The organism is Streptomyces sp. NPDC030991, from assembly GCF_055571235.1.
In genome coordinates, this window is record NZ_JBVIFR010000001.1 from 58,422 (window position 1) to 110,544 (window position 52,123).

The 52,123-nt window shown below is 69.2% G+C and carries 49 protein-coding genes and 5 pseudogenes (1 of these 54 running past the window's edge); 29 read left to right on the forward strand and 25 right to left on the reverse strand.

Annotated elements, in window-relative coordinates; translation table 11 throughout:
• Both ACZ45E_RS00275 and ACZ45E_RS00280 read left to right on the forward strand, forming a co-directional pair.
• Positions 1-465: the final stretch of a CASTOR/POLLUX-related putative ion channel gene (locus ACZ45E_RS00275; protein ID WP_468214627.1), read on the forward strand. 1,458 nt of this gene lie to the left of the window's left edge; 465 of the gene's 1,923 nt are visible here — the last part of the coding sequence; its start codon lies beyond the left edge, outside the window; its stop codon occupies positions 463-465.
• 328 nt (positions 466-793) lie between these two features.
• Positions 794-949, forward strand: a complete 156-nt coding sequence (locus ACZ45E_RS00280; RefSeq protein ID WP_468214629.1) for a hypothetical protein — start codon at positions 794-796, stop codon at positions 947-949.
• Positions 950-1,164: 215 nt separating this feature from the next.
• Here the strand turns inward: ACZ45E_RS00280 and ACZ45E_RS00285 are convergent, their stop codons facing one another.
• The 3 genes from ACZ45E_RS00285 to ACZ45E_RS00295 all read right to left on the reverse strand — a co-directional run bounded on the left by ACZ45E_RS00285 (position 1,165) and on the right by ACZ45E_RS00295 (position 4,276).
• Entirely contained in the window at positions 1,165-2,247 is a 1,083-nt protein-coding gene (locus ACZ45E_RS00285; protein ID WP_468214631.1) for a YihY/virulence factor BrkB family protein, read from the reverse strand.
• Between the two features lie 112 nt (positions 2,248-2,359).
• Positions 2,360-3,400 (reverse strand): fatty acid desaturase family protein, encoded by a 1,041-nt coding sequence (locus tag ACZ45E_RS00290; protein ID WP_468214634.1) that lies wholly within the window; start codon positions 3,398-3,400, stop codon positions 2,360-2,362.
• Positions 3,401-3,658: 258 nt separating this feature from the next.
• Positions 3,659-4,276: a hypothetical protein gene (locus ACZ45E_RS00295; protein WP_468214636.1), complete on the reverse strand. Its 618-nt coding sequence runs from the start codon at positions 4,274-4,276 to the stop codon at positions 3,659-3,661.
• A gap of 773 nt (positions 4,277-5,049) precedes the next feature.
• On the opposite strand from ACZ45E_RS00295, the gene ACZ45E_RS00300 reads away from it, so the two are divergent.
• Together ACZ45E_RS00300 and ACZ45E_RS00305 are read left to right on the forward strand one after the other, a co-directional pair.
• A complete protein-coding gene (locus ACZ45E_RS00300) occupies positions 5,050-5,901 on the forward strand; it encodes a GAF and ANTAR domain-containing protein (RefSeq protein ID WP_468214638.1) in 852 nt (283 codons plus the stop codon).
• Positions 5,898-6,671, forward strand: a complete 774-nt coding sequence (locus ACZ45E_RS00305; RefSeq protein WP_468214641.1) for a GAF and ANTAR domain-containing protein — start codon at positions 5,898-5,900, stop codon at positions 6,669-6,671. Before ACZ45E_RS00300 ends, ACZ45E_RS00305 begins: the two co-directional genes overlap by 4 nt.
• Before the next feature lie 495 nt (positions 6,672-7,166).
• Here the strand turns inward: ACZ45E_RS00305 and ACZ45E_RS00310 are convergent, their stop codons facing one another.
• Positions 7,167-7,688 carry a GNAT family N-acetyltransferase gene (locus tag ACZ45E_RS00310; RefSeq protein WP_468214643.1) on the reverse strand — a complete coding sequence of 174 codons (522 nt, stop codon included), beginning with the start codon at positions 7,686-7,688 and terminating at the stop codon, positions 7,167-7,169.
• A gap of 139 nt (positions 7,689-7,827) precedes the next feature.
• Here ACZ45E_RS00310 and ACZ45E_RS00315 point away from each other — a divergent pair, with 139 nt between their 5' ends.
• Positions 7,828-8,397 carry a suppressor of fused domain protein gene (locus ACZ45E_RS00315; protein ID WP_468214645.1) on the forward strand — a complete coding sequence of 190 codons (570 nt, stop codon included), beginning with the start codon at positions 7,828-7,830 and terminating at the stop codon, positions 8,395-8,397.
• Here ACZ45E_RS00315 and ACZ45E_RS00320 read toward each other — a convergent pair.
• Positions 8,371-9,918 (reverse strand): annotated as a pseudogene (locus ACZ45E_RS00320) (alpha/beta hydrolase); the annotation flags it as partial. The gene ACZ45E_RS00315 and the pseudogene ACZ45E_RS00320 overlap by 27 nt on opposite strands.
• Positions 9,919-10,258: 340 nt before the next feature.
• Positions 10,259-11,143 carry a LysR family transcriptional regulator gene (locus tag ACZ45E_RS00325; RefSeq protein ID WP_468214648.1) on the reverse strand — a complete coding sequence of 295 codons (885 nt, stop codon included), beginning with the start codon at positions 11,141-11,143 and terminating at the stop codon, positions 10,259-10,261.
• A gap of 164 nt (positions 11,144-11,307) precedes the next feature.
• Between ACZ45E_RS00325 and ACZ45E_RS00330 the strand changes: the two genes are divergently transcribed.
• Both ACZ45E_RS00330 and ACZ45E_RS00335 read left to right on the forward strand, forming a co-directional pair.
• Positions 11,308-11,889, forward strand: coding sequence for an anthrone oxygenase family protein (locus ACZ45E_RS00330; protein ID WP_468214650.1), 582 nt, complete (start codon positions 11,308-11,310; stop codon positions 11,887-11,889).
• Positions 11,889-12,011 (forward strand): hypothetical protein, encoded by a 123-nt coding sequence (locus ACZ45E_RS00335; protein WP_468214652.1) that lies wholly within the window; start codon positions 11,889-11,891, stop codon positions 12,009-12,011. The genes ACZ45E_RS00330 and ACZ45E_RS00335 overlap by 1 nt, the downstream gene beginning before the upstream one ends.
• A 175-nt stretch (positions 12,012-12,186) precedes the next feature.
• Here the strand turns inward: ACZ45E_RS00335 and ACZ45E_RS00340 are convergent.
• Both ACZ45E_RS00340 and ACZ45E_RS00345 read right to left on the reverse strand, forming a co-directional pair.
• Positions 12,187-12,318, reverse strand: a pseudogene (locus tag ACZ45E_RS00340) (glyoxalase/bleomycin resistance/dioxygenase family protein); the annotation flags it as partial.
• A 44-nt stretch (positions 12,319-12,362) separates the two neighbouring features.
• Positions 12,363-13,748, reverse strand: coding sequence for an NAD(P)-binding domain-containing protein (locus ACZ45E_RS00345; protein WP_468214655.1), 1,386 nt, complete (start codon positions 13,746-13,748; stop codon positions 12,363-12,365).
• Between the two features lie 102 nt (positions 13,749-13,850).
• Between ACZ45E_RS00345 and ACZ45E_RS00350 the strand changes: the two genes are divergently transcribed.
• Entirely contained in the window at positions 13,851-14,225 is a 375-nt protein-coding gene (locus ACZ45E_RS00350) for an ArsR/SmtB family transcription factor (RefSeq protein WP_468214657.1), read from the forward strand.
• Positions 14,226-14,304: 79 nt separating this feature from the next.
• Here the strand turns inward: ACZ45E_RS00350 and arsB are convergent, their stop codons facing one another.
• Together arsB and ACZ45E_RS00360 are read right to left on the reverse strand one after the other, a co-directional pair.
• On the reverse strand, positions 14,305-15,396 hold the full coding sequence (gene arsB, locus ACZ45E_RS00355; RefSeq protein WP_468214658.1) for an ACR3 family arsenite efflux transporter: 1,092 nt from the start codon (positions 15,394-15,396) through the stop codon (positions 14,305-14,307).
• Positions 15,396-15,707 carry an ArsR/SmtB family transcription factor gene (locus ACZ45E_RS00360; protein ID WP_468214661.1) on the reverse strand — a complete coding sequence of 104 codons (312 nt, stop codon included), beginning with the start codon at positions 15,705-15,707 and terminating at the stop codon, positions 15,396-15,398. The genes arsB and ACZ45E_RS00360 overlap by 1 nt, the downstream gene beginning before the upstream one ends.
• Before the next feature lie 468 nt (positions 15,708-16,175).
• Here ACZ45E_RS00360 and ACZ45E_RS00365 point away from each other — a divergent pair, with 468 nt between their 5' ends.
• The 4 genes from ACZ45E_RS00365 to ACZ45E_RS00380 all read left to right on the forward strand — a co-directional run bounded on the left by ACZ45E_RS00365 (position 16,176) and on the right by ACZ45E_RS00380 (position 20,463).
• Positions 16,176-16,745 carry a hypothetical protein gene (locus ACZ45E_RS00365; protein ID WP_468214663.1) on the forward strand — a complete coding sequence of 190 codons (570 nt, stop codon included), beginning with the start codon at positions 16,176-16,178 and terminating at the stop codon, positions 16,743-16,745.
• Between the two features lie 222 nt (positions 16,746-16,967).
• A complete protein-coding gene (locus tag ACZ45E_RS00370; RefSeq protein WP_468214666.1) occupies positions 16,968-19,220 on the forward strand; it encodes a glycoside hydrolase domain-containing protein in 2,253 nt (750 codons plus the stop codon).
• Positions 19,217-19,699, forward strand: coding sequence for a hypothetical protein (locus tag ACZ45E_RS00375; RefSeq protein WP_468214669.1), 483 nt, complete (start codon positions 19,217-19,219; stop codon positions 19,697-19,699). Before ACZ45E_RS00370 ends, ACZ45E_RS00375 begins: the two co-directional genes overlap by 4 nt.
• Positions 19,696-20,463, forward strand: a complete 768-nt coding sequence (locus tag ACZ45E_RS00380) for a hypothetical protein (RefSeq protein ID WP_468214672.1) — start codon at positions 19,696-19,698, stop codon at positions 20,461-20,463. The genes ACZ45E_RS00375 and ACZ45E_RS00380 overlap by 4 nt, the downstream gene beginning before the upstream one ends.
• A 222-nt stretch (positions 20,464-20,685) precedes the next feature.
• On the opposite strand, the gene ACZ45E_RS00385 is transcribed toward ACZ45E_RS00380, so the two are convergent.
• Complete coding sequence (locus tag ACZ45E_RS00385) at positions 20,686-21,006, reverse strand: hypothetical protein (protein WP_468214675.1); 321 nt, start codon at positions 21,004-21,006, stop codon at positions 20,686-20,688.
• Here ACZ45E_RS00385 and ACZ45E_RS00390 point away from each other — a divergent pair.
• The 3 genes from ACZ45E_RS00390 to ACZ45E_RS00400 all read left to right on the forward strand — a co-directional run bounded on the left by ACZ45E_RS00390 (position 21,005) and on the right by ACZ45E_RS00400 (position 22,421).
• Positions 21,005-21,568, forward strand: coding sequence for a GNAT family N-acetyltransferase (locus ACZ45E_RS00390; protein WP_468214677.1), 564 nt, complete (start codon positions 21,005-21,007; stop codon positions 21,566-21,568). The genes ACZ45E_RS00385 and ACZ45E_RS00390 overlap by 2 nt on opposite strands.
• 116 nt (positions 21,569-21,684) lie before the next feature.
• Positions 21,685-21,834: a hypothetical protein gene (locus ACZ45E_RS00395; RefSeq protein ID WP_468214679.1), complete on the forward strand. Its 150-nt coding sequence runs from the start codon at positions 21,685-21,687 to the stop codon at positions 21,832-21,834.
• Positions 21,835-21,908: 74 nt separating this feature from the next.
• On the forward strand, positions 21,909-22,421 hold the full coding sequence (locus ACZ45E_RS00400) for a DinB family protein (RefSeq protein ID WP_468214681.1): 513 nt from the start codon (positions 21,909-21,911) through the stop codon (positions 22,419-22,421).
• A 7-nt stretch (positions 22,422-22,428) separates the two neighbouring features.
• On the opposite strand, the pseudogene ACZ45E_RS00405 reads toward ACZ45E_RS00400, so the two are convergent.
• The 3 genes and pseudogenes from ACZ45E_RS00405 to ACZ45E_RS00415 all read right to left on the reverse strand — a co-directional run.
• Positions 22,429-22,596, reverse strand: a pseudogene (locus ACZ45E_RS00405) (IS630 family transposase); the annotation flags it as partial.
• 31 nt (positions 22,597-22,627) lie between these two features.
• Entirely contained in the window at positions 22,628-22,780 is a 153-nt protein-coding gene (locus ACZ45E_RS00410; protein ID WP_468214683.1) for a hypothetical protein, read from the reverse strand.
• A 185-nt stretch (positions 22,781-22,965) separates the two neighbouring features.
• Positions 22,966-23,478: an ATP-binding protein gene (locus ACZ45E_RS00415; RefSeq protein WP_468214686.1), complete on the reverse strand. Its 513-nt coding sequence runs from the start codon at positions 23,476-23,478 to the stop codon at positions 22,966-22,968.
• A gap of 684 nt (positions 23,479-24,162) precedes the next feature.
• Between ACZ45E_RS00415 and ACZ45E_RS00420 the strand changes: the two genes are divergently transcribed.
• On the forward strand, positions 24,163-24,765 hold the full coding sequence (locus ACZ45E_RS00420; protein ID WP_468214688.1) for a gamma carbonic anhydrase family protein: 603 nt from the start codon (positions 24,163-24,165) through the stop codon (positions 24,763-24,765).
• 90 nt (positions 24,766-24,855) lie between these two features.
• Positions 24,856-24,930 (forward strand): annotated as a pseudogene (locus tag ACZ45E_RS00425) (Hsp20/alpha crystallin family protein); the annotation flags it as partial.
• A gap of 158 nt (positions 24,931-25,088) precedes the next feature.
• On the opposite strand, the gene ACZ45E_RS00430 reads toward ACZ45E_RS00425, so the two are convergent.
• Entirely contained in the window at positions 25,089-25,994 is a 906-nt protein-coding gene (locus tag ACZ45E_RS00430; RefSeq protein ID WP_468214691.1) for an MmyB family transcriptional regulator, read from the reverse strand.
• A gap of 155 nt (positions 25,995-26,149) precedes the next feature.
• Between ACZ45E_RS00430 and ACZ45E_RS00435 the strand changes: the two genes are divergently transcribed.
• Complete coding sequence (locus ACZ45E_RS00435) at positions 26,150-26,932, forward strand: SDR family oxidoreductase (protein WP_468214693.1); 783 nt, start codon at positions 26,150-26,152, stop codon at positions 26,930-26,932.
• A gap of 119 nt (positions 26,933-27,051) precedes the next feature.
• Positions 27,052-27,282 (forward strand): tautomerase family protein, encoded by a 231-nt coding sequence (locus tag ACZ45E_RS00440; protein ID WP_468214695.1) that lies wholly within the window; start codon positions 27,052-27,054, stop codon positions 27,280-27,282.
• A gap of 170 nt (positions 27,283-27,452) precedes the next feature.
• On the opposite strand, the gene ACZ45E_RS00445 is transcribed toward ACZ45E_RS00440, so the two are convergent.
• Entirely contained in the window at positions 27,453-28,214 is a 762-nt protein-coding gene (locus tag ACZ45E_RS00445; protein ID WP_468214697.1) for a ZIP family metal transporter, read from the reverse strand.
• 310 nt (positions 28,215-28,524) lie between these two features.
• Positions 28,525-28,701: pseudogene (locus ACZ45E_RS00450) on the reverse strand (pirin family protein); the annotation flags it as partial.
• A 368-nt stretch (positions 28,702-29,069) separates the two neighbouring features.
• Here ACZ45E_RS00450 and ACZ45E_RS00455 point away from each other — a divergent pair.
• Both ACZ45E_RS00455 and ACZ45E_RS00460 read left to right on the forward strand, forming a co-directional pair.
• Positions 29,070-29,228 carry a hypothetical protein gene (locus ACZ45E_RS00455; RefSeq protein ID WP_468214700.1) on the forward strand — a complete coding sequence of 53 codons (159 nt, stop codon included), beginning with the start codon at positions 29,070-29,072 and terminating at the stop codon, positions 29,226-29,228.
• Between the two features lie 108 nt (positions 29,229-29,336).
• Positions 29,337-29,726 carry a hypothetical protein gene (locus tag ACZ45E_RS00460; RefSeq protein WP_468214702.1) on the forward strand — a complete coding sequence of 130 codons (390 nt, stop codon included), beginning with the start codon at positions 29,337-29,339 and terminating at the stop codon, positions 29,724-29,726.
• Between the two features lie 288 nt (positions 29,727-30,014).
• On the opposite strand, the gene ACZ45E_RS00465 is transcribed toward ACZ45E_RS00460, so the two are convergent.
• Complete coding sequence (locus ACZ45E_RS00465) at positions 30,015-30,926, reverse strand: pirin family protein (RefSeq protein WP_468214705.1); 912 nt, start codon at positions 30,924-30,926, stop codon at positions 30,015-30,017.
• Between the two features lie 117 nt (positions 30,927-31,043).
• On the opposite strand from ACZ45E_RS00465, the gene ACZ45E_RS00470 reads away from it, so the two are divergent.
• Positions 31,044-31,529, forward strand: coding sequence for a carboxymuconolactone decarboxylase family protein (locus ACZ45E_RS00470; protein ID WP_468214706.1), 486 nt, complete (start codon positions 31,044-31,046; stop codon positions 31,527-31,529).
• A 28-nt stretch (positions 31,530-31,557) separates the two neighbouring features.
• On the opposite strand, the gene ACZ45E_RS00475 is transcribed toward ACZ45E_RS00470, so the two are convergent.
• Both ACZ45E_RS00475 and ACZ45E_RS00480 read right to left on the reverse strand, forming a co-directional pair.
• Positions 31,558-33,039, reverse strand: a complete 1,482-nt coding sequence (locus tag ACZ45E_RS00475) for a hypothetical protein (protein WP_468214708.1) — start codon at positions 33,037-33,039, stop codon at positions 31,558-31,560.
• Positions 33,040-33,169: 130 nt separating this feature from the next.
• Positions 33,170-33,367, reverse strand: a complete 198-nt coding sequence (locus ACZ45E_RS00480) for a hypothetical protein (RefSeq protein WP_468214709.1) — start codon at positions 33,365-33,367, stop codon at positions 33,170-33,172.
• Positions 33,368-33,775: 408 nt separating this feature from the next.
• On the opposite strand from ACZ45E_RS00480, the gene ACZ45E_RS00485 reads away from it, so the two are divergent.
• Together ACZ45E_RS00485 and ACZ45E_RS00490 are read left to right on the forward strand one after the other, a co-directional pair.
• Positions 33,776-34,378 carry a hypothetical protein gene (locus ACZ45E_RS00485; protein ID WP_468214712.1) on the forward strand — a complete coding sequence of 201 codons (603 nt, stop codon included), beginning with the start codon at positions 33,776-33,778 and terminating at the stop codon, positions 34,376-34,378.
• 138 nt (positions 34,379-34,516) lie between these two features.
• The gene (locus ACZ45E_RS00490; RefSeq protein WP_468214713.1) at positions 34,517-35,212 is read left to right on the forward strand and encodes an ANTAR domain-containing protein; all 696 of its coding nucleotides are present in this window, start codon (positions 34,517-34,519) and stop codon (positions 35,210-35,212) included.
• A 118-nt stretch (positions 35,213-35,330) separates the two neighbouring features.
• Here ACZ45E_RS00490 and glgB read toward each other — a convergent pair whose 3' ends face one another.
• Genes glgB through ACZ45E_RS00515 form a run of 5 tightly spaced genes read right to left on the reverse strand, consistent with a single transcriptional unit; the run spans position 35,331 to position 43,100 of the window.
• The gene (gene glgB, locus ACZ45E_RS00495) at positions 35,331-37,589 is read right to left on the reverse strand and encodes a 1,4-alpha-glucan branching protein GlgB (RefSeq protein ID WP_468214716.1); all 2,259 of its coding nucleotides are present in this window, start codon (positions 37,587-37,589) and stop codon (positions 35,331-35,333) included.
• 1 nt (position 37,590) lies between these two features.
• On the reverse strand, positions 37,591-39,060 hold the full coding sequence (locus ACZ45E_RS00500) for a maltokinase N-terminal cap-like domain-containing protein (protein WP_468214719.1): 1,470 nt from the start codon (positions 39,058-39,060) through the stop codon (positions 37,591-37,593).
• 3 nt (positions 39,061-39,063) lie between these two features.
• Positions 39,064-40,788, reverse strand: coding sequence for a maltose alpha-D-glucosyltransferase (gene treS, locus ACZ45E_RS00505; protein ID WP_468214722.1), 1,725 nt, complete (start codon positions 40,786-40,788; stop codon positions 39,064-39,066).
• A 44-nt stretch (positions 40,789-40,832) separates the two neighbouring features.
• The gene (locus tag ACZ45E_RS00510) at positions 40,833-42,803 is read right to left on the reverse strand and encodes an alpha-1,4-glucan--maltose-1-phosphate maltosyltransferase (RefSeq protein ID WP_468214723.1); all 1,971 of its coding nucleotides are present in this window, start codon (positions 42,801-42,803) and stop codon (positions 40,833-40,835) included.
• 42 nt (positions 42,804-42,845) lie between these two features.
• The gene (locus ACZ45E_RS00515) at positions 42,846-43,100 is read right to left on the reverse strand and encodes a DUF5133 domain-containing protein (protein WP_468214726.1); all 255 of its coding nucleotides are present in this window, start codon (positions 43,098-43,100) and stop codon (positions 42,846-42,848) included.
• A 288-nt stretch (positions 43,101-43,388) separates the two neighbouring features.
• Between ACZ45E_RS00515 and ACZ45E_RS00520 the strand changes: the two genes are divergently transcribed.
• The 5 genes from ACZ45E_RS00520 to ACZ45E_RS00540 all read left to right on the forward strand — a co-directional run bounded on the left by ACZ45E_RS00520 (position 43,389) and on the right by ACZ45E_RS00540 (position 52,028).
• Positions 43,389-43,889: a pep a2 gene (locus ACZ45E_RS00520; protein WP_468214728.1), complete on the forward strand. Its 501-nt coding sequence runs from the start codon at positions 43,389-43,391 to the stop codon at positions 43,887-43,889.
• Positions 43,886-46,003, forward strand: coding sequence for a glycogen debranching protein GlgX (gene glgX / locus ACZ45E_RS00525; RefSeq protein ID WP_468214730.1), 2,118 nt, complete (start codon positions 43,886-43,888; stop codon positions 46,001-46,003). Before ACZ45E_RS00520 ends, glgX begins: the two co-directional genes overlap by 4 nt.
• A gap of 189 nt (positions 46,004-46,192) precedes the next feature.
• A complete protein-coding gene (locus ACZ45E_RS00530; protein ID WP_468214733.1) occupies positions 46,193-48,505 on the forward strand; it encodes a GH92 family glycosyl hydrolase in 2,313 nt (770 codons plus the stop codon).
• Positions 48,506-48,821: 316 nt separating this feature from the next.
• Positions 48,822-49,508 carry a TetR/AcrR family transcriptional regulator gene (locus ACZ45E_RS00535; protein ID WP_468214736.1) on the forward strand — a complete coding sequence of 229 codons (687 nt, stop codon included), beginning with the start codon at positions 48,822-48,824 and terminating at the stop codon, positions 49,506-49,508.
• 171 nt (positions 49,509-49,679) lie between these two features.
• Positions 49,680-52,028, forward strand: a complete 2,349-nt coding sequence (locus ACZ45E_RS00540; protein ID WP_468214738.1) for an AbfB domain-containing protein — start codon at positions 49,680-49,682, stop codon at positions 52,026-52,028.
• Positions 52,029-52,123 lie beyond the last annotated feature (95 nt).

Below are 52,123 nucleotides of genomic sequence, written 5' to 3' on the forward strand. Positions count from 1 at the left end.
GACCCCGACAACCGCACGCTCGTCACCCTCCTGCTGCTGCAACAACTGGAGAAGGCCGACGGGCGGGCGCTGCCGGTCGTCACCGAACTGGTCGACGACCGGAACCGGGCGCTGGCCCCCATCGGCCCCGGGGCCGACGTGATCATCAGCGGCAAGCTCATCGGTCTGCTCATGGCGCAGATCTCCCAGAACCGCCACCTGGCAGCGGTGTTCCAAGAACTGTTCTCCGCGGAGGGCACCGGCATCGGCCTACGGCCGGCCGCCGACTACGTCCTGTCAGGGAGCGAGACGTCCTTCGCGACGATCGTGGCCGCGGCACGTCGTCGCGGCCAATGCGCCATCGGGTACCGGACCGGCGCGGACTCCTCGTCAGGCCCGGGCTACGGCGTGCGGATCAATCCCCCGAAGAACGAGCGGCGCCGCTGGACGGCCGGGGACCAGGTGGTCGTCGTCTGCGAGGACTGACGGGCCGTCATCGGTGCGCCCCACGGGCCGGCCAGCCCGGGCCGCTTCAGTACCCCCCGGTGCACGGTCGACGGACCGGCGCCCGGGGCCGGCGCCGCAGTCGCCTGTGCCGCGCCCTGATCGGTCGCTGCGGGGAGAGCGCAACCCGGGGCGCCAATTGTTGTGGCATAGGCCGGCAAGAGAGGGGCACATGGAGGGAGCACAGCTCAGACCCAACAAGAGGACTGCAGGACCTTTCACCCATTTCCGGCCAGGCGGTCGGCGGGAGTACCCGCCGCGGGCGCACGAAGGCCCCGTACGCCGTCACGCCCTGACGAGAGGAAACTCCATGATTGTCCTCGGCGCCATCTTGCTCGTGATCGGCCTGTTGGTCGGTATCTCCCTCCTGACGACGATCGGCGGCATCCTCGTCGTCGTCGGCGCGCTCCTGTGGATCCTCGGCGCCACCGGGCGCAAGGTGGGCGGGCGCACACACTACTTCTAGGCCGGCCCGCGGAAAGCCCGCGGCCTGGAGGCCGTTGGCATCCGCGTGGCACGGGCCCCGTCGGCGGGCCCGTGCCACGTCTCTGCCGGTCTGGTTCTTGCCCCGCGCGAGCGGTTCCGTATGACACTTCGGCCCGGACGATCTGTTCCCCAGAATCGTCCGGGCCGAAGTGTCATACGGGACCGGCGGAGTCATGGCCTGGTCAGCGCTCAGGTTCAGGTCTTGTCCATGCGGCGTTTGTCCTGCTCGTCCCAGGCACGTGTGTCCCGGGGCTCGGTGTAGGGCTCCGCCTCGGCCGGGTGGCCACCGGCGATGGCCTCTTGGCGGGCCGTCTCCGCGTCGACCTCGAGCCCCAGCAGGATGGCGAGATTGCTGATCCACAGCCAGATGAGGAAGATGATGACGCCCGCCATCGTGCCGTAGGTCTTGTTGTACGAGCCGAAGTTCGCCACGTAGAACGCGAACCCTGCGGAGGCGGCCAGCCAGAGGATCAGCGCGAGGCAGCTGCCGGGGGTGATCCAGCGAAAACCCCTGACTTTCGCGTTCGGTGTCGCCCAGTACAGGATCGCGATCATGAAGGTGATCAGGACGACCAGGACGGGCCATTTGGCGATCGACCACACCGCCAGGGCGCTGTCGCCGATGCCCAGTACCTTGCCGGCCTGACGGGCGAGCCCGCCGGTGAAGACCACGATGAGAGCGCTGGCGGCGGCCAGCACCATGAGGATCACGGTGACGCCGACGCGCAGGGGGAGGACCTTCCACAGGGGGCGGCCTTCGGGCATGTCGTAGACAGCGTTGGCGCTGCGGATGAACGCCGCGACGTATCCGGATGCCGACCACACGGCCAGGACGAGACCCGCGATCGCCAGGACGGATCCCGTACCGCTGTTGCCCTGGAGTTGTTGCACGGCCTGCGTGATGGTGTCCCGGGCCGAACCGCTGGGGAGCTGCTTCAGCTGGGACAGCAGCTTGTCCGTGGTGGACTTGCCGGTGATGCCCAGGAGGGAGACGAGCACGAGCAGCGCCGGGAACAGCGACAGCACTCCGTAGTACGTCAATGCGGCGGCCCGGTCGGTGAGTTCGTCGTCCTGGAACTCGCGCAGGCTGTTCTTCAGGGCGGCGCCCCAGGACTGTCTCGACAGACCCGTCGGACCGTCCGGCGCCCTCTCCTCCACCTCCTCGTCCGGGCCGAACCGGTGGGCATCGCTCTCAGGTTCCGGTCGCCCTTCCGGTGCCGCATCGTCGTCCGTGCGGGGTTCGTGATCGTCGCGCCCTGGTTCTGTCAAGTGACCCATGCGCGGCGGGTTGCCGGTTCTGCCGAGCTCATGCCTCCTGGCCGCGTAGTGATGTCGCGGCTGTCGGTGAGGACGCACAGCGCGTAGGTGAGAGCTTCCTCCGCCCGGTCCGTCACACCCCTGCCCGGCGGCAGCGCAGGGGCGCGCCGGCGGCATGCAGGCTCTTGAGTGCCAGACGGTAGGAGTCGAGCAACCCCGTCTCCGCATAGGGCACTTGGAGTTCCTCGCAGTACGCGCGGACGATCGGCTGTGCCCGCCGCAAGTGGGGGCTGGGCATATGGGGGAACAGGTGATGCTCGATCTGGTAGTTGAGCCCGCCGAGGAGAAGGTCGACGATGCGGCCACCTCGCACGTTCCGCGAGGTCAGGACCTGGCGGCGCAGGAAGTCGGGACGCTCCTTGCCGGTGAGCATCGGCATCCCTTTGTGATTGGGCGCGAAGATGGAGCCCAGGTACAGACCGAACAGACACTGGTGGACGAGGAGGAACAGCACGGCCTTGCCCGCCGGGAGCACGAGGAACAATGCGCCGGTGTACAGGACGAAGTGGCCGATGAGCAGCAGGGCTTCCGTCCGGCGTTGTTTCAGTGCGGGGTCACGCAAGGACCGCAGCCCGGAGATGTGCAGATTGAACCCCTCCAGGGTCAGCAAGGGGAAGAAGAGGTACGCCTGCCGCTTGCCGAGCAGCCGGGACAGCCCCTGCGACCGCGCGGCCTGGGCCGGGTTCCACACCAGGATGTCGGGGCGCACGTCGGGGTCGAGGTCCTCGTGGTTGGGGTTCGCGTGGTGGCGGGAGTGCTTGTCCTGCCACCAGCCGTATCCCATTCCGATGGCGAAGTTGCCCAGTGCCCGTCCGGCCCGGGCGCTGGCTGTACGCAGCAGGAACACCTGACGGTGCGCCACATCATGCGCCAGCAGAGCCACTTGTCCGAAGACGAACGCCATGAATGTCGCCACGGCCAGGGTCCACCAAGTGTCGCCGAGCAGCACGAAGGCCACCCACGCCAGCAGGTAGGCGGACGCGACGACCGTGATGCGTGCCGCATAGTACCCGGGGCGTCGCCCCAGCAGTCCAGCGGCCTTGATCTTCCTCGAGAGGAGAGTGAAATCGCTCCCCTGGTCGACCTTTGATGTTTCGAGCGTGGAATGGACCATGTGCCCGGCCTTTCGGAACTGTCCGCGTCCGGCGGCGAAGAAGGGCGAACGCGCGTGGCTCCGCTCCGGTCGGCGGACTTTTTCAGCGCCGGAGAAGGAGGAGTCGCGGCCTGGTAGCCGTTGCGCAGGGGCTTCCCGCAAGCCATGTCACCGGAACGAATGAGCTGCCCGGGGCTGGGGACAGTGGGTGGTCGAGAACCGACCCCCTACATGGAGTGTAGCCGTAGGCACAAGTCGCCTCGCTCGAAGTGGTGCAGATCAGAGGGGCGGGTCCAGTTCGTGGAGAGGTGTGCCGCCCGCCCAGCGGTTCAGTCTGACGCCGTCGACAAGCTGCACCCGGGGCTGGTGGGAGGCCCACTGGACGTCGGTGCGGCTGAATGAACCCCTGTGGACTACGAGCCGTCGGCGGTCTTTGCCGGTCTTGGCGGTAACGTCCGGGGCGCCGGCTCCGGCGACGTTCTCCTCGGGCGGGATGTCGATCGTGGCGCGGACCGCCACGTCGAGTTCCCCGCCATCGGCGTCACGAGCGTAGAGCCGCACACTGCTCCCGTCGGAGAGGTCGGTGACCTGCCATCCGTCCCGGCGCAACATCCGTTCGACCGCCCTGGCCATGCCGCGCCGGCTGAGCCGGGAGAGTTCGGCGGGGGTGTAGAGACCCAGGCGACGGTGGACGAGAGCGCGACGGCCCCCGAAGCACAGGCCGACGAGCGCGGCGAGCAGAGCGATCGCGAGCGCCAGGGCGCCGAAGCCGAACCTGCGGTGCACCGTCACGAGGGCGAGCGGCGCGCACAGCAGCGCCAGGCCGAGGCCGGCGAAGGCCGGCAGCACCTCCCGCAGCCCCGGACCGTAGCGGCCCTGAGCACGTAGCTCGGCCATGACGTGCCGCCGCCGGGAGCGCCGGGACCCAGCAGCCGAAAGCTGTCGCATCCAGTGCGTCGCCGGATACCCGCTCCACCATCTCCGCCTCGTCACCGAAGCCGACTCCCCCCACCGCCCCGCACGCCACCTCGCGGGGAATAGAGATACCCGTTGGCGCGGAACGATGCCAGGGCGGGCCCTCACTCCGTGCGCGTGCGCGTGCGCGTGCGTTTGCCGCATGGCGCAGGGCACACGACGTGGACCAGCGGCGGGCGGTTGTCCGCGCCACCCGGTACGGGAGCCGTGTCGATCGAAGGCGCTGCTGAGACCAGGCAGACTCAGCGTTACGGCGCCGCGCGTACCGACCGGCGCCCAGGACACTCCACCAGGCGCCCGGCGGAGGACGCTCGCGTGCCGGTTCGGCCTTTTCGGCTCCTTATCAACCCATCCCGGACACGAGACCGGTAAACTCAACTCGCGTCCGAGCCCCCGACGTTCACCGGCCCCCGGCCCTCACCGCGGTCCGGTCAAGACTCTTCGTGCCCGTCACGTGTGACGTACCGGAGGAGGGGCCTGTCGTCGTGGATGTCGCGCAGCGCGCGGCGGTCTCGCGGCACGCGCGCCTCCCGCCGTCCCCCTGGCCGGCCAGGAGTGCCGCACCCGAGACGCAGGGAGTTCGATGTGACGACGGTACGACGACAGCCGGGACGCGACCGCCGGTGGTCGCCCGACCCGCGGCGGACCGCGCGGTCCGAGCTCCCCTCCCGTCGCCTCGTCGACGGGAGGGCGCCGTGAGCAGCGACCGGGTGGTGGCGATGCTGCGCCTGCTGGAAGATGACGGCTGGTCCGACGGCGCCGCGCACGCCGTGACCGAGGCGGCGTACGTACTGCGGGTGGACGGGGTCGCGGTGTGTCTGAGCACCGACGGCAGCGGAGCGCTGGAGGGCATGTGGTTCTCCCACCTGGCCGCTCGCACCTTCAGTGATCTGCAGTTCACCTGTGGTCAGGGGCCGAGCCTGGACAGCATGCGGTTCTGCTCGACCGTACGGGTCGACGATCTCACCGCGGTCAGGGAGGACCGCTGGCCCGCCCTGACCAACACCGACACAGGCCCGGTCCGCGGGATCTTCTGTTTCCCCTTGCGGATCGGTGCGCTGCGCATCGGAGTACTGACCCTGCTGCGCAACCGTCCCGGCCCGCTGACCGGGGCGACCGACGAGAACGCCGAGCTGTTCGCACGGGCGTTGACGAGATACTGCCTGGGCCGCAATGCGCCGCCGACCGGCCCAGCCCGTACCGAGGACGGCAGGAGCGCGTACCCCGGCGGGCCCGAGCCGGGCGCCTCCGCGGGCCTACGCACTACGGCGCGACCGGGCCGGGGTTTCCTGGAAGCCACGGACAGCCTGGAACGAGCCGAGATCCACCAGGCGACCGGCATGCTCAGCGTCCAACTGCGGATCGGTCTCGCGGACGCCCTCGTTCGCCTGCGCGCCCACGCGTACACCAGCGGGCGCCCCCTGGACGGTGTGGCGCACGCCGTCGTCACCCGCCGCCTGCGGCTCGGCGACGACGCCACCAGTGATGACGACGGCGCCTACGACCCTGACCCCGACACCCCTGACGAGAAGGACCCGCCCGCATGAACCGCGACCCACTCCTGGCCCCCGTCTTCGTAGAGATGGCCGACTCTCTCACGGAGGAGTTCGACGTCCTGGAATTCCTGCAGCGCCTGTGCGGCCACTGCATGGAACTGCTCAGCATCGAAGCGGCGGGCGTCATGCTCGCCGACTCCCAAGACGTCCTGCGTGTCCTGGCAGCCTCCGACGAGTACACCCGCCTGCTGGAACTGTTCGCGCTCCAGCACATGGAGGGCCCCTGCCAGGAGTGCTACCGCACCGGCAGGCCCAGCACCGGCGTCGACCTCACCACCGAGCAAGCAGCTCATGACTGGCCCCATTTCACCGCTGCCGCACGCCAGGGCGGTTTCGCCGGTGCCAACGCCCTGCCGCTGAAACTACGCGGCCGCACCATCGGCGTCCTCGGACTCTTCCGGGCCGCTCCACACCCTCTGACCGCCTCGGACCTCGCGCTGGGCCAGGCCCTGGCCGACGTCGCGACCATCGCCCTTCTCCAGCAGCGCACCATCGCCGCCATCGAGACCGAACGCGACCAACTCCAGCACGCGTTGCACAGCCGCATCGCCGTCGAACAGGCCAAAGGCGTCCTCGCCGAACGCTGGAACACCTCCCCCGACACCGCGTTCCTCACCCTGCGCAGCTACGCGCGCACCCACCGGCAGTCGATCACGGTCCTGGCCATGGGCATCACGGACGGCACGTTCGACACCCGCGACCTCCCTCACCCGTCCGGTCCTCGGTCCCAGCCCGGCCCTTCGAAGCCACACCGAGCCTGACCCGCCGCGCCACGGTCGGGGATCGGCCCTGGACCCGGCAGTCGTACCGGAGGCACGCGGTCCGTCACGAGGCCGGGGCTTGCACGACGTTCGCAATCGTGGTCGTGGAGCCCGCGGTGCAAGACTGGCGGAGCAGATGCGCCCTGGCCGGTGCATGCCGCCTCAGCGGCGGGCACAGCACTCGTGCCTCCTGCCCCTGCTCAAGGATGTGTAAGGCGGCCCCACGATGGCTCATGAAGACCGGTCCCCCACGGCGCGGGCCCGCGCACGAAGCCGGATCGTGATCAGCGATGCGGTACGGATGCAGCGGGCCGCGTGGCGGATGCGCCGGGACGCGGCGGCCATGCGCGCCCGGCTCATGGCCCGTCGCCCTCCCCGGGCACCCTGATCGCCCGTTCTGCCGCCCGCCGGCCCGGTGACGGCGCGTGCGAGCGAACGAGGCCGGCACCCGAGAACGCTGCACCGACTCGGGTGTTCTGGCCAGTTGGACGCGGCTCAGAGGCTCTTTCGCATCTGAATGCACATCGTCTCGTGGCGACGGATCGATCCGTCGGGTCCTTCCTCGTCCCACGCATCGGGTTCGCGGCCGTATGCGACGTAGCCCAAGCGCTCGTACAGGGCGCGTGCCCTGGAGTTGTCCTCCTCCACGGCGAGTTCGGCCGTATGGAGCCCGCGGTTCCGGATTCGTTGTTCGGCAGCATGGATGAGCAGTGTTCCCAAGCCGCAGGACTGCAGCGCCGGCAGCACGGCGAGCTGCCACAAGGTTCCGGCTTCCTGGGAGACCTGATAGTCGATGCCGCCGATCGCCACCGGCAGGTTCACAGGAGTGCATACAGCCAGGTACTCCACCTCCCCTGCCGCAGCGCGCATCAGCTCTCGCTCCACGTGGCGCAGGTGGGTGGCCGAACCGGACCAGGTGCACGACGGCAGATCCTGAGGCAGCAGATCGCGCACGGTGACACGCGTGGTGACGGTGGCATAAGAGGAGTCGTCTTCAGTGATCACGCCTCGAAGCATGCGACCTTGGAGGCGGCACGACAACGGATTTCTCCTGCCGGTGCCGTGCGCCGGCACACCCTCTGTGGACCTGTCGCGGAGCGTGACTGATGACGGCCCCGGTGGCGTGCGCCGGCGAGCGGTCGTGCAGGCTGGACACATGGCCAGTCGCGCTGAGAAGTACCTCGCCCATCTTGATCGACTCTCTGGAGGAAGGGAGCTCCGCTTCTTCCCTGTCGAGTCGACCAAGCAGGGGCTGCGGGGCGTGACGGAGATCGTCTACGACAATCTGCCGGACGGTCTTCTCACGGCGCTCACCTACGGCTTGTCGCTGGCGGAGCATCCCGATTGGCAGCACGGCTCGCCGGAACTCTGCCTCAGCGTGAACTCCACCAACGTGATCTGGGCCCACGCCGTGGGCTTCCTCGCCGAGCAACTCCGTGGAACCTGCCCATTCAGTTACGGCAGCACGATCAACTTCGGTGAGCGCATCGTGCCCGAGTCAGAGATGACGGCATTCTGCGTGTTCGCGCCGCTGGTCCTCGACAGAGACGACTACCTGGGCATCGACGTCGGCGTTCCGGGACACGAGGGCCACGACGTGATCAACATCCAAGGGATGTACCCCATCCACGAGGTCGAGCGGCAGTTCATCGACGAGTACGGGCTTGAAGCCTTCTGGAAGAGCGACTGGGATCCCACCAACGTGCTCCGGCGCCCCGCGATCTGACCTGGGGAGAGCAGGCAAGGAGGTCGTCCGCCTCTTGTCGGTGTCCGCCCGGTACGTCACGTCGGCGGTCGGCAACTCGCCTGTGGCCAGGTAGAAATTGGCCGCGGCGTCCGCGCACGGGTTCGTGCCGTAGACGCCATGCCCTTCGCCCTCGTCGACGGTCACCATGCGCGAGCCCTACATCTGCCGGTGCATGGCCTCTCCGGTGACCAGCGGGGTCTGAGGGTCCCATTCGTTGTGCACGATGAGCACCGGGACCTTGTTGTTCATCACGGTGGCAGGCTCAACGGCCTTGTCCCAGAAGGCGCAGGGGGTGATGCCGGAGACGAAGTCCCCGTAGAGGGGGTAGCGCCGCGCGTCGCGGATCGAGTCCCTGCGATACGTTTCGATGTCGCGCGGCCAGGTGGCATCGCCGCACACCACGGTGAGGGCCCCCGAGGCATCGAGTGCGGGCGAAGGCTGGGAGAGGTCCAGGCCCACCGCCCTCCCCTGGGCCGCTTGCTTCAACTGCATGACCCGCTGGGCCCCTTCGCGCACGGTGAAGAAGTCCCTGCGCGCCAGGTCGCGTACTCCGGCGCCGTCGAGCGGCACTCCGTTCACGACGAGAGGAGCCCGGTCGGCCCTGGCGACCACGTCCCAGAAGGTCTTGCTCACCGCGGCCGGTGTGTCGCCGAGTCGCTACGTCGAGTCGTGTGCGGCGGTCCATTTCGTCCACCGCTCGTACGCCCGCTCCACCTCCGGCCCCCAGACCTGGTACATCCCTCGCCAGATCCGCTTCGGGTCGTCGGCGCTGTCGAGGACGAACCGGTCGGCGCGGCGGGGGAACATCTGGGTGTAGACGGCGCCCAGGGCGGTGCCGTAGGAGGTTCCGAAGTACGAGATCTTCCGCTCTCCGAGGACTGCGCGCAGGACGTCCATGTCGCGTGCCGTGTTTCGCGTGGTGATGTGCCGGAGGGTGCTGCCCTCCTTCGCACGGCACTTGTCGGCGACGGACTTGGCCAGGGCGACGTTCTTGTCGAACGTCCGCAGCGGGTGCAGGGGCGTGTTCTCCTGGGGGGCGAGCCCGCACTGTACGGGGCTGCTCCGGCCGATGCCGCGCGGGTCGAAGCCTATGAGGTCGTATCGGTCGGTCACCTGCTGGGGCAGTCGGTTCTTCAGGTCGATCGGCAGCTGAAGGCCCGGGCGACCTGGGCCGCCCGGGTTCGAGAGAAGCACGCCGTGACGTTTCCCGGGGACGCTGGTCCGGAACCGGGAGATGGCCACGTCGATCTTTCTGCCGTCGGCAGCGCGGTAGTCCAGTGGAACCTTCAGGGTCGCGCACTGAAAAGCGTCGGGGGTGTCGGAGCCGCACCGCTCCCAGGTCGGCTTCTGCTGGGTGTAAGGGCGCAGGGCGTCGGCCGAAGTGGGTGCGGGCGCCGAGCGGGCCGATGGGCTCGCGGCGGCCCCGGGCGCGGCGAGGCCGGGCGCCAGAGCCGTCATGACGCTGACGGCGAGCAAGGGGACGAGTGGACGCCTTTGCATGCGGACGGTCCTTCCGATCGGCGTTGCTGACATGGACGATCTTGTCCTGCCGACCTGCCGAGCGACTCGTCCAGGAAGCCCGATGTTGCGCAACTCCCCTGCCCTCAAAGGTGTTTGTGTGTCCTCCTTCGGTATGAGGCGCTACCGGGACGAACCCCGACCGGCGTCGGGGGTGCTCCCTGACATCCAGCCGTGTTCCGAACAGCCACAAGCGCCGCCGTGTGTGCCGTGGCATCGCTGAGGGCTACTGCCTCGGCCGAGCTGCCGGAGAGATTCCCGCCCCTGCGTGTCCCGACAGCGACAGGCGCGCCCCGGCTCACGGCCGCTGTCCCAGGTCCGGTCAGAGGGTCAACGGGCCGAGGTCGTCGGCCACCTCGGCGAGGTCGCGGATCGCGGCTGTCTCGCCGCTGGTGCGCCAGCACAAGGCCCAGCGGCTGAGCGGAGCGTCCAGAATGGGAATGTAGGCGATGTCGGGTCGGGCGTAGTAGCGCGACGCGTGCGCGTGAGCCGGGCAGACCGCTTCTCCGCTGGCGACGATGGCGAGGAGCTGCGAGCCGTCGGTCGCGGCCGGTCCCCCGGGGATCGGCCGTCCGCCGGGGGTGTGGGTGGGGATCAGCGCCTCCCGCCAGTAGTCGGGTGCGGCGCCGGTCAGGACAGCCTCGTCGGCGAGGTCTTCGTAGGAGACCGAGTCACGTGTGGCCAGCCGGTGGGTGGAGGACACACACAACACGACAGGTTCGGTACAGACGACTGGGCCCACGGTGAGATCCGGTTCACGGATGGGGAGCCAGGCGAGCAGGACATCGACGCTGCCGCGGCGCAGCGCGGAGAAGGGGTCGTTGTAGCCCACGGCGCGGATCCGCACGGTGCAGCCGGGACGGCGGGATGCGAACGCGGCGAGGACGGGACGCAGGTCCTCGCTGTTGCTGGACAACATGCCCAGGCGCAGCGCCTCGGTCTTCCTCTTCGCGGTCAGCGCGGCTCGCTCCAGGCTCTGCCGCAGGCCGCGGTGGACCGGGAGCAGGTCGTCGTAGAGCTGCCGGCCGAGCGGAGTGAGGTGAACGCGGTGGCTGGTGCGGTCGAAGAGCGCGCCGCCAATGCGGCGCTCCTGCTTCTTGATCGCCTGGCTGACTCGGGCCGGGGACACGTGCAACCGTTCGGCGGTCCGCCCGAAGTGCAACTCCTGAGCAAGCGTCAGGAGGATCTCGATGTCCCTGATCTCCATATGTGCTTCCAGCCCCCGTCGTTGCTCCTCAGCCACGTTAACCGTCAGGTTAATGCGCCCTGCCGGAAAGCCCGTTGCCGCTGATCCCGCGAGGATCGAGGGTTGAGCAGGCGGGCCCGTCGGGGGTGCGTCGTCGACGTTATGCGCAACCAGGAGGATGCAGCGTGAAACACCTGCAGACCGGCGTGCTGCTCGCCGGCACACTGTCCACCGGGCTCATGGCCGGGCTGTTCGCCGCCTTCTCCTACGCGGTCATGCCGGGCCTGGCCCGGTCGTCCGACCGCACCTTCGTCGAGGCGATGCAGGGCATCAACAAGGCCATCGTCAACCCGGTCTTCATGCTCCTGTTCATGGGCGCGATCCCCCTCCTCGGCCTCGCGGTCTTCCTGGCCCGGCGCGGCCACGGCCGCCCCGCACTGCCCTGGCTGATCGCCGCGTTGGTCCTGTACCTCGTGGCCTTCATGGTCACCAGCGGCGTCAATGTCCCTCTGAACGACCAACTCGCGCGTGCCGGTGACCCCGACCGCATCAGACACCTGGCGACGGCCCGCGCCGACTTCGAGAACAAGTGGGTCCTCTGGAACATCGCCCGCGCACTCCTGCACACGGCGGCGTTCGCCTGCGTGGCCTGGGCACTGGTCGTGAACGGCTCCACCAGCGGCCACCCGGGGGCCGCCCAGCACGTCAAGGGAGACCGGCCTGCCCCCGCCGACATCCCCCGAGCGTTCACCGGGACGGACCTCTGATGCCTTCCGCCACCGGTCTGCTCATCGCGGTCAGCCACGGCCCGCGCGTCGCCCGTGGTCTGCTCCCGCGCGGCCGGGGACAGTGGGAGGTGGCCAAGAGCGATACCGGGTGGAGGTTCTGAGGCAGCGTGAGGCTGCGACCAAGATTCGGCTCGGTCGTAGCCTCGATCTGCCGGGCTGGTTGTAGGGGTAGCAGCCGCCTGGCGCGGTCGTCTCGCGGGTGGTCAGCAGCAGCCGGCCTCGGCTTCTGCATGCTCGCTGGAGCTGGTGCAACAGGTGCTACGGGGCGGGGTTGGGCGGGGGTTGGGCGACGGCGAAGTTGGCGTAGCCGTCACGGAGTTCGGCCGGTTCGGTGTTGAAGAGCTTGCTGTAGAAGACGATCGAGGCGTCGAGGTCGGGCACGCGCAGAGCCAGTTGCACACGGGACATGGTGGTCCTCCTGTCGTGGTGGGGCGCGCGGGCGTGCGTGCGGGTCAGCAGCCGCCGGAGGCGGGGGGCTGGGCGGTCGCGGGGGCGCCGAGCTGGATCAGGGCGGGGGCCGGGACACAGCAGCCGCCCGCTGCTTCCTCTTCGGCGGTGGGTGCCTCGAAGAGGCCGGCGCCTCCGCACACGCCGGTCTCGGGGAGAGTGAGTTCGACGCGGTCGGCGGACTCCTCGTCTCCGGCGAGGGCGGCGGCGACCGAGCGGACCTGCTCGTATCCGGTCATCGCGAGGAAGGTGGGGGCGCGGCCGTAGGACTTCATGCCGACCAGGTAGATGCCCTGTTCGGGGTGGGACAGTTCACGGTGACCGTGCGGGTGGACGGTGCCGCAGGAGTGCTGGTTGGGGTCGATCAGCGGAGCCAGGTCGACGGGGGCCCGCAGGCGCTCGTCGAGGGCGAGGCGGAGTTCGTCGAGGAAGGTCAGGTCGGGGCGGAAGCCGGTGAGCACGATGACCTCGTCGACCGCATCGAGGCGGCGGCCTTCTTCGGCGACCAGGCTCAGGCGGCCGTCCTCGCCCTGCTCGATGGTGTCGATACGGAAGCCGGTGACCGCGTCGGCGTGTCCGTCGTCGACGGCGGCCTTCGCGGCCAGGCCGAGGGCGCCGCGAGCGGGCAACTCGTCGGCCTCGCCGCCGCCGAAGGTGGAGCCGCTGAGGCCGCGCCGCAGGATCCACAGCCCCTTGGTGCCCGCGCCGTCCTCGGCCTTGGCGAGGTCGGCCAGGTTGGCCAGGGCGGTGAAGGCGGAGGCCCCGGAGCCGATGACGGCGGTGCGCTTGCCCGCGTAACGGGCGTGTACGGCAGGGTCGTTGAGGTCGGGGACGCGGTAGGTGATGCGGTCGGATGCGGCGCGTTCGCCGAGGGCGGGCAGACCGCTGCCGCCCGCCGGGGACGGGGTGGCCCAGGTGCCGGAGGCGTCGATGACGGCGCGCGCGAAGATCCGCTCCTCGCGGCCACCGTCGGCATGGGCGACGTGGACGACGAACGGCTGGGCCTCGCGGTCGGCGTCGACGATGCGGTCGCGGCCGGAGCGGGAGACACCGGTGACCCGCGCGCCGGTACGGACCTTGTCGCCGAGGGTCTCGGCGAGCGGCTGCAGGTAGTCATTCGCCCAGTCACCGCCGGAGGGGTAGGTGTCCGGGGCGGGGCGGGTCCAGCCGGTGGGAGCGAGGAGCTTCTCGGCGGCCGGGTCGACGACCTCGCCCCAGGTGGAGAAGAGGCGGACATGAGACCACTCGCGTACCGCGCTGCCCGCCGACGGCCCGGCTTCCAGGACGAGCGGTTCGATGCCGCGCTCGATCAGGTGGGCTGCGGCGGCCAGGCCGATGGGGCCGGCACCGATGACCACAGTCGGCAGGGCGGCGGGCATGCTCTCGCTCATCACGTTCTCCAGGGCGTTCAGGAGGCCATCGATCTACTGATTCGATGCATGTCGATACAAGGGACCTTGCCACCATGCATCGACAGATGTCAATATCGACGCATGTCGAATTCGAGCGTCGTGGGGCTGCCGGTCCTGCACCAGTCGGACGGGACGGTGGCGCCGTGCTGTCCGCCGCTGAACGAGCGCCCCCTGAGCGCCGAGGAGGCGGAGCGGACCGCGAAGATGTTCAAGGCACTCGGCGATCCGGTGCGTCTGCGGTTGTTCTCGCTGGTCGCCTCGCACGAGGGCGGTGAGGCGTGCGTGTGCGACATCTCCGACGTCGGGGTCTCGCAGCCGACCGTCTCCCACCATCTCAAGAAGCTCAAGGACGCCGGGCTGCTCTCCTCCGAGCGGCGCGGGACGTGGGTGTACTACCGCGTAGAGCCGAGCGTTCTGGCCGCGATGGGACAGCTGCTCACGGCGGGGGCCCGCTGACCCGCAGCGGCTTGTACGCGCAAGCGGCCGGGGCCCACAGCGGGGTGCCCCGGCCGCCTTCCTGGCGCGTCAGCGCACGTCACGCGCTGCGGAACGTCCGGCGCCAGGCGAGCGAGACGTAGACCAGTGCCACCAGGACCGGCACCTCGATGAGCGGGCCGACCACGCCGGACAGGGCCTGGCCGCTGGTGACCCCGAAGGTAGCGATGGCGACCGCGATGGCCAGCTCGAAGTTGTTGCCCGCCGCGGTGAAGGCGAGCGTGGCGGTGCGGTCGTAGGCGAGGCCGATCGCCTTGCCGAGCGCGAAGGTCCCGAACCACATCACCGCGAAGTACACGAGTAGCGGGGATGCGATCCGGGCTACGTCCAGCGGCTGCGAGGTGATCGTCCTGCCCTGCAGGGCAAAGAGGATGACGATCGTGAACAGCAGCCCGTACAGCGCCCAAGGGCCGATCTTCGGCAGGAAGTTGGACTCGTACCGCCCGCGGCCCAGTTTCTGTTCGCCGATGCGGCGGGTCAGGAAACCGGCAAGCAGGGGAACGCCGAGGAAGATGACGACGTTCAGCGCGATCTTCCACAGGGAGATGTCGAGGTGCTCGCCGTCGCCCAGGCCCAGCCAGCCGGGCAACAGGTCGAGGTAGAACCAGCCGAGAAGGCCGAACGCCAGGACCTGGAACACCGAATTGAGGGCCACCAGCACGGCGGCTGCCTCGCGGTCGCCGCACGCCAGGTCGTTCCAGATGATGACCATCGCGATACAGCGGGCCAGCCCGACGATGACCAATCCGGTGCGGTACTCCGGCAGACCCGCCAGGAAGATCCACGCCAGCGCGAACATCACCGCAGGTCCGACGATCCAGTTGACGACCAGCGACGACACCATCAGCTTGCGGTCGCCGGTGACCGCGTCGAGCTTGTCGTAGCGGACCTTGGCCAGCACCGGATACATCATCACCAGCAGGCCGGCCGCGATCGGGAGGGAGATCCCGCCGATTTCGACCTTCGCGAGCGTGTCGTTCAGACCGGGGACCAGACGGCCCAGACCCAGACCGAGAACCATGGCGAGCAGGATCCACACGGCGAGGAAGCGGTCCGGAGTGGGGAGCTTCGCGACGACCCCCGCCTCTCCGCCGTCCGCCTGGCTGATCGTGGCGGGTTCGGTGGACGCCATCAGCAGGCCCGCTTCCGGCCGGTCTCCACGGTCTCCCGGGCCGCAGCAGCCAGCGCGGCGAAGGAGCCGGCCAGCGCGTCGATGACCTCGGGCTTCAGCTTGTAGTAGATGAACCGGCCACATGGCTCGGTGTCCACCACGCCGGCCTCGCGCAGCACCTTCATATGGTTGGAGAGGTTGGTCTGCTTCGCACCGGTCTCGGCGACCAGGTGTGTGGTGCACAGCGTCTCCTGGGCGAGCAGGGTCACGATCTGGAGCCTGAGCGGGTCGGCCAGCACCCGCATCAGTTCAGTGTCGACTGATGTCAGCATGGGCCGACAGTTTCACATCACCCTCGACTGATACCAGTCCATCCTGATGCAACCCATGAAAGGTCAGAGCCCGCACCATGACGGAGGGCGGGCGTCCGGTCGGGAGTGCCGTCACGACACCTGGACAGCCCGATTGGTTGCACTGGCCACGTAAACGATTCGATCACTTCACGGCCACAAGATCGCAACCGAATACACACACCGACACACATGGGACGCTTTGATCTTGCCGGTGATTTGATCTTGCTGAAGACTCGCCGCACACCTCGTCGGGCGGTGAGCCGACGATGCGAAGTCCCCGTCTTCGGGGCGCCGTTCGGCGAACGCCCTTGCCGCACGAACATCAAGGCGAGGTTTTTCTTTTCCATCCACACGAACCCTCGGCAACCCCTGTCGGGCTGCCATCCCGTAGGACCGGGGTTGCCGAGGGGCGAAAACGACAGGAGCACACCTATGCGTTTCCCCCGCATGATACGACGCGCCGCGGTGGCGGCCACCGCCACCCTCGCCCTGCTGGGCTGGGGTTCTCAGACCGCCGTGACGGCCGCGGAGCAGAACGTCGGCACGTACAGCTGGCACTTCGGCGCGGACATGCCGCAGGAGCAGCAGGACTTCGTCTCCGCCTTCTATCCCGACGGTCCTCCGAGCAACGCGCTGAGCAGGGGAGCCATCGGCGAGGCGTGCACCGGAACTCTCATGCGGGGTGTCGCGTTGCCGGTGGGCGTGGACCCGTCCGTACGTAAGGCCACGCTCTTCACCTACTGGAACAGCAGCACCGAGACCTCGTGCGCCGTCATGGACAACAACACCTCCGGCGCGAAGTACATGATGCTGAGCCTGTGTTCCAACCAGTTCCCCGCGAACATCAACCAGCCCTGCGTGGTCGACTCGGGCAACTTCAGCTCCTACGCGGGTGAGGTCAAGCTCTACGCCACCGACTACGCCACCCGGTGCGATGGCGTGATCGCGTACATGAAGGACACCTCCACCGGCAAGGTGCTGGTGAACTACGACACGAACATCAGCGGCTGCAAGTAGCCCCCGCGTCCGCGGTCGGCGCGGCGAGGTGCGACCGCCCCACGTGTGTCGGCACGCGCGCGCACCTCGCCCCGATCCCGCGCGACGCCTGTTCCTGAGGAGACCCAAGGTCTCCGACCTCCCCTCCCCGGAACCACTGCATTCCCCGAACCTTCGGATCTACGTCCCCTGCTGCCTCGCCGACGTATCAGGAGACCCGCACCGCTCGAAAAGGAGGACTCTGTGGCCGATGAAATGGTGCTACGAGCCCAGAAGTTCGTGAACACGACGTACGGAAATGGTGCGACGCTCGGCATATCCAAACTGGTGGAAAACGGCCAGACGAGCTGGACGGTCATGTACGCCCTCACCAGGGCGCTGCAGTACGAAATGGGAATCGCCTCCCTGTCGGACTCCTTCGGCCCGACCACGCTGGCGATGATCGGGGAGAAGTACGGAAAGCTCGACGAGACGACGGTCCCCTCGGCGAACTTCTGCCGGATCCTTCAGTCGGCGCTGTACTGCAAGGGTTATGACGGTGGTGACATCGACGGCAAGTACAACGACCGGGTCAAGTCCGCGGTGACGGAGCTGCATCAGGACATGGGCGTCTCCGCCACCTACCCGGGCAGCGCCCTGTGGCCGAAGACGACCAAGGGCCTGTTCAACATGGACGCCTATGTCCCCGTCAACGACGGCTCGGACACCGTCGCAGCCATTCAGCGGTGGCTCAACGGCAAGTACATCCTCCGCAAGGACTTCTACGCCATCCCCTGCGACGGTCACCACTCGCGGGACGTGGCCAAATCCATGCTCTTCGCGATCCAGTACGAGCTGGGTATGGCGGACGGCGTCGCGAACGGCGTCTTCGGTCCCGGGACCCAGAGCGGCATCAAGTCGCACACGGTGGCGACGGGTTCCAGTGGCGTATGGGTGCAATTGTTCTCCGCGGGCATGGTGCTCAATCACCGGCCGGTCTCTTTCACCAGCAGCTTCTCCGCGGACTTGGCCTCTGCCACCAGCGCCTTCCAGTCCTTCGCCGCGCTGCCGGTCACGGGCAAGGGTGACTTCTCCACCTGGGCCTCGCTCCTCGTCTCCTACGGCGACCAGGGTCGTAACGGTCAGGCGTGCGACGGTGTCACGAAGATCACCGACGCGCGCGCCCAGACTCTCAAGGCCCAGGGCATCACCTACGTGGGCCGCTACCTGACCAACCCGATCCCGGACGACCCCGACCTGCCCGAGAAGGCCATTCAGCCGGGTGAGCTGCAGACGATCGCGAGCAACGGACTGCGCTGCTTCCCGATCTATCAGACCTTCGGCCGGGACGCCTCGGGATTCAACTATGCGGCGGGCCGGGCCGCGGGACAAGCGGCTGTGAACGCTGCGCTCGACCACGGATTCAAGTCCGGTACGCGCATCTTCTTCGCCGTCGACTTCGACGCGCTCGACTACCAGGTCACGGACAATGTGGTGCCGCACTTCAAGGGCATCCAGGACGCGCTCTCCGACGACGGCGGCCGGTTCGAGATCGGTGTCTACGGGCCCCGCAACGTGTGCACACGTGTGAGTGAGGCCGGCCATGCCACGGCTTCCTTCGTGTCCGACATGTCCTCCGGTTTCTCGGGCAACTTCGGTTATGCGCTGCCTGACAACTGGGCCTACGACCAGATCGTCACCCGCACACTCGGCTCGGGGACCGGGTCCATCAACATTGACATCGATATCGCATCCGGACGGGACAAGGGGCAGGCATCGTTCGACGCGCCCCGGGCGGCGCTGCCCGACGTCCGTTATGACGGGGGTTTCCTCAACGCCCTGCACGACGACCTCAGCAAGTACATGAGGTCCATCGGCTTCGCCGACGACGGTGGCACGGGAGCGGACGCGCGTCTCTTCACGCACACCGAGTGCTTCGAGACCATCATGTCCTACGACCAGCAGACCACTGACCTTTCGAACAAGTACCACATGCGCAAGGCGCTGATACAGACCTCCGCGTACTGGGAGATGCGCCACTACGACCTCATCGACCAAGGTGTCGATCACGCGGTGGCCGCGTACCACCTCGAGGGGATCGGAACGATCAAGGATTCCTCGACCGGGATCGGCCAGATCAGCGGGGCGGTGGGTATCCGGGCGTGGAATCACTGCATCAACAAGGGGTTCGTCACCGGGACCATCGCCGACCCGACCAAGGACGCCGACATCTGGGAGATGTGGCAGAAGGTCAACAAGGACAACGGGTTCACCATGCGCACGGTGCCACTCATTCACCTCTGGGGCGCCGACGGCAAGCCCGGCGGTAGCAACCCCCCGAGCGGAGAGACCACTCTGCGGTCCATGCGCCTCGACTACACCGAGCGCGAAGTCTTCCAGGTCCTGCGGCGCTACCAGGGATGGGGCGACCAGGCCGAGGCCGACGCCACCAAGCGCATGGCGATCTACCAGATCTTCGAGAAGTACAACGCGATCATGAGGCAGCTCGCAGGATGACGGCCGTGTCCGCGGCCTCCGAGTACCCGGCGGCGCTGCCGCTGGGCCTCTGCGTCCTGGTCAGCGTGCTGACCGCCTTCGGTCTCGCCGGTTACGGATTCAGCTGCCTGGCCGGCGCCGGACGCACCCCGGGTGTGTCCGGCGCCGCCCGGGGGGCCGCCGCGCTGAGCGCCGCGGGGTGTGTGGGCCTGTACGTATGGGGCGCCACGCACCTGTTCCTGGACGAGACCGGGACCGCTCAGGCATGCCGGGACGCTGTCGGCCCGGAGCAGTACGCCTCCGTCGACCGCTACAGCGTTTCCTACGTGCCGCCGTCCGTGCACTGCCACCTCGCGGACGGCGGCACTTACGACGCGGCCGTTCCCGGGTACGTCACGCCCCTCATGAGCGGACTCGCCGTCATGGCTGTCACGCTGACCGCCATCGCGGCCGCCGAACATCACACCCGCCACCAAGCACACACGGAGAAGAAGCTGTGACCACGTCACCCGTGTCACGTCGCACCATCCTGGTCCGCGCGGCGGCCGTTGCCGCGGCCGCGGCGACGGTGTCGTTGCCCGGTTCGCAGTTCCTGGCTTCACCCGCCTACGCCGCCGATCAGGACCCGTTCTCGGACGTGATCCGTCGAGCGGTCAAGAGGGCCAACGCGCGCAACAAGCGCATTCTGACCGACGCACGTTCGGCCAACGGTTGGGAGATCGAGAACACCGTCGACCAGGACGGGACCATCTTCACGCGCCCCGTCCCCGGCGTCCCGCTCTCCGGAGTCCAGGTGCGTCTCGGTGAACCCGAAGAAATTCTCGTCCACGTCATCCAGCGTTACCACTACGAGATCGACGGTCTACGGAACGGCGATGTCACCGGTTGGCGCGCCCCGGACCAGATGCGCAAGAACCGCCCGGAATCCAACCAGGCTTCCGGCACGGCCGTACAGATCCGTCCGAACTTCTACCCGGTCGGCGTGACAGGTGGGTTCTTCCCGCAGCAGGTTGTGGTCGTCCGGGACATTCTCGCCGAACTCAACGGCGTCGTCCGCTGGGGTGGCGACGACCGCACCCCGGACGAGTCGCTGTTCTACCTCACGGTCAAGCCCGAGGACCCGCGGCTGATCAAGGCAGCCCAAAAGGTCCGCACCTGGCGCGCCACGCCGGGCCGCGGCGCGGGGACCGCGGTCGACGTCACGTCACCGGACAGACGCAAGGCGGCACGAGCTCTGGAGAGCCGTCAGCGACGCAGCGCCTGAACTACTGCTCCCGCAACGGAGCACCTGGTATCCGGCTACGGACTGATCGACATCGACCAGTCCGTAGCCGTATGCCGGGTGGCGGGTTGGACGACCGAATTCGCGGACTTCCCGGTAAGCGAACCCTCTCTCCCTCAGCACTCTGGTGAGGATGAGGCCCTGATGAAGCCCTGATGAAACCCTGATGAGGCCCCACTGCGTCATGAGGTCGTGCGTCTCACTTCACTTCCTGCGTGTGGCCGCGAGAGCCAGCATCATGCTCGTCACCAGCACGAATACCACGAGCGCGGCGAAGAACAGGGCCTCGATCCAGCCGGCGTTCGCACCGGTGAGTGTGCCGTCCGCGGACATGCAGGCCGTCTCCGGCGGGAAGCTCTGCCGACGCAGGTCGCCACAGGTGTTCGGCAGATCGTCGTTCACGACGTGCGCGTTCACCCAGCACAGCGCCCAGCAGACGAGAAAGACACCCAGCGAGGTCAGGGAGACTCCCCGCAACATGGTCGGGCGGTGGGGTGCTTCGAAACTCGTCGGAGATGCTGTCATGACGGGAGCCTACCCGGCAGCGCTATCACCCCGAACTCCCGTAGCCGCACACGTATGTCCTCAGGGGAACGGCCCGCGCTCCCCGCCACCTCCAGCGCGAACGTGCCGCCGACACGGGCCGCCCAGCCGGCTGGTCCCCCATCACCTGACCCCGCACAACCAGTGGAGAAGCACCCAAGGACCTGCTGGACGCAGCCAAACTCGCCGTCCCCAATCCTCCGTAACCGGCAGGCCGAAGAGCAGGGCCAGTACGCCGAGGGGCAGGACGCTTAGTGAGGCCAAGATGCTGCTGATGCGGTACGCCTTCGAGGACCTGGGCGTGGCGCGCGTGGACCTCAAGACCGATGCCCGGAACAAGCGCTCACGCAGGGCCATGGAGAATCTCGGCGCTACTCATGAGGGCGTACTGCGGAACTGGTCGGTGTCCCGGGCAGCGGGGGAAGACGGCCGGCTCAGAGATTCCGCCATGTACTCCGTCGTCAGTACCGAGTGGGATGGCGTAAAGGCGCGCCTCTTGGACCGGTTGGCTCTCCGCCACGGCACTGCGCCGCAGAGGCTGTGAGGACTCGTGGACGAAGTGACGGCGCGTGGTGGCGGCGCGATGTGGCGGCGCGTGGTGACGGCGCTTGGTGGCGGCGCGTGGTGACGGCGCGTGGTGGCGTCACGGACGCACGACAGATGGACGAATGGGCGGCCGTCACCGGGGACCTTGAAGCCAGCGCCGGGGTGCACCGCCCTTCGGTCCTCTCACCGTTCCTGGCAGCCAACATGCTGGACCGGAGCAGAGCCTCGGCCTTCGCCGTCTCGCACCGTGTGCTCGGGATCTAGTGCCGCATCAGGCACCGTTCGCCCTCTGTGAGGCCTGCCTATCGACGATTCCGGTCGCTGCCGATAATCGACTGATGAGCATTGTCGAACGCCCTCTGCCGCCCCTGAACGCCGATGAGCGCACCACCCTTGAGAGCTGGCTCGATTTCCACCGCGCCACGCTCGCCGTCAAGTGCGAGGGCCTGGACAACGAGCAGGCCGCCGCTGCCTCTGTGCCGCCGTCCCCTTTCACCCTGACCGGCCTCGTCCAGCACATGGCGGAGGTGGAGCGGAATTGGTTCCGCCGGGTATTTGCCGGAGAACAAGTTCCCCCCATCTATGACCCGCAGGCCGACCCGGACGGTCCCGACGCCGGTTTCGACCTGGCCGAGAGCTCCACGCTGGACGGCGCACTGGCCACCTGGCATGAGGAGATCGTCCGCGCCCGCGAGCACTGCGCAGCGCACACACTGACCGACACCGGCCGCTTCATGGAGCAGGACGTCAGCCTCCGCTGGATCTACGTCCACATGATCGAGGAGTACGCCCGCCACAACGGCCATGCCGACCTGCTTCGCGAACGCGTCGACGGCGCCACCGGCGTATAGCGTTGGATCAGGCAGCGCTTGCCCGGTCGACGACGGCGCGCAGGCGCTGGTCGTCGGCGTGGCGGTTTCGCCAGATGATGCAGCGGCGGATCATGCTGCTCTGTTCCTTGTGATCGGCGTGGTCGGTGCCAGAGTGGGTGCAGTAGCCCAAGGCGGTGAACCCTGCACGCCGCCTGCACCCGCGCGGCGGAAAGCGGGCAGTGGTCTCAGGCACCGCTCTGATGGTCGATCTCCCCGCCCGCCGTGGCCACACGCGCGCCGCCGTTACGGGCGGACGTGACGGTCAGATGCGCTGGCCTGCCGCTGTCGCTGCTCTTGGGCATGGTTTCTTCGGCGACGACAACCTCCTTACGCGGCACGGACCTCACCTCGTGCCGTGGGCGGGCGAGGTACCCGTTCTGTGCTGCGGAGCCGTCTGGTGCGCGTTGATCACCTGGTCGGCGATCACGCGGGTGACCCGACCGCATCACCTGCGGCGCCAAGAGACCAATTGATTGCCTGGCGCACCTCCGCCGCAGACTCCGAGCAGCCTGAACAGGCTTGATCACATCATTCGGCCCGCCGCGTGGCCGCCGGGGTCGTCGGCCAGCACGACGACGGCCTTGATGCGCTTGCCCACCGGCTCTCGGCGCATCTCAAAGCTGCGGCACACGCCAATCACGATTTCCAGGCCGTGCTGCCCGACCCGGCCCGGATCAGCGGCCTGAGCCACCGGCAGAGTCGGATCGGTGTCCCACACACTGACCTCCACGGCACCGTCGCTGATCTCCAGGTCCATCAGGCACGGGCCGGGCGCGTATTTGTGCGCGTTGGTCACCAGCTCGCTGACCACCAGCTGCACCATGCCCATCGCCCGGTCGGACACCGGGATGCCGTGCACGGCCTGCGCCTCGGTCAAAAACTCCCGGGCCGCATGCCGGGCCTCGGCCACCGGCTCGTCGCCGGCGAAGGCCAGAGCCGACAGTATCGGGCGGCTGTCCAGCGGCAGATCTTCGTTTTCGGGCACCACTGGGAGCACACCGCCACCCTTGTCCTGAGCAACACGGTCGAGGCCCATCCAATACCCCCGAATCCACGCCGCACACCACAGTCGGACGCGCCCTCACCATGGCCGTCCTGTCGCGCTCAGAACCAGGACAGAGGAAATGTGCTTCCGGTGTTTTCACCGGGTCAGCCAGCAGAAGTCGCACTGCAGAGCAGGTACAGCGTAGTTCACTCGACCGGAGGCTGGACCTTCCTCACCCACCACGCCCGCGTCCTGCTGGTGATCGCACAGGACCCCACCGTCCGTCTCCGCGACATCGCCGCCGCCTGCCGCACCACCGAACGCACGCCCAGAGCGCCGTCACCGACCTCGCACAGGCCGGCTACCTCAGCCGCGAGCGGGACGGACGACGAACCCGCTGTACCCTCCACGCCAGCGGCCCACACCGCACCCGGTAGAAGCTCACCTGCCCATCCCGCGACTGCTCAAGCTCTCGTCAGCCATGACGCCCCACACTGAGCCCGCCATCCAGCACCGGGCCGGGCGGAGGCGCTTCGGCGTCCGCCCGGCCCGGCCACCCAGCGACGCGGCCCATCACGGGCTTGACGCAGTTCGGTGATGCCTCCAGTGCCTGGTGCGCACCGCCGCCGAAGTCCGTGGGGATACCCCGCCCATGGACGGCCTGGGGCGCGGGCCTGCATTCTCATCAGGTGGAATTGCGCGCGGGCCGGCCCGGGTTGCGGCATGCTCGCGGGCATGTTGATCGATCACGAGGGCTCCTCCCCGGCCGTGCACCCCACGGCCTATGTCGCACCGACCGCGACCCTGTGCGGGGATGTCCGGGTGGGAGCGGGGTGCCGGGTGCTGTTCGGCGCCGTGCTCACCGCCGAAGGCGGCCCGGTGGAACTCGGCGAGGACTGCATCGTGATGGAGAACGCGGTCCTGCGCGGGACCCGCCGCGACCCGCTGAGCCTGGGCCGGCAGGTCCTGGCCGGCCCTGCCTCGTACCTGACCGGCTGCTCAGTCGAGGACGAGGTATTTCTGGCAACCGGCAGCAGGGTATTCAACGGCGCGCGGATCGGTACGCGCTCAGAGGTACGCATCAACGCCATCGTGCACCTGCGCACGGTACTGCCCGCCGACTCAATGGTGCCGATCGGCTGGGTAGCCGTGGGTGACCCGGCGCGGATTCTTCCGCCCCAGGACCATGAGGCGATCTGGGCGGTACAAGAGGGCCTGGACTTCCCTGGCTACGTCTTCGGCCTGGACCGGCCGGCTGACGGCGAAAGTCTCCTGCCGGGCATCTCCGAACGCTTCGGCCGGGCCCTTGGCCGCCATAGCAACGACCGCCAGATCTGAGCCCCAGCCCTCGCGGACTCAGCCTGCTCATCAACGCTGGGGCGCGTCACCTCCACCTGGCACCTGGCCGTCGAGCGCAACGTCCTGACCGTGAAGGCCGAGCGACGCCCCGGCGCCGGTGAGGACACCGAGGTACTGATCACCGAGCGGCCCGCCGGGTCCTTCGGCCGCCGCCTGTTCCTCGGCGAGACCCTGGACACCGAACGCATCGGCGCCGCCTACGAAACCGTGTGCCGCCTCTGCGGATCCCGGTCGCCGGGCAGGTCGAGCCCGGCAAGATCGCCATCCTTGCTGGGAAAGCGGTCCTCCCTCTGCGGCGCGGGTCAGCGCTGCGATCCGGATTCCGCCGGGGACGCCCCCTCAGGCGCCATGGCCTCCGTGACGTTCAGCTCCTGGGTCCCTATGACGGACAGCAGTTCCAGTTGCTCGGCTCCTGGGCTTCCGGGCGGGGCGGTGAACCACAGCAGGCGTTGCCGTCCGTCCTCGCTGAGGAGGTTGTAGCAGTCGAGTTCGATGATGCCGAGCGTGGGGTGGACGATCTTCTTGTGGTCCATGCGGCGCACCGCGACGTCGTGGGTGTCCCAGAGGGCCGCGAACTCCTGGCTGCGGCGGCGTAGTACGGCGACCATCTTCGTGACCTCTGCGTCCCGGCCGCGTCGGGCGGCCGCTGCTTGGAGGTCGGCCACGAATACCCGGGAGTGGTGCGGGTGGTCCTCGGGCGGGTAGATCCCGCGCGACTGCGGGTCGGTGAACCAGCGGTAGACGAAGCTCGCTGCCGGCCCGCGGTGTGCCGGGGACCTGCCGAGCAGGGTCAGGGCCAGGTCGTTTTCCACCAGGGTTTCGTGAAGGTCGGTGATGACACGCGCGGGGGTGTTGGACAGCCGGTCCAGGAGTCCGAGGAGCGCGGGCTGCACGTGCGCCGATGTTCCGTGCATCGACGGCGGGACCGGCCGTTCGGCCAGGTAGAACAGGTGATCGCGCTCGTCGCCGTTCAGGCGCAGGGCTCGGGCGAGGGCGGCCAGGGTCTGGGCCGAGGGCTGCACGCCGTTCTTCGCGCTGCCCCGTTCCAGCTCGGTGTAGTAGTCGACGGACAGCCCTGCCAGTTGCGCGACCTCCTCGCGGCGCAGCCCGGGGACGCGCCGGCGCGGGCCTTGGGGGAGCCCGACCTCGGCGGGACGGATGCGGTCGCGGCGTGTCCTGAGGAAGGCACCGAGCTCTGGAAGGTTCACCCCACCATGGTCGCTCGGACGCCGGAACGCAGCCAGGGGGTGGCATCCCCTGGGTAACCGCAGCCCTGGCTACGGATGGGGGGCCGGCCGATCGTGGAGGACGTAGCAAGCAACGGCAGGGCCGCGGCCCGCCCCCATCCACCACAGGAGTCACCATGCCTGTCCCCGCTTCCCTCGACGGGCCCGCAGCCTCGGCCCAGCCCCGCGCCTCAGACCGTGTCGCGATCGTCACTGGCGGCTCGCGCGGCATCGGCCGCAGGACCGTCGGCCGGCTGGCCGCCGACGGGTACGCCGTCGTGGTCGGTTATGCCGGCAGCCAGGGCGAGGCCGAAGCCGCCGTGAAGGAGGCCATCGCCGGCGGCGGCCGGGCGATCGCCGTGCGTGCAGACGTCGCCGACGAACGCGCGGTCGCGGCCCTGTTCGACGCGGCCGAGGCAGAGTTCGGCGGCGTGGACGTCGTGGTGCACGCGGCCGGGCGGATGCACCTGGCGCCCATCGCCGAGCTGGACCTGACCGTCCTGGACGACCTGCACCGCACCAACATCCGCGGCACGTTCGTCGTCGTCCAGCAGGCCGCCCGGCGTGTGCGCCCCGGCGGCGCGATCGTCACGTTCTCCACGTCGGTGGTGGGGCTGGCCTTCCCGGGCTACGGCGCCTACGCCGCCGGCAAGGGCGCGGTCGAGGCGCTGACGTTGATCCTGGCCCGGGAGCTGCGGGGCCGGGACGTCACCGCCAATACCGTCGCGCCCGGCCCCACAGCCACCGCCCTGTTCCTGGACGGCAAGGACGAGGAGACCATCGGCCGCCTGGCCGCCCAGTCCCCGCTGGAGCGCCTCGGTACTCCGGACGACATCGGCGAGGTCGTCGCGTTCCTGGCCTCCCCGGCCGGTCACTGGATCAACGGACAGGTCATCCGCGCCAACGGCGGAATCATCTGAACCGCCCGCAGCCTCCATCGATTCGATCACGCCGGCCTCTCCCGCCGCATCGGACCGGACGGCCTGCTCACTGCAGGCAGCACTCTGTAACGCCCCACCGAGAGAAGGAACAACCAGTCATGCCCTTCGCGAACTTCAAGGTCCCCGAGAAGACCCTCACCCCGAAGCAGAAGGAGGAGATCGTCACCCGCACCACCGAGCTGTATGTAGAGCTGTACGGCGAGCGCGCCCGCAACAACACCATGGTTCTGGTCGAAGAGGTCGCCGACGGCGGCTGGGGCATCTCCGGCAACGTGTTGACCCTCGCCATGCTCGACGAGGCAACATCGACCGACTCCAGCGGCGCTTGACCGCACCGGCCGTCCTCCGGCCAAGGCAACACTGAAAACCGAGGTCCCCCGGGTCGAGCGTCGGGTCAGGTCTGCCGGAGGGCCGGGCTCGGCGGTGGTCGCCCCCGGCCGGCGAGGAAGACCAGGGTATGTGCCGGGTCTGTAGTGAGGATCGCTGACCAGACTCTCTGTCAGGTGTGGGAGAGGGCGAAAGAAACGAGGAAGCCGCTGACGGTGATCAGTCCGATGGCCAGATGAGTGTCGGCGAACGCTTCGGGGATCATCGTGTCAGCGATCATCGCGAGGATCGCGCCGGCCGCCACCGCCGTAACCCCGGCGATCACGGACGGGGAGAAAGAACCGATCACCGTGTAGCCGAGTACGGAGGACACCGTGCCGGCCGCGGCGATCGCCGCCCAGACACCGAAGACATACCCCTTGGTGCGGCCGGCCTTCTTCATTCCGGCGGAACTCGACAGTCCCTCCGGGACGTTGCTGATGAACACGGCGGCCACCGTCACCAGACTGACCGCACCGCCATCCAGCAGACCAACGCCGATGGCAGCGGACTCCGGCACACCGTCGAGCAGTGCACCGAGCGCGAGGGCCGTCCCCGACCCCGCCTGCTCCCCCTCCGAGGGCTGCGTGTGCGCATCACTGTTCCCCGAACGCTTGCGGTGGCGTGCGCCTCGCCCGGCCAGCCACATATTGCCGCCCGTGTAGGCCGCTGCGCCGATCAGAGTGCCGACGACCGCGGGCGCGAGACCGGCCTGGTCGTACGCTTCACCGACAAGCTCGAAGGACACCGCTGAGATCAGCACCCCCGCCCCGAAGGCCATCACCGTCGCAATCACCTTCTGCGGAACGCGAATCCCGTAACCGAGAGCAGCTCCGGCCAGCAGTGCCGAGCCCGCCACCAGGCCCCAGAGTCCCGCCTCAAGAAAGTCCGTCATGACCTGGCCTGTACCCCCACCGAGGTGGATCAACAAGGGGGCGTGCGTCCTCCGCCGCCACCGACCCCCAGACACACTGAACCTGCGAACACGGCACCAGCGATACATCTGACGCACCATCAGGAGGTCAGCATGGGGTCAGCACCAGGTTTGCCCGACCGACCCACCCTGCCGCACACGATCACACCGTGGACTCCAGGGCCTCTTCCTCGCAGCTCGCCCAGGCAATACGCCGCGGCGGCTACAGGCGGACTCCATCACCCACTTCTCCGCCGTCCACGCACCGCCGCCCATCAGGCATCCGCGTAGATCAGCGCACCCGCCCCCGCGGCTTCAGCGGCACGGACGGCAGTTCCGGGGCGGGCAGCCGATCCCCGTCGTAACCCTTCACCTCACCGAACCGGGTCCCATTCATTCAGTCCGCACGCGCCTGCGCGATGTCCTCGTGCGACCGTCCGATGAAGTTCCAACACCTAGAGAGTTCTTGGCGACTTCTCGCAGGTCAGACGCACCTCGACCCTCGGACGGTCAGCAAACCGTCAGCATTGGACCTCGGAAGTCGGCGACCGATGACGAACAGAGCTTGCCGCACGGCATGGGCACCTACTTCAAGGAGTGTGATCACGCCCGGTCGAGATGGCCGAAGTACCTGCACCCATACAAGATCCAATTCCGCGACGCCGCTGGAAGGCAGAGGGTCGAGTCCGCTTCATCCGGGCGATGGAGCGCAACGGGGCCGGGCTGGCGACGCAGTCCAACGCGTCACGCCCACTGGCTCCTCCTGGATCAACCAGGTGGAGCGATGGTTCGGCTTCCTCGCGAACCAGAAGATTCACCGCGGCCGCCCACAAGAGTGTGCGTTCCCTGGAAGCCGACATCCGCGCCTGGGTCAAACAGTGGAACGACAACCCGACCCCCTTCACCTGGACCAAAACAGCCGAAGAGATCCTCGACTCACTCGCCCGCTTCTGCCAACGGATCTCCGGCGCAGGACACCAGGCGCGGGAAGCATGACGATTCGGGCTAACCGCCGAACTGATGTCCCTATATGCAACGATTTGGGTGCATGACAACATGAATCGCCTCGGGATCAGCTCATGTCAGTCACTGAGAGGAACAGCGATGCGCGCACAGCAGAGGATGGTCCGGTCGGCGGACGCCGCACGCCGGCGGTTGACGACGGTCGCGGTAACCCTCGCCGGAGCCTGCGCTTTGGGCGTGGTGACGGCGGTGCCGGCGAGCGCGGAAGTCGACACTCAATGCGGAACCTACATCTGCGTCAACACCGCTCATCAGGGAAAGGACTACGTCCAGGACATCACCGTCACGACAAGGGACGGGCTGACCGGAACCCTGCGTGGCTTCGTGCGTAACTACGCGAAAAGCAAGGCGGGCGTGTCTCGGGCACGGTTCGTCGTCAACCGCGAGTTCAGCGGGGAGCCACTGTTCGTCTGCGGCGGCCTGAACCGCGGTGGCAGGGTCATCGAGAACGTCTGCGTGGCGCTTTCCTGAACTCCGCGCCCTTGCCTGGGGCGCCGGCGCCCCTAGGGCCTGTCTGACAATTCCCGTCGTCGCCCGGAGGGCGGCCGCGCGGCGTCTGGTGCGCGCTCTGGGGGTCCCCCCGGCCGGAGGCTGGGGGGAGCGTGCCAGGCGTCGCAGGGCAGACAGGCCGAGCAGCTGAGCGATGCGTGTCGGTCCCCGCCGCCTCGTTCAGGGTCTTGGTCGCAGCGGCGACCGAGCGGCTCCGTCGCCGAGTTGTGCGCCCACCCAGGCGTTGCCTGCAACACGCATCCGCGCAGATCAGCGCACCCGCCCCCGCGGCTTCAGCGGCACGGACGGCAGTTCCGGAGCCGGCAGCCGATCCCCGTCGTACCCCTTCACCTCACCGAACCGGGTCCCAGTCATCCAGTCCGCACGCGCCTGCGCGATGTCCTCGTGCGACCGTCCGATGAAGTTCCACCACATGACGATCTCCTCGTCGAAGGGCGGTCCTCCCAGCAGGATCGTGCGCGCGGGCGCGTCCGTCCCGTTGGTGAGCGTCAGGGTCGGTGCACCTGGCGCGAGGTAGCCCAACTCGGCCTGCGCCAGCGGCGTTCCCGCCATCGTCACCTCACCGGTGTCGACGAGCAGGCCGTGTTCGAAGCCGGGGTCCACGGCGAGGGTGACGCTTGCGCGCGGGGCGAGGAGGAGTTCGGCGCCGAGCAGCGGGGTGAAGGTGCGGACCGGCGAGGTCGTGCCGGCCAGTGAGCCCAGGAAGACCCGGATGTCGGCGCCGTCGGCAGTTCGTACGGGCTGTGGCACGTAGTGCTGGAAGTCCCGGTCGGCGTGCCGGTGTGCGGCCGGCAGGGCGACCCACAGCTGCACGCCGTGGAGCACGGTGGTGGCGGGGGTGGAGACCTCCGAGTGGCTGATGCCGTGGCCCCCGGTCATCAGGTTCAGTTCGCCGGGCCGCACCATGGCGTGGCTGCCCAGGCTGTCCCGGTGTTCGATCTCGCCGCTGAAGAGCCAGCTCACCGTCTGCAGGCCCGTGTGCGGGTGCGGCGCGACGTCCATGCCGCCGGTGCCGGCCACGTCGTCGGGACCGTAGTGGTCGACGAAGCACCACGCCCCGATCAGCGTCCTGGCCCGCTGCGGCAACGTGCGTCGCACCGTCATCGCGCGCGGGCCGCCCAACGGCACGTCCCGGGCGGTGAGTACCTCCGCCTCGCTCATTGCTGCCCCTCCCACTGCCACCCCAAGTAATTTGACATTCAACAACTAGGGATGATCATAAGGCCGAGCGCACCACGAAGCGAACACGGCCGCGCAACGGCCCTGCGAGGAGTCACGTTGAACGACACGACACCGGCCCCGGGCGAGGGACGCGTCTTCGTCGACAAGCAGAGCCCGAAGGCGTACCACGCCCTGGTGCAGACGTCGGAAGCGGTCCGCGCGACGGCCGCGGACGCCGGACTCGACCGCCTCCTCGTCGAACTGGTCAATCTGCGCGTCTCCCAGATCAACGGCTGTGCCTACTGCCTCGACGTGCACACCCGGGCCGCGCTCCGCGCCGGGGAGAGCACCCGGCGCCTCGGCACGCTCGCCGCCTGGCGCGACACCGAGCTGTTCTCCGAGCAGGAGCGCGCGGCGCTCGCTCTCGCCGAGGCGACCACCGCCCCCTCGGACGCCGCCGCCCAGGAGAGCGCCTACGCGACGGCCCGCCGGGTGCTGACCGACGACGCGATCTCGGCGGTGATCTGGGTGACCATCACCATCAACGCCTTCAACCGTGTCTCCATCCTCAGCAAACATCCGGTACGGGCCCCCGGCGCCTGACGGGGGCCCGTGGGCGGCAGCGGGTCTGTCAGCGCTCCGCCGCGCGGCGCAGCAGCCGGCCGATCCGCGGATGGAAGACGTGGTGGTGGCCGCCCATGGGCACCTCGTCGGAGCGGACCACCTCGGAGACGTCCACGTTGACGTACGCCGCCTTCCCCGCACCCTGCTCCGCCATGTCCTCCAGACTGACCGGCGAGGGCCCGTCGACGCCCTGGATGCCGTCGAAGCCGATCGCGCCCCATTTGCGGGCGGTCGTGGCCAACTCGGCGGAGTCTCCGATCATCTGGGCCGACAGCGGATACAACACGCCCAGGTGGGAGTCGAGATGGGAGAACGTGCAGAGCAAGGGCCCCTGGACGAGTCGCTGCCGGTTCCAGAGCGCTCCGTGCCCGGAGACCTGTTGCGGCAAGCTGTCGGCGAAGGCGAAGTGGGACAACTCCCCTTGCAGGAGGGTGAGGGAGGCGAGCAGGACGGGGTCCGTCCCGCTCGCCTCCAGCCCCCGCAGCGCGAAGCCGGCCAGCCGGCCGCCGAGCCCGTGCCCGACGAGGTGCAGGCGTACCTCGGAGCCCTCCGCCAGCATCGGCAGGCAGGGACCGAGGCCCGCCTGACCTATCAGTCCGGCCCTGCGGCGCAGGACGTGGCGCACGACCTGCCGGAAGAGTTCATGGGCCCCCGCCCACAGGTCGGCGAAGTCCGTCTCGCGTGCGGCCTCTCCCAGTGGGCCGCCCGCGGCGACCGTGCCGGTGCGACTCACGCTGTCGCTGAGCGACCGCGCGGGGCGCGGTCCGGCCACCTGGTTCTCCAACAAGGTGCCCTCGTCGGAGACGGAGGCTTCGTCGACGGACTTCTCGTGGCGCGCGGGCTCGCCACCCTCGGCCGCCAGCGAGCGCCTCAAGTCCCGTAGCGCGCTGGCGAATTCGGAGCACATCGTCCTCGTGTCCTCGAACAGCATGAGGGGGTCGGCCTGCGGCAGCACCTCACCCTCGGTGTCGGCGGCGAACCCCGCGGCAGGGTCCTGCAAGGGGACTTCCGCCAGGCTGCGCAGGGCGGAGCCGAAGTCGTCGAACGCGGTCCCGCGCTCCGGCCGCTCGTTCAGCAGCTCGGCGATCTCGGTCAACGCTTTGGCGCTGTCCGGCAGTTGACGGTTCAGGTCGTCGACAGTCGCCTGGCTGATGCCGGGGCGGCCGTCCCGGTCGTGAGCGGTCTCCGCCGGTTCCGTGACGCCAGGGGCCCCCTCGTCCCTGAAGCACATCGAGGGCCAGTGCACGCCGAGGAACCCCAGGTCGTGAGCGGTGTCGCCCCACGCCTCGGCGAGCATGCGCCGGAACGCGTCGTCGACGGCACGGCCGGCCGCCGCGTCGTTGTGGGCCCCGTGGACGACCACGTAGAGGTCGCGCACTCCGCTGTCCCGCACGGCCTCGCACACACTCTGGAGGTCGGCGCGTTCGAACTGCGCCCTGCTGCCGAAACGCACGGCGCCGAAATCGTGGAACGCGGTCGGCTGCGGCATGGCCCACTCCCTGAGGAACGCCGCCCCGAGCGGCAGGATGGAGGACGAGCCACGCGGCCCGTCTCGCGAAGCACCCCGCGTTCCCACCGCATGCGGGCGCACATGCCCGGTGGCGTGATGTACGGCGTTTCTACGTCACGGGACGGCAGGGGGAGCAGACACCCGCGGGGTCCGCGCGCATGGCGATCGCCCAGGCGGCGACCAGCGCTTGGTATTCGCGCCGCTGATCAGCCGTCAGCCGTCCACCGGAGCAGAGCATCAGGCTGCGGATCCGCTCGTTGAGCTCGTGAGCTGTCCTCGCCCTGCCGTGCGCATATGTAGCGGACATATGAAGAACCGTAGCGCTACCCGTGAAGCCAGGGCCAGAGCATTACTGGCCACGCACGCTCAGTGACACCGCGCTGCACCGCCACCAAGATTAACCGCGCAGGGGCCGGAAGGCGGCAAGGACGCCGGGGCGGACATCAACAGCTTCGCCACCCCCGCGCCGAAACTCATCGACCTGTGGCTTCTTCGAGCGCGGCTGCACCGCCCTTGCGTACGCCTACTCCCCCGAGCTCTTCGACACCCGCGGGCGCTCCCTTGGCACGAGCGCCTCCGACACGCGGGCACTGGGAGGGTTCACTTGTTGTGCACTGGAGAGATCAGTCAAGTAGGCGCGCCCATAGACTCCAGCAGTCATCGGCGCCCCAGCGGATTCCGCTCGCCACCAGTCCAGTGCACACAGGAGCTTCTCGTGACAGACCCTCAACCCGGCTTCCCGGGTGTCAAAGAGCAGTACGCGACGCAGGTCTCGGCCGACCTCGAACGCAACGCGAAGGAACAGGAGCGGGTCAGCGCCGAGCTGGAGGCCCTCCAAGCACAGTTGAAGTCGTTGCAGGAGGACCGGGCGATCCTGGCCGACATGCAGCAGGCCCTCGGCGCGAAGCAGAGCGCGAGCACGCCGGTGAAGCCGCGGCGCAAGTCCGCGCCGAGGGCGGGCGCGAAGAACAGCACACCGAAGCGCAGGACCACGCGTACCGGCAAGGCCACACCTGCGGCCGCGGCCCCCGAGCCGGAGAAGCCGGCGAAGCCGGAGACGGCCCCCGCCGACGCGCGGCCGACGCTGGTCACCCTCGTACAGGGACTGCTCAAGGAGCAGACGGAACCGCGCTCGGCGGCCGAGCTGACCGAGGCGCTCGGCGCGGCGCACCCCGGACGGAGCTTCAAGAAGCCCGTCGTGCGCACCACCGTCGAGGGCCAGGTGGCCAAGGGGCTCGCGCAGCGCAGCAAGCAGGGTTCATCGGTCTTCTACAGCGCCCCCGAACAAGCGCAGTCCCCGGAACCCGCGTCCGAGTAGAAGTCTCGTAGGCAGCACGCGACACAGGGCTTTATCGACTATTGGCTGTCGGACGCAGCCGTCCTCGCTAGGCTGAAAAAGTGCGGGGCGGCGGTCGTCACGCCGCTGCGGGATGCCTTGACGAAAGCGTGTGTGGATATGCGTTCCACAGTCCAGGAACTGCTGGACAAACTGCATACGGTGGTGGACGAGAAGGGGCGGCGATCATGGGCCACCGCCTCCGCCCAGGCCCTGGGCCTGGGCGGCGTCGCCATCTCCATGTGCCAGGAACTTGTCTGGTACAGCGATGACATCAGTGCACGCCTGGAAGACCTCCAGTTCGTTCTGGGGCAGGGCCCCAACCAGCTCTTCCGCGGTGAGACAGGGACCCGGGAAGTGCCCGACACCAGTCGTCTGCCGGCCCAGCAGTGGCCCCAGCTCGCCGCCGAGGCGCAGGAGCTGGGGATCGCGGCGCTCTTCGTCTGGCCGGTGCACATCGGCGCCGTCCAGGTAGGCACCATGACCGGCTACCGGCGGACCCCGGGCGCGCTCTCGGCGCAGCAGTCGGCGCAGGGCCGGCTGCTCGCCGACGCGCTGGCGCAGCAGGTGCTGACCCGCTGGCCGGCCGGGAGCGACGCCCCCGGCGCCACCGGCAACGGCCGTGGCATCGCGGGGACGGTGGGTCTGCACCGGGCCGAGGTCCACCAGGCGACCGGGGTCCTGAGCGAGAGGTCCGGCATCTCGCTGGCCGAGGCCCTCGACCGACTGCGCGCCCAGGCCTACGCCTCGGGCGAGTCCCTGTCGGACACCGCCCACGCCATCATCGAGCGGGAGCTGCGGCATGACCCGACGTAGGTGAAGTGACCCGCAGGGTTGTCGACGCGGCTGATGGGTGGGTCCCCCCGCCCGGCGACGCACCACGACGGCGGACACCGAGTGAGGCGCGGCCCGCGAGCACTCCGGGCCCCCCGGATCAGCCCGCGTCAGCCGCGTCCACCGGGGCCAGCCAGAGTGCCGCGAGGGGCGGCAGGCGCAGCGTGAGCGAGGCCGGGAAACCGTTGCGGGGTTCGGACTCCTGCGGCACCGGGCCCGGGTTGCGGACATCGCTGCCGCCGTAGCGCGTCGCGTCGGTGTTGAGGATCTCCTGCCACTGCCCCGACGCGGTGCGCGGGACGCCGAGCCGGTAGTCGTCGCGCACCACCGGGGAGAAGTTCACCACGGCGAGCAGGGGGCTGCCGTCGGCGGCCCGGCGGACGAAGGCGAAGACGTTGTCCTCGGCGGCGTCGGCCGTGCTCCACGCGAAACCGTCGGGGCTCGTGTCCTGTTCCCACAGCGCGGGACGGCGTGCGTACAGGTCGTTGAGGTCGCCCACCAGACGCTGCACACCACGGTGGTCCTCGTGGGCCGCGTGGCTCTCGTCCAGCACCCACCATTGCGGCCCCTCTTCCTCCACCCACTCGGCGCCCTGGGCGAACTCCTGCCCCATGAACAGGAGTTTCTTGCCGGGGTGGGCCCACATGTAGCCCAGGTAGGCCCGCTCGTTCGCACGCTGCTGCCACCAGTCGCCCGGCATCTTCGACACCAGGGCCTGCTTGCCGTGCACGACCTCGTCGTGGGAGATCGGCAGGACGTAGTTCTCGCTGTACGCGTACACCATCGAGAAGGTCATCTCGTGGTGGTGGTACTTGCGGTGGACCGGCTCGTGCGCGACGTAGTCGAGCGAGTCGTGCATCCAGCCCATGTTCCACTTCAGGCCGAACCCGAGCCCGCCGAACCCGTCGGGCCCGATGTCATGGGTCGCCCGGGTCACGCCGTTCCAGGCGGTGGACTCCTCGGCGATGGTGACGACGCCCGGGACGCGCCGGTACAGCGTGGCGTTCATCTCCTGGAGGAAGTCGACCGCGTCGAGGTTCTCGCGGCCGCCGAACTGGTTCGGGGACCACTGGCCGTCCTCGCGCGAGTAGTCGAGGTAGAGCATGGAGGCGACGGCGTCGACGCGCAGGCCGTCGACGTGGAACTCCTCGCACCAGTAAAGGGCGTTCGCCACCAGGAAGTTGCGGACCTCCTTGCGCCCGTAGTCGAAGACGAGGGTGCCCCAGTCGGGGTGCGCCGCGCGCTGCGGGTCCTGCGGCTCGTAGAGCGGGCGCCCGTCGAACTGCGCCAGCGCCCATTCGTCGCGCGGGAAGTGGGCCGGGACCCAGTCGAGGATGACCCCGATGCCTGCCTGGTGCAGGGTGTCGACGAGGTACTTGAAGTCGTCGGGGGTGCCCAGGCGGGCGGTGGGCGCGTAGAAACCGGTGACCTGATAGCCCCAGGAGCCGCCGAAGGGGTGCTCGGCGACGGGCATGAGCTCCACGTGCGTGAAACCCAGGCCGGTCACGTAGGCCGTCAGTTCACGTGCCAACTGACGATAGGACGCCCCCGGCTTCCAGGACCCGAGGTGCACTTCGTAGACGGACATGGGGGCGGTGTGGAGCGGGCGCTCGGCGCGCTGCCGCAGCCACTCCTCGTCCTCCCAGGTGTACCGGCTCTCGTCCACGACCGACGCCGTCGCGGGCGGGGTCTCCGTCCGGCGGGCCATCGGGTCGGCCCGTTCGAGCCGCGCGCCGTCGGGGCTCGTCAGCTCGTACTTGTACTGCGCTCCGGCGCCGACACCGGGGACGAACAGCTCCCACACCCCGGAGGAGCCCAGGGAGCGCATCGGCAGCGACGTGCCGTCCCAGTGGTTGAAGTCACCGCGGACCCGAACGCCCCGCGCGTTCGGCGCCCACACGGTGAAGCGGCTGCCCTGGACCCCGCGGCAGGTCAGCACCCGGGAGCCGAGGGCCGTCCACAGTTCCTCGTGGCGTCCCTCCGAGATGAGGTGCAGGTCGAGCTCGCCCAGGGTCGGCGGGAACCTGTAGGGGTCCTCCGCCTCGGTGACGGCCTCGGGGTAGGTCACCCGCAGCCGGTAGGGCGCGAAGCCCTGGCCCGGGATGCGGCCTCCGAACAGGCCCTGGCCCTCGTCGTGGAGCTCCCACTCGCAGGCGCCGATGATGACGGTCACCGCCAGCGCGTGCGGGCGCAGGCAGCGCACCGCGAGCCCGTCGCGCACGCCGTGGGCGCCGAGGACGGAGTGGGGGTCGTGGTGGGCGCCGCCCAGCAGCCGGTGGCGCACCTCGCGGTCGAGCGCCGGGAGGGGCGCCACGCGAGGTGCGCGGTCCACGGACAGGACGGGGTCGGCGACGGACATGTCAGGTCTCCTGGACGGGGCGGTCGGGCGAGCCGGAAGCGGCGGACAGGGCGGAGGAAGCGGAGGGGGCCTGGGGGGCGGAAAGGACGGGCGAGGCGGCCGGCGCCGGCCGGGCGGGCTGCTGGGGGTCGCGCTCGGCGCACAGCCGTAGCAGCGCGTTCATCGGCACTGTCACCAGGTCGGGCCGGTACACCGACTCGTAGACCACCTCGTAGACCGCGCGGTCGGCTTCGTGGGCGCGCAGGGCGGCGGGGACGGCGCGCGGGTCGAAGCCGCCCGACTCGCCGTAGCCCGCGCAGAAGGCGTCGCGGCAGCCCTCGGCCCACTGCGGGTGGAACTCCGTACCGGACTGGGAGGCGTAGTCGAAGGACCGGAGCATGCCGGCGACGTCGGCGATCGGGGACCGCAGGGAGCGCCGCTCCGGCACCGGCTTCGCCGGCTCGCCCTCGAAGTCGACGATGTGCCAGCGTTTGTGCGCGTGCAGCACCTGTCCCAGGTGCAGGTCGCCGTGGGTCCGTTGCAGCGGTCGTTCGCCACCCGCCGTGACGACGGCCGCGTAGATCTCCTGGAGGTCCGGTACGTACGGGCGCAGCGCCGGTACGCGCGCGGCTGCCCGCAGGAGCCGGTGGTTCATCGCGTCGGCCATCCGGGCGGGCTGGTCCACCGGCCCGATGTCGGTGGGGAACGCCTTGGCCAGGGCCACGTGCAATTCGCCGGTGGTACGCCCCAGTTCGCGCGCCTCGTCGGTGAAGCCCTGGCGGTGGCGGCTCGATTCCAGGGCCAGTGTCCAGCCGTCCGTGGAGTCCGTGAGGAACGGCTGCACCATGCCGAGGGTGCTCCAGAACGGTGCCTCCGTCTGGAACCATCCGATGGGCGCGGGGACCTGGGTGAATCCGTGCCGTGCCAGCGCCCCCGTGACCTCCAGGTCGGGGTTGATGCCGGGCTGGATGTGCCGGAAGAGCTTGAGGATGAGCTCCTCGCCGTAGACGATCGAGGTGTTCGACTGTTCGACGTCGAGGACGCGTGGTGTCAGGCCGCAGGGGACCGAGGTGCGCGGCAGCGACTCGAAGCGGAGGTGCCCCGCGGAGCCGCCTCTGCGGAGCCGTTCGAGGAGCACGATCGCGGCACGGTGGTCGTGGACGGCGTCGTAGATCATGAGCCGCTCGCCGGGCCGCGGCTCCACCTCGCCGATGAGGCTGGGTGACATGCGCGGCGGTACCTGGGCGGCGATGCCGATCAGCACCTGGTAGTGGTCGCCGCCCGACGAGCCGCGCTGGTCGACGCGGACGAGCAGGTGGTAGCAGTCGGCTGTCAGTGCCGTCGCCGCGACGACGGAGACGCCGGTGAGGTCGCGGCCTTGTCCGGTGAACCACCGCTGGCGGGGAAGCCAGCGCGCCAGGAGCGCCGCGAGGGAGGAGGCGGGGACCTGCGAGGGACCCACGCCTGTGTCGGACAGCAGAGGCGATGTCATGGATCAGGTCCAATCGTGGTGTGCCATGCGTGGCGTCAGGCTCGTGCCACGCAGCCGGAACCAGTAGAAGCCGTGGCCCGCGAGGGTGAGGAGGTAGGGCAGTTCACCGATGGCCGGGAACCGGACGTTGCCGATCAGCTCCACCGGGTGCCGGCCGTCGAAGGCCTGGAGGTCCAGCTCGGTGGGCTGGGCGAAGCGGGAGAAGTTGTGGACGCACAGCACGATGTCGTCCTTGTACTCGCGCAGGTAGGCCAGCACGGCCGGGTTGGACGAGGGCAGTTCGGTGTAGGAGCCGAGGCCGAACGCCGGGTTCTGCTTGCGGATCTCGATCATCCGGCGCGTCCAGTGCAGCAGCGAGGACGGCGAGGACATGGACGCCTCGACGTTGGTGACCTGGTAGCCGTAGACCGGGTCCATGATCGTGGGCAGGGAGAGGCGGCCCGGATCGCAGGAGGAGAAGCCGGCGTTGCGGTCCGGGGTCCACTGCATCGGGGTGCGCACCGCGTCCCGGTCGCCCAGCCAGATGTTGTCGCCCATGCCGATCTCGTCGCCGTAGTAGAGGATCGGCGAGCCGGGCAGGGAGAGCAGCAGGGCGGTGAAGAGTTCGATCTGGTTGCGGTCGTTGTCCAGGAGCGGCGCCAGACGCCGGCGGATGCCGACATTGGCCCGCATCCGCGGCTCCTTGGCGTACTCCGCGTACATGTAGTCGCGCTCTTCGTCGGTGACCATCTCCAGGGTCAGCTCGTCGTGGTTGCGCAGGAAGATGCCCCACTGGCAGCCGGAGGGGATCGCCGGGGTCTTGGCCAGGATCTCCGAGACCGGGTACCGCGATTCGCGGCGTACCGCCATGAAGATGCGCGGCATCACCGGGAAGTGGAACGCCATGTGGCACTCGTCGCCGCCCGAGGGAAAGTCCCCGAAGTAGTCGACGACGTCCTCCGGCCACTGGTTGGCCTCGGCGAGGATCACCACGTCGGGATAGTTGGCGTCGATCTCCTTGCGGACCCGCTTGAGGAACTGGTGGGAGGCGGGCAGGTTCTCGCAGTTCGTGCCCTCCTCGGCATACAGATAGGGCACGGCGTCGAGGCGGAAACCGTCGATGCCGAGATCGAGCCAGAACCGCAGGGCCGCGAGTATCTCCTCCTGGACGGCCGGGTTCTCGTAGTTGAGGTCCGGCTGGTGCGAGAAGAAGCGGTGCCAGTAGTACTGCTTGCGTACCGGGTCGAAGGTCCAGTTGGACACTTCGGTGTCGACGAAGATGATCCGGGCGTCCGCGTATCTGGTGTCGTCGTCGGACCAGACGTAGTAGTCGCCGTAGGGTCCTTCCGGGTCGCTGCGCGACTGCTGGAACCACTCGTGCTGGTCACTGGTGTGGTTCATGACGAAGTCGATGATGACGCGCATGCCCCGCTGGTGCGCCGCGTCCACGAACTCCACGAAGTCGGCGAGGTCACCGAACTCGGGCAGGGTGACGATGTAGTTCGACACGTCATAGCCGCCGTCCTGCAACGGTGACGTGTAGAACGGGGGCAGCCAGAGGCAGTCGACACCCAGCCATTGCAGGTAGTCGAGCTTCGCCGTGATGCCCTTGAGGTCACCGACACCGTCGCCGTTGCTGTCGTAGAACGAGCGGACGAGCACCTCGTAGAAGACGGCACGCTTGAACCAGTCGGGGTCGGGTGTCTTGGCGGGCATGTACGGCAACTGCGCCATTTCGTCCGTGGACATACGGTTCGGCCTCCGTGGACGCGCTGAAAGAACGATTAGGTGGTTCAGCCGACGGTGAGGACGTGGGCCGGTGACTCCCCCGGGATCAAGCGCACGTAATTGGTGGCTCCCCATATGTAGGTGGCCCCGGTGAGTTCGTCGCGCACCGGGAACGAGGAGTCGGGGCTGACGTTCAGCCGCGCGCAGTCGAGGTGGACCGTCGCCTCCTGGGCGTGATGGGGGTCGAGGTTCACGACCACCAGGACCGTGTTCGAGCCGGTCTGTTTCGAGTACACGATCACGGCGTCGTTGTCGGCATGGTGGAAGTGCACGTTGCGCAGTGAGCGCAGGGCCGGACTGCGGCGCCGGATGTCGTTCAGCGCGGTGATCAGCGGGGCGATCGTGCGCCCCTCACGCTGGGCCGACTCCCAGTCCCGCGGCCGCAGTTCGTACTTCTCCGAATGCAGGTACTCCTCACTGCCCGGCCTCAGCGGGGTGTTCTCGCAGAGTTCGTATCCGCTGTAGAGGCCCCAGGACGGCGAGAGGGTCGCGGCGAGGACCGCACGCAGTTCGAACGCGGGCCGGCCGCCGTGCTGGAGGAACTCATGGAGGATGTCAGGGGTGTTGACGAAGAAGTTGGGGCGCATGACCGCCGCCGACTCGCCCGCCAACTCCTGTACATATTCGGTGAGTTCGGCCTTCGTGTTGCGCCAGGTGAAGTATGTGTACGACTGCTGGAAACCGACCTCGGCCAGCGTCCGCATCATCGCGGGACGGGTGAACGCCTCGGCCAGGAAGATGACATCGGGGTCGGTGCGGCCGATCTCCCCGATCACCCGCTCCCAGAACACGACCGGTTTCGTGTGCGGGTTGTCCACGCGGAAGATACGCACCCCGTGCGCCATCCAGTGGCGCAGCACCCGGGTCGTCTCCGCGACGAGACCCGGCAGATCCTGGTCGAAGGCGATCGGGTAGATGTCCTGGTACTTCTTCGGCGGGTTCTCCGCGTACGCGATCGTGCCGTCCGGACGGTGGTGGAACCACTCGGGGTGCTTCTCCACCCACGGGTGGTCGGGTGAACACTGCAACGCGAAGTCGAGCGCCACTTCCAGGCCCACCGACCGCGCCCGGGCCACGAACGCGTCGAAGTCGTCGAGGGTGCCGAGGTCGGGGTGGATCGCGTCGTGGCCGCCCTCCGGGGAGCCGATCGCCCAGGGCACCCCGACATCGTGCGGGCCGGGCGAGAGGCTGTTGTCCGGGCCCTTGCGGAAGGTCGTGCCGATCGGGTGGACCGGGGGCAGGTAGACGACGTCGAAGCCCATCGCGGCGATCGCCGGAAGACGCCGCGCCGCGGTGGCGAACGTGCCGCTCACCGGTGGGGCACCCGCCTCCACCACCGCGCCCTCCGAGCGCGGGAAGAACTCGTACCACGCCCCGTACAGCGCCCGCTCCCGCTCCACCAGCAAGGGCAGCGGGGCGCTCTCGGTCAGCCGGTCGAGCAGCGGGTGGGCGCCGAGCACCTCGCGGACCTCCGGTGCCAGCGCCGCGGCCAGCCGGTCCATGTCGTCACGCGTACCGTCGCCGAGGACCCGGATGGCGTCGAACAGGGTGCGCCTGGCCGCCTCGTCGGTGACCCGTCCCAGGGCGCGTTCCAGGTGCACGGCACCTTCTTCGAGGGTGATGTCGCTGTCCACACCTGCCGGCACCTTGATGGCGGCGTCGCGCTGCCAGGCGGCCACGACATCGCACCACGCCTGCACGCAGTAGCTCCAGCGGCCGGGCGACGCGGGGGTGACGGTGGCGCTCCACCGGTCCTCCCCGGGGGCCAGTTCGCTCATGGCGACGCACTGGACCGTGCGGCCGTCGGGATCGCGGAGCACGGCGTGCGGCCGCACGATGCCGGAGCCCTCGACGAACACCAGGGCCGTGACGGGGAACGCCTCGCCGGCGACGGCTTTAGCCATGCCGGGACCACCGTGGACACGGGGGCGCACGTCCTCGATCTGGACCGGGACAAGTTGCGGCCTAGCTGTCATCGCTCTCACCTCCAGTGCTCTGCGCGGCAGTCGGTCGTGCGGTCACGCGGTCCGTCCCCCGCGAGGGGACGGCCGGCCGTCCCCTCGCGGGGGACGGTCGGCACGCAGGCGGCGCTCGGCCGCGGACGCCGCCTCACGGCCGCATCGTTCGCCTGTCGCGGCGCACAGCGCCTCGACGGTCCGCTCGAACCTCGCGCGGACCCGCGCGTCCGTGGGAGAGGCGAGGAATCGCCTCTGCCACCACCGGTAGTGCTTCAGCTTCGCCTCGATCTCCTCGCCGACCTGTGATGCGTCCATGGCATCCGTCGACCTCCTGGAATCCGCGACCTCATGGGTCCGCGCCTCACCGACCATGCACGGAGTGCGAGCGGACCGTCACGCTCGGCCGCTTCCACCATGGTGCGGTGTGTTTCGCGATCCGTCCTGTTGAGCCGAGAGTCACCACCCGATCACTCTCGTGTTGCACGAACGGAGTACGGAGCCGAGGCTGGTCATGACGTCAGAGCGCCCCCTGCTCACACGTTCCGTACGTACGACCCTGCCGTCGCGACAGCGGCGCGGGTCACGCGGTGAGGAGCAAGAAACATGACCCGGACAGAGCCCCGCTACTACCACGTCGAGGTGGAGTCCTCGCCCGAGCGCGTAGGGCAGATGCAGCGCATCGTCGCCGCCCACCTTCGGTACTGGGGGCTGCAGAAACTGGTGATGTCAGCGGCCCAAGGTGTCGGACTGCTGCTCGAAGCGGCCGCGGCCGGCCCGGCGGAGCGGGTGGAGATCGAGACCTGGTGGACCGGTCAGCACCTGATCACCGCGGTGTCGCACCACGACCCCTCCGAGGCGGGCCGCCCCAAGGAGACCCACCCCCACCTGCATCTCCTGGCCACGCTGAGCGACGGCTGGGGCAGGTGCACCACCAACAACCAGCACATCATCTGGTTCTCCCTGCGCAAGTCCGACCACGACCGCGAGCCGCTCGCCACGAAGCAGCCGGAGCCGTGGTCCAGCGAGTCGCTCAGCGTGCCGCAGACGCCGGTCGCGCACGGGAGCGCCGCCCGCGAGCCCCAGACGGCCGGAACCACCTCGTGACGGCTCGCCCGACGGGCCGGGGCGACGAGGGTGTCCGGGCCGGACGCCCCTACCCCCTCGGCGCCTCCTACGACGGCCACGGTACGAACTTCGCGCTGTTCAGCGCCGTGGCCGAACAGGTCGACCTGGTCCTGCTCGAAGCCGACGGGGCCGAGCGGATCGTGACACTCCCCGAGGTCGACGGCTTCGTGTGGCACGGCTACCTCCCGGGCGTCGGCCCGCGCCAGCGGTACGGCTACCGCGTGCACGGCCCCTGGGAGCCGTCGTCCGGGCACCGCTGCGACGCCTCCGCGTTCCTCCTGGACCCCTACGCCCGCGCGGTCCACGAGCAGCATCCGCCCGGCGGCGGTGCGGGGCACGGACTGTGCGGGGTCGTCGTCGACCCGGCATTCGACTGGGGCGACGACGCGCCGCCGTCGTACTCGTACACCGACTCGGTCATCTACGAGGCACATGTGCGGGGGCTGTCACGCACACACCCGGACGTGCCCCAGGAGCTGCGCGGCACCTACGCGGGTCTGGCGAGCCCGCCCGTCATCGAACACCTCACCTCCCTGAACGTGACGGCGGTCGAGCTCATGCCCGTCCACCAGTTCATCCAGGACGGGTTCCTCCTCGACCAGGGGCTGTCCAACTACTGGGGCTACAACACGATCGGCTTCTTCGCGCCCCATCACGCCTACGCCGCGCACGGCACGCTCGGCGAACAGGTCACCGAGTTCAAGAGCATGGTCAAGGACCTGCACGCGGCGGGCCTCGAAGTGATCCTCGACGTCGTCTACAACCACACGGCCGAGGGCAACGAGAAGGGGCCGACGATCTCCTTCAGGGGCATCGACAACGCCTCGTACTACCGGTTGTCCGACGAGGACTTCAGCCGCTACTACGACACCACGGGGACCGGCAACAGCCTGCTGATGCGCCACCCCAACGTGCTGCAACTGATCATGGACTCGCTGCGGTACTGGGTGACCGAGTGCCATGTCGACGGCTTCCGGTTCGACCTCGCCGCCACGCTGGCCCGCCAGTTCCACGAGGTGGACCGGCTCTCCGCCTTCTTCGACATCATCCAGCAGGACCCGGTGATCAGCCGCGTGAAGCTGATCGCCGAGCCGTGGGACCTCGGGGACGGCGGGTACCAGATCGGCAACTTCCCCCCGCTGTGGTCCGAGTGGAACGGCAAGTACCGCGACAGCGTCCGGGACTTCTGGCGCGCCGACGACCGGTCGCTGCCGGAGTTCGCGTCCCGGCTGACGGGCTCCGCCGACCTCTACGAACACGAACGGCGGCGCCCGCGCGCCAGCGTCAACTTCGTCACCGCCCACGACGGTTTCACCCTGCGCGACCTGGTCTCGTACAACGACAAGCACAACGAGGCCAACGGCGAGGACAACAACGACGGCGAGTCGCACAACCGCTCCTGGAACTGCGGCGCCGAGGGCCCCACCGACGACCCGGCCGTGCTCGAACTGCGCGCCAGGCAGCAGCGCAACCTCCTGACGACGCTGATGCTGTCGCAAGGCATCCCGATGCTGAGCCACGGCGACGAACTCGGCCGCACCCAGCAGGGCAACAACAACGCGTACTGCCAGGACAACGAGTTGAGCTGGATCGACTGGGAGCTGGACGAGGAACAGCGTGACCTGCTCCGGTTCACCCGCGAGCTCATCGCCCTGCGCATGGCCCACCCGGTGCTGCGCCGACGCCACTTCTTCGAGGGCGACGCCACGCGGGAGGGACGGCAGTTGCCGGATCTGCTCTGGCTGCGACCGGACGCCAAGGAGATGACCGCCAAGGACTGGCGCAGGCCCGACGCCCACGCGATCGGGGTGTTCCTCAACGGCGACGAGCTCGCGGCGCCGGCCTTCCAGGGCCGAACGGTCGTGGACGACTCCTTCCTGGTGCTGTTCAACTGCTACTGGGAGCCCACGGAGTTCGTGCTGCCGGACGCCGCCTACGGCTCCCGCTGGACCAAGCTGATCGACACGGCGGAGCCGAACGGCACGTCCGACGAGACGGAGTACAAGGCGGAGACGTCGCTGCTCGTCCAGGAACGGAGTCTCGTCGTCCTGTCCTGCCCGCCGGAGGACGCCGACGGCGAGCCACGCGGCTAGGCAATACCGGCGAAGTACGCGTATGCGGCACCCCGGTGGGGTGCCGCATACGCGTTTGCAACGGTGCATTGACGGAAGGGCACCGGAGGAACAAAGATCGACAGGCACGATATGACAACGTTGTCGTACGAGAGGACCGCGATGAGAGCGTTGAGACGCCTGTCCACCGCCTTCTTGATCATTGCCACTGTGGCCAGTGCTTCCGTCACCAGCGGCGTCGCGAACGCCAAGGCGCGGGGGCCACAGTTCGCCGCCGACCCCACCACGCTGGTCGACACGTCGATCGGCAACAACGGCGACGGCACGACCTTCCCGGGTGCCGCCACCCCGTTCGGCATGGTGCAGTTGAGCCCCGACACCCAGCTGAACAAGTACGCCTCCTATGACTACGCGCAGGACACCATCCTCGGCTTCAGCCACACGCACCTCTCGGGTGTCGGCTGCCAGACGATGGGCAACATCCGGTTCATGCCGACCACGGGCGCGGTCACGTCGTCCGACCCGGCGCGGTACGCCGCCAAGTTCAGCCATGAGAACGAGACCCGGGCGCCCGGCTATTACGGCGTGCAGTTCGACAACGGCATCCGGGCCGAGCTGAGCGCGACGCAGCGGACCGGCCAGCACCGCTACACCTACCCCGGCCGCTCGGGCGCGGAGAACGTGCTCATCGAGGCCGGTGAGAGCAACGGCAGCACGTACGCCGGTGACATCAAGGTGGTCGGCGACGACACCGTCGAAGGCTGGGTGCAGGGCGGCAACTTCTGCGGGGAGACCGGCAAGGAGCGCTACCGGGTCTACTTCAGCGCCAAGTTCGACCGGTCGTTCTCGAAGTTCGGCACCTGGACCGACGGCACCCTCACCCCGGACCGGCGCGAGGCGTCGCGCGGCAGCAAGCGCGCGGGGGCCTGGCTGTCGTTCGACCCGGCCGGGGGCGACCAGGTCGGTTCCTCGGTGGGGCTCTCCTACACCTCGGTCGACGGGGCGCGCCTCAACCGCAAGGCCGAGCAGCCCAGGTCGTTCGAGAAGGCCCGGGCGGGCGCGCACGACACATGGCGGGACCAGCTGGACCGGATGCGGGTGGCCGGGGGCAGCACCGCCGACCAGCGGACGTACTACAGCGCGCTCTACCACTCGCTGCTGCACCCGTCGGTGGGGTCCGACGTCGACAACCGCTACCGCGGCTTCGACGACAAGGTGCACCGTTCGGGCGCGCCGTACTACCAGATGTTCTCGCTCTGGGACACCTACCGCTCGCAGAACCAGCTGGTGGCCCTGCTCGACCCGGACAAGGCCACGGACATGGCCAAGTCCGTGCTGCGCATCTACCAGGACGGCGGCTGGCTGCCGCGCTGGGGGCTCGGCGGCGGCGAGACGAACGTGATGAGCGGCGACCCCGTCACCCCGTGGGTCGTCGACATATACAAGCGCGGTCTGCTCGACAACCGCACCGCGCGGCAGCTCTTCGACGCCCTGTGGAAGAACGCCAACGAGGTTCCCGCGGACCAGTCGCTCTTCCGCGGCCGCGACGGCAACCCGACATACGTCAAGAACGGATTCGTCGGGTACCAGAACCTGCCCGGCTACAAGTACGGCGACAGCCGGCAAGCAGGCTCGGCGACGCTCGAATACGCGCTGGCGGACTGCGCGCTCTCCACGATGGCCGACGGTCTCGGCCACCAGGACAAGGCCGCCACGCTCGCGTCGCGCTGCGACAACTTCACCAAGCTCTGGGACACCGGCGTCACCTCGCGGGGCTTCACCGGGTTCCCGGTCACGAAGAACGCCGACGGCAGCGTCGCGGGCGACCCCGATCCCACCCAGTCCGGCGCCTTCCACGAGGGCACCGCGTGGCAGTACCAGTGGCTCGCCCAGCAGGACCCGAAGACCCTCTTCGGCCTCATGGGCGGCGAGGGCGCGGCCGAGCAGCGCCTCGACACGTTCTTCGACATGCCTACCGTCCTCACCGACCCGGCGAAGGCCGCCTCCGAGTCCTGGGTGACGGGCGCGTACGACTACCACAACAACTTCGCCTTCAACCCGAACAACGAGCCCGACTTCCACACCCCGTGGATGTACGCGTGGACCGGTGCGCCGTGGAAGACCTCGGCCGTGCTGCGCGCGATGCGGACGCTCTTCACCGACGACGCGTACGGCATGCCCGGCAATGACGACCTCGGCGCCACCTCGTCGCTACTCGTCTTCGCCATGGCCGGCGTCTTCGAGGCCCAGCCCGGTTCGGCCGATTACATCGTCTCCGCGCCCATGTTCGAGAAGGTCGAGATCCGGCCGGCGCACGGGCGCAGGATCACCATCGAGGCGCCGGGCGCGGACGCGTCGAAGGCGCAGTACGTGTCCTCGGTGCGGACCGGCAAGGGCACGCTGCACCAGAGCTGGCTCTCCCACAAGGACCTGCTCCGCTCCGGCACCATCAAGATCAAGCTCTCGGACAAGCCGACGAACTGGGGGGTCGGCACGGCGCCGCCCGCCATGACCAAGGACTGAGAGCCTGTTGTGACATAAGCGAAGGCGGCCCTCCCCGTCGCAGGGCCGCCTTCGCCGATTCGGGGCGTGTTCCGTTCGAGTACGGCACGTCCTCGCGTCGTACTCGGCCGAGCCCGCTCAGTGCGCCAGATCCGCTACCGACTCGGCCGGCGCTGTCCCCCGGGCGTGGCCCACTCGGGCCGCATTCGCCCCGCGGTGGCGCCAGATCCCTTCGAGGGGTAAGTGGGGAACACTCCCCGTTTCTTGCAGAGACGATAGCATCCCTGCCGGGGAGTGCTCCCCGGTTTCCGCCACGGCCCCCTGACGAAGGACGACGATGAGCGACGACGCAGCCCGCAGGGCGGCCCCGCGTCGGCGCGACGCGCGCCGCAACCGGGAGCTGCTGACCGAGGCGGCCCGCGAGGTCTTCGGCGAGCAGGGGCTCGAAGCGCCGCTCGACGTCATCGCCCGCCGGGCGGGGGTGGGCAACGCCACGCTCTACCGCCACTTCCCGACCCGCGTCGCGCTCGTCGACGCCGTCTTCCGCGAGCCCCTCTCCGGCACGATGGCCGCCGGCGAGGAGGCCCGGCAGGCCACCGACGCCTGGGCGGGGCTGACCGCCTACCTCGACGCCGTCTTCACCGTGCTCGCCTCCGACCGCGGCACCAACGACCTGATGACCACCCCGCTACGAGGTATCGACGCACTGGAAGCCGTGCACGCGCACAATCGCCGCACCCTGGAACTCCTCCTGGAGCGCGGCCGGACGCAGGGCACCGTGCGCCCCGACGTCACCCCCGAGGACGTCCTCTTCGCCCTGGCCGCGCTCGGCCGCGCGGTCCCGGCCCTGACGAGCGCGACGGCCGCCGACGCCTGGCGCCGCCCGCTCGCGTTGCTCCTCGACAGCCTGCGCGCCGCGCCCGCCTCGCCTCCCCTCCCCGCGCCCGCCCTCACCTCCGCCCAACTCGGCGATGTGCTGGGCGCGTTGGGCCCGCACCGGAGTTCCGGAGCCCCGTCGGCGTAGGCGAATTCCGGCCGCGCTGCCCCTGTCCATGGATTGGCGCGTCCGAAGCGTTGACGTGTTCCTGCCGAGTGCGTAGAAACTGCCCTTACAACGATGTAAGAAGACGTCGCAAGACCCCTGGCACACCAACACGGATCCACCCGGCCGCGCCCCGCGACACGAGGAGCTCCGATGCGTCATCAGCCCGCCCCGACCCGCCTCAGATCGACGCGCCACGCGCTCGGCATCCTGCTGAGCGCCCTCGCGCTGCTCCTGGGCGGCGCCACCGCCCTGGCCCCCGCCGCCCAGGCGGCGCCCACCGCCTGGGCCCCCAAGCCGGCGCCGATGACGACGCCGTGGACCGGCCAGGTCTCCCGCGACAACCCACTGCCCGAGTACCCGCGGCCGCAGCTGACCCGGCCCGACTGGGCCAATCTCAACGGCATCTGGGACTTCGCCGTCACCTCGGCCGGCGCCGGGCAGCCGGCCGCCTTCACCGAGCAGATCCGGGTCCCGTTCGTCGCCGAGTCCGCGCTCTCCGGCATCCAGCGCAAGATCACCCAGAACGACAAGCTCTGGTACAAGCGCACGTTCACCGTGCCGGCCGGCTGGAACGGCCGCAGGGTCCAGCTCAACTTCGGTGCCAGTGACTGGCGTACGACGGTGTGGGTGAACGGGCAGCAGGCGGGCGCCGTCCACAGCGGCGGCTACGACGCCTTCGGGTACGACATCACTCCCCTGCTCAACGGCGGCACCAACACCGTCGTCGTCTCGGTGTTCGACCCGACCCAGACCGGTGGCCAGGCCGTGGGCAAGCAGCGCATCAGCGAGGTGACGCCGCACCCCGGCGGCGGCATCTTCTACACCGCCGCCTCCGGCATCTGGCAGACCGTGTGGCTGGAACCGACGGCCCCGGCCCACATCACCCGCCTCGACCTGGTGCCGAACCTCTCCGACTCCACGCTGAGGGCGACCGTCCAGGGCACCGGGATCGCCGGGCAGAGCGCGCGCGTCACCGTCAGCTCGGGCGGCGCCGCCGTGGGCTCGGCGACGGGCGCGGTCGGCTCGCCGCTGACGGTCCGCATCACGAACCCGCACCTGTGGTCGCCGGACGACCCGTTCCTGTACGACGTGAAGGCCGAACTCGTGTCGGGGTCCACAGTCGCCGACTCCGTCGGCAGTTACGCGGGCATGCGGTCCATCTCGCGCGGCACGGTCGGCGGCAAGCAACGGCTGCTGCTCAACGGCCAGTTCGTGTTCCAGACCGGCACCCTCGACCAGGGGTACTGGCCCGACGGCATCTACACCGCGCCCACCGACGACGCCCTCAAGTACGACCTGCAGAAACACAAGGACCTCGGCTTCAACATGGTCCGCAAACACATCAAGGTCGAACCGCAGCGCTGGTTCTACTGGGCCGACCGGCTCGGGCTCCTCGTCTGGCAGGACATGCCCGCGATGGACACCCGCACGCCGGACGCCGCCGCCCGCACCCAGTGGGAGGCCGAGTACGACCAGATCATCGACGAGCACCGCAGCTCGCCGTCGCTCGTCATGTGGGTCGACCAGAACGAGGGGTGGGGCCAGTACGACCAGGCCCGCATCGCCGACAAGGTGAAGGCGGCCGACCCCTCGCGCCTCGTCGACAACATGAGCGGCATCAACTGCTGCGGCGCGGTCGACGGCGGCAACGGCGACGTGCTCGACCACCACAACTACGTGGGCCCGGGGGTGACGAGTCCTTCGTCGACGCGGGCCGCCGTCCTCGGGGAGTTCGGCGGACTCGGGCTTCGCGTGGCGGGGCACGAGTGGTCGCCGGGCAACGGCTTCTCCTACGAGGACCAGGCGGACGCCGCACACCTGGACAACCGGTTCGTCGGCCTGATCGACGCGCTGCGCCTCCAGCAGATGCCGGCCGGTCTCTCCGCGTCGGTCTACACCGAGATCACCGACGTCGAGAACGAGGTCAACGGCCTGCTGACGTACGACCGTCAGGTCACCAAGGTCGACCAGGCGCGGGTCAAGGCGGCGAACCAGGCCCTGATCAACGCCTCCAGGAGTCCGGCGGCGCCCGTGACCCTGCCCACCGGCCCCAGGTCGCTGCGGGTCACCACCCCCGGCTACACCGACCGCTACCTGCGGCACCGGGACGCCCTCGCGTACACGGAGGTCGTGAACAGCGGGAGCGGCGCCCTGCTCAAGAGCGATGCGACCTGGCGCGTCGTGCCCGGCCTCGCCGACAGCGCGTGCTACTCCTTCGAGTCCCGCAACTACCCCGGCGAGTACCTGCGTCACCGCGATTTCCGGGTGCACCGGGAGGCCGGTGACGGCTCGGCGCTGTTCCGTGCGGACGCCACGTTCTGCGCGGTGCCCGGGCAGGGCGGCGTGCGGCTGACGGCCCAGAACTTCCCGGGCCAGTACCTGCGCCACTACAACTCCGAGGTGTACCTCGCCGTCCCCGGCGGATCGCGCGCCGCGGACAACCCGAGCCTGTTCGTCGAGGACACGACGTGGGCCGTGGAAGCACCCTGGGCGCCCTGACCCCGCGCCCGCCCGGCGGGGGGGGGGGGGGGGGGGGGGGGGGGGGGGGAGGGAGGGGGGGAGGGGGGGGGGGGGGGGGGGGGGGGGAGGGGAAA

What these genes read in the sequence shown, in the direction of transcription:
- ACZ45E_RS00315 (WP_468214645.1), top strand. Translation starts at nt 7,828, where the DNA reads ATGGCCAGTCGCGCTGAGAAGTACCTCGCCCATCTTGATCGACTCTCT.
- glgB (WP_468214716.1), bottom strand. Translation starts at nt 37,589, where the DNA reads ATGTCCGTCGCCGACCCCGTCCTGTCCGTGGACCGCGCACCTCGCGTG.
- ACZ45E_RS00490 (WP_468214713.1), top strand. Translation starts at nt 34,517, where the DNA reads ATGCGTTCCACAGTCCAGGAACTGCTGGACAAACTGCATACGGTGGTG.
- ACZ45E_RS00510 (WP_468214723.1), bottom strand. Translation starts at nt 42,803, where the DNA reads ATGACAGCTAGGCCGCAACTTGTCCCGGTCCAGATCGAGGACGTGCGC.
- treS (WP_468214722.1), bottom strand. Translation starts at nt 40,788, where the DNA reads ATGTCCACGGACGAAATGGCGCAGTTGCCGTACATGCCCGCCAAGACA.
- ACZ45E_RS00475 (WP_468214708.1), bottom strand. Translation starts at nt 33,039, where the DNA reads ATGCCGCAGCCGACCGCGTTCCACGATTTCGGCGCCGTGCGTTTCGGC.
- ACZ45E_RS00285 (WP_468214631.1), bottom strand. Translation starts at nt 2,247, where the DNA reads ATGGGTCACTTGACAGAACCAGGGCGCGACGATCACGAACCCCGCACG.
- ACZ45E_RS00375 (WP_468214669.1), top strand. Translation starts at nt 19,217, where the DNA reads ATGACGGCCGTGTCCGCGGCCTCCGAGTACCCGGCGGCGCTGCCGCTG.
- ACZ45E_RS00385 (WP_468214675.1), bottom strand. Translation starts at nt 21,006, where the DNA reads ATGACAGCATCTCCGACGAGTTTCGAAGCACCCCACCGCCCGACCATG.
- ACZ45E_RS00295 (WP_468214636.1), bottom strand. Translation starts at nt 4,276, where the DNA reads ATGGCCGAGCTACGTGCTCAGGGCCGCTACGGTCCGGGGCTGCGGGAG.
- ACZ45E_RS00305 (WP_468214641.1), top strand. Translation starts at nt 5,898, where the DNA reads ATGAACCGCGACCCACTCCTGGCCCCCGTCTTCGTAGAGATGGCCGAC.
- ACZ45E_RS00515 (WP_468214726.1), bottom strand. Translation starts at nt 43,100, where the DNA reads ATGGACGCATCACAGGTCGGCGAGGAGATCGAGGCGAAGCTGAAGCAC.
- ACZ45E_RS00500 (WP_468214719.1), bottom strand. Translation starts at nt 39,060, where the DNA reads ATGACATCGCCTCTGCTGTCCGACACAGGCGTGGGTCCCTCGCAGGTC.
- ACZ45E_RS00460 (WP_468214702.1), top strand. Translation starts at nt 29,337, where the DNA reads ATGCGCGCACAGCAGAGGATGGTCCGGTCGGCGGACGCCGCACGCCGG.
- ACZ45E_RS00345 (WP_468214655.1), bottom strand. Translation starts at nt 13,748, where the DNA reads ATGAGCGAGAGCATGCCCGCCGCCCTGCCGACTGTGGTCATCGGTGCC.
- ACZ45E_RS00350 (WP_468214657.1), top strand. Translation starts at nt 13,851, where the DNA reads ATGTCGAATTCGAGCGTCGTGGGGCTGCCGGTCCTGCACCAGTCGGAC.
- ACZ45E_RS00415 (WP_468214686.1), bottom strand. Translation starts at nt 23,478, where the DNA reads ATGGGCCTCGACCGTGTTGCTCAGGACAAGGGTGGCGGTGTGCTCCCA.
- ACZ45E_RS00365 (WP_468214663.1), top strand. Translation starts at nt 16,176, where the DNA reads ATGATACGACGCGCCGCGGTGGCGGCCACCGCCACCCTCGCCCTGCTG.
- ACZ45E_RS00540 (WP_468214738.1), top strand. Translation starts at nt 49,680, where the DNA reads ATGCGTCATCAGCCCGCCCCGACCCGCCTCAGATCGACGCGCCACGCG.
- arsB (WP_468214658.1), bottom strand. Translation starts at nt 15,396, where the DNA reads ATGGCGTCCACCGAACCCGCCACGATCAGCCAGGCGGACGGCGGAGAG.
- ACZ45E_RS00360 (WP_468214661.1), bottom strand. Translation starts at nt 15,707, where the DNA reads ATGCTGACATCAGTCGACACTGAACTGATGCGGGTGCTGGCCGACCCG.
- ACZ45E_RS00535 (WP_468214736.1), top strand. Translation starts at nt 48,822, where the DNA reads ATGAGCGACGACGCAGCCCGCAGGGCGGCCCCGCGTCGGCGCGACGCG.
- ACZ45E_RS00465 (WP_468214705.1), bottom strand. Translation starts at nt 30,926, where the DNA reads ATGAGCGAGGCGGAGGTACTCACCGCCCGGGACGTGCCGTTGGGCGGC.
- ACZ45E_RS00395 (WP_468214679.1), top strand. Translation starts at nt 21,685, where the DNA reads ATGGACGAATGGGCGGCCGTCACCGGGGACCTTGAAGCCAGCGCCGGG.
- ACZ45E_RS00440 (WP_468214695.1), top strand. Translation starts at nt 27,052, where the DNA reads ATGCCCTTCGCGAACTTCAAGGTCCCCGAGAAGACCCTCACCCCGAAG.
- ACZ45E_RS00400 (WP_468214681.1), top strand. Translation starts at nt 21,909, where the DNA reads ATGAGCATTGTCGAACGCCCTCTGCCGCCCCTGAACGCCGATGAGCGC.
- ACZ45E_RS00290 (WP_468214634.1), bottom strand. Translation starts at nt 3,400, where the DNA reads ATGGTCCATTCCACGCTCGAAACATCAAAGGTCGACCAGGGGAGCGAT.
- ACZ45E_RS00420 (WP_468214688.1), top strand. Translation starts at nt 24,163, where the DNA reads ATGTTGATCGATCACGAGGGCTCCTCCCCGGCCGTGCACCCCACGGCC.
- ACZ45E_RS00335 (WP_468214652.1), top strand. Translation starts at nt 11,889, where the DNA reads ATGCCTTCCGCCACCGGTCTGCTCATCGCGGTCAGCCACGGCCCGCGC.
- ACZ45E_RS00280 (WP_468214629.1), top strand. Translation starts at nt 794, where the DNA reads ATGATTGTCCTCGGCGCCATCTTGCTCGTGATCGGCCTGTTGGTCGGT.
- ACZ45E_RS00390 (WP_468214677.1), top strand. Translation starts at nt 21,005, where the DNA reads ATGACGGGAGCCTACCCGGCAGCGCTATCACCCCGAACTCCCGTAGCC.
- ACZ45E_RS00480 (WP_468214709.1), bottom strand. Translation starts at nt 33,367, where the DNA reads ATGTCCGCTACATATGCGCACGGCAGGGCGAGGACAGCTCACGAGCTC.
- ACZ45E_RS00325 (WP_468214648.1), bottom strand. Translation starts at nt 11,143, where the DNA reads ATGGAGATCAGGGACATCGAGATCCTCCTGACGCTTGCTCAGGAGTTG.
- ACZ45E_RS00520 (WP_468214728.1), top strand. Translation starts at nt 43,389, where the DNA reads ATGACCCGGACAGAGCCCCGCTACTACCACGTCGAGGTGGAGTCCTCG.
- ACZ45E_RS00445 (WP_468214697.1), bottom strand. Translation starts at nt 28,214, where the DNA reads ATGACGGACTTTCTTGAGGCGGGACTCTGGGGCCTGGTGGCGGGCTCG.
- ACZ45E_RS00435 (WP_468214693.1), top strand. Translation starts at nt 26,150, where the DNA reads ATGCCTGTCCCCGCTTCCCTCGACGGGCCCGCAGCCTCGGCCCAGCCC.
- ACZ45E_RS00310 (WP_468214643.1), bottom strand. Translation starts at nt 7,688, where the DNA reads ATGCTTCGAGGCGTGATCACTGAAGACGACTCCTCTTATGCCACCGTC.